The following is a 54,219-nucleotide window of genomic DNA, read 5'->3' on the forward strand; positions in this document are numbered from 1 at the left end:
CCGGCCGTCTGCTCGCCTTGCCCAGCCCCAGCGCGAAGAAGCCGGCGGCGCGCTCGTCGTTGATGACTTGGCAATCGAGTTCCGGCCGGCGCAGACAGGCGAGTGCCAGCGGCGCCGAGCGTGCGCCGGGAGCGAGCACCGCGTGATGCACGCCGGCAGCGACGAACGCGGCGATCAAATGATCGGCCCAGGCGAGATTGCGCGTCCCCGTGTTCATGCGGCGGCCTGCCGGCGCTGACTGGCGAAGAGCGCATCGCGCATGGCGCAAAGTTTCGCCTCGGTTTCGGCGAGTTCCTGCTCCGGGACGGAGCCGTCAACGAAGCCGGCGCCGGCGTAGAGAGTGATGCGTCCGTCTTCGAGCAGTCCGCAACGCAGACAGACGGCGATGTCGCCATCGCCGGCGGCATCGACCCAGCCGAAGCCGCCGGTGTACCAGGCGCCGCGCCGGTCATGGTGGCGTTCGAGCCAGTCGAGCGCGGCCGGCGTCGGGGTGCCGCCGACCGCCGGCGTCGGATGGAGCCGAATGATCAGATCGAAAGGCCCGACATCTGCGCGGCGGCGCGCGAGGATGCGGCGGCGCAGATGGCTCAAGCCTTCGAGCTGCAGCACTTCCGGCGCGGACGGCAGAAGGATGTCCGTGCACTGATCTTCGAGCGCCGCGATGATCGCCCGGACGACGACATCGTGCTCGCGCCGGTTCTTGTCGTCGGAAAGCGCCCGGGGGGACGTGTGCCAGCCGGTACCGGCGAGCGCATCGACCGCGACTTCGTCGCCATCGAGCGCGAGCAGGGTTTCGGGCGAGGCGCCGATGAAGGCGAAGCCGGGGCCGCCGAGGGCGTAGGTCGCGCAGGAAGGGTGGTGACGGGTGAGGAAGTCGATGAGCGCGGCTTGCTCATCGACATCGCCGCGGAGCTCGAGACTGCGCGTGACCACCAGCTTGTCGAGCTCACCGCGCCGAATCGCCGCCAGCGCCGCGCGTCCACGGGCGAGGAAGGCCTGCTCGGAAAGCGCTGCCTTCTGGAGGGTGAGGGGCGTAGTGCGGCGCTGAGCGCGCGGGCGAAGCAGATCGTTCCAGAGTGAGCGCCAGCGGGCCAAGGCCGTCTGTGCCCGTTCTGCGGCCGTGCTCAAGGTGAGACTGACATGCCCGCTCCGTTCGGTGAGCAGCAGTTCCGGCACCCAGAGGCTGGCATTCGGCAAAGGCTCGCCGCCTTCAGGCGTGAAGGCGAAGCCAGTGAAGGCGCGCGGTGGCTCGCCGGCGTAGCGCCAACCGGCGATCAAGCCACGCTGTGCGGCGGCGAGCGCCGCGAAACGTCCGTTGCCACTCGTCAGCGCGCGCAAGGCGATGCCGGCGCCGAGCAGGCGCAAACCCTGTTCCGGGCGCTGCCAGAAGCACCACTCGCCCGCCGCCTCGGGGTTGATCGCCGGCCAGCACGGCAAGCGCACCGAAAGCGAGATCGAGCGCGCTGCCGGGGCCTGCGCCGCGAGGCTGGCCAGTGCCGGCGCGATCTGCGCCCAGTCGATCATGACCACAGGCTCCGCACTGCGTGCCGGTCGAGCTTGCCGGAGGCGAGCCGGGGCAGCCGCGCGACACGCAGAAAACGCCGCGGCCGGCGGCTGGAAGGCAGTCGAGCGCGACTCCAGGCCTCGACCGCCGCCTCATCCGCTTCGCCCTCATAGACCGCGGCGATCAGATCGCCCCAGACGGGGTCAGGGAGCCCCATCACTGCCGCCTCGCGCACGCCGGGACATAGAGTGAGCTGCGCCTCGACTTCGAGCGGATGGACATTGACGCCGGCGCTGATCAGCATCTCGTCGGCGCGACCGAGGATCGTCACCCGGCCCGCTTCATCGATCGTCGCCAGATCGCTCGTGGTGAGCCATTCGCCGACGTCGGCTTCATTCAGGTAACCGATCATTCGCGCTGGTGTCGCGACTTCGAGCGTGCCGGACTCCGACAGCCGCACCCGCACGCCCGGCAGCGACCGGCCATCGACGAGCGCGGTGGCGCAGGTTTCCGTCATGCCGTAGCTGAGTCGGATCGGCCAGCCGGCCTTGCGCGCCCTTTCTTCCAGGCTCGGTGCGAGCGCCGCGCCGCCGACGAGCGCGCAACGCAGACTTGGTGGCGGCAAGACGGCGGCATCGAGCAATCTCGCCAGCATCGCCGGCACCAGCGAGACATGGGTGATGCGCCGCTCGACGAAGGCGCGCGCCACGGCGTGAACATCGAAGCCTTCCTGCACCACCGCAGTGGCCCCGGCACGCAGACAGCGGTAGAGGATCGTCGCGCCGGCGACGAAATGAAGCGGCAGGCAGGCGAGCCAGGCATCATTGGGCTGGAGATCGAAGGCGCGCTCGCTCATGCGTGCGGCAGCGGCGATCGACCGCCAGGCAAGGCGTACGCCCTTCGGTTCTCCGCTCGAACCGGAGGTGGCGATGATGAGCGCCAAGCGAGGGTTTGCCGTGGCTTCGGCCTGTTCGATGAGCCGCGCGCGTGCCTTTGGCGAAAGGTGCGGCGGTAAAGGAAAAGCCGTGCCCGCGCCCAAGCCGCAATCGATTAGCCCCTTGGCGAGCGTTGCCGCATCGTCTTCGAGTAGGGTCAAGCCGCTTCGCCCGCGTCGGCCAGCGAGCGCGCCATAAGAGAAAACGCTGCCGTCGGGCAGGATGAGCGCGGGCCGCTCGGGAGGGTGGCGGGAGAGCCAATGGCGCAGGATTTGCATGGCCGCAATTGTAGGCAGCTTGGCAAGGTGCGCCCATGAGCCAGATCAAGGGAGGCAAACATCAGTGCCCTGTGGTAAAAACCCTGCGCCATGGAGGTGTATTTGTTCGCCAGCCTGATCGCGCTGGCTGCTTATTTCGTCCGCGGGATCGCCGGCTTCGGATCGGCTCTGGTTGCCTCTCCTTTGCTGGCGCAAATGCTACCGCTGTCGATCGTCGTGCCCCTGGTCGTGATCCTCGACAATTCCGGTTCGGTCCTGCAAGCCTGGCGTCATCGGCGCCTGATCGTCTGGGCGGATCTGCGCCCCTTGCTACCGTTTTCGTTCGTGGGCATTACGCTAGCGATGGTCTTGCATGCCTGGATCGATGGCCGTCTGCTGAAGCTGTTGTTGGGCCTTTTCGTCGTCCTTTTTGGCGCCTATCAGTTCCTGCCGCAACCGAATGTGCATCTGTCGCGGCGCTGGGCAGCGCCGGCAGGTCTGCTCGGAGGGCTTGTCGGCGGGCTCTTCGGCACTGGCGGGCCGTTCTATGTGATGTATTTCCGGCTGCGTCAATTGGAGAAAACCGTGTTCCTCGCCACGATCGCGATGCTGTGGGTGGTCGATGGCGGCCTGCGCATCGCCGGTTTCGCGCTCGGCGGCCATTACCAGGAGCAGCATCTGTGGCTGCTGGCGGCGATGGCGCCGACGGCATGGCTCGGATTACACTGGGGTCAGAAGCTGCATTTCGGAATTTCGGCCACGACCTTTCGCCATATCATCGGCGCATTGCTGCTGGCCAGCGGCGGCATGTTGCTTTGGAGACAGTCATGAAAAGAATCCTCTGCTTCGTCTCTTTCTGGCTATGTGCGCTTGCCGCCCACGCCTGGGAGGCCGGCGGGCCATATCCGTTCGGCGTGCTCAACCACCGTTCGTTGACCTTCACCGCCGAATACTGGAATCCGATCCTCGCCTGGGTTTCCGAGCGCGCCGGGGTGAAGCTCGAACTGCGCGTCGCGCGCACCGCCAACGAGACGACCGACATGGCCGCGCGCGGCGAGCTGGCCTTCGTCTATTCGAACCATTTCTTCACGCCGGAACGCGCGAAGCTGGGTTTCACCGTGCTCGCCCGTCAGGAAGGCGAAGGCATCAAAGGGCAGGTCGTGGTGCGCGACGACAGTCCGGCAAAGCGTCTGCAAGAGCTTGCCGGCCAGAAAGTCGCCTTCGCGAACCCGTATGGCTTCACCGGCTATTTCGTGCCCTACGACGCGCTGCTCAAGGCCGGGGTCGAGGTGGAGCCGGTCTTCGCCGGCACCCAGGAGGCGGCGATGGGCCAGCTCAAATTCGGCCAGGTCGCGGCCGCCGGCGTCAATAGCCAGGTGATGGCCGATTACGCGCGGCGCGAGCACTTCGCCTACCGTGTGCTCTGGGAATCGATCCCCTATTTCGATCTGGCGGTGATGGCGCACCCGAAAGTGCCGGCGGCTCACCGCGAAGCGGTCAAGCGCGCCTTTCTCGCGCTGCGCGAGGAGGAAAGCGGCCGCGCGGTGCTCGCCGAGGCGGCGCAAAAACTCGGGCTCAAAAGGCCGCGCGGCTTCGTCGCCGCGTCCGACGCCGATTACGAAAATTACCGGCGCTTCTTCCGCGAGACCCTCGTCCCGCTCAAAGGGCAATGAACCTGCTGGCGCGCCTATCAATCCGCTTTCGGCTGCTGATCGCGCTGGTGGCGGTGGGGCTGCTGCTGGCCATCGTCGGCAGCGTCGCGGTGCTCCGGGTCGCGCGCGAGATCGGCGGCAACGTGGTGGCCCAGACCGCGCAGCGCGAAGCGCGGCTGCTCGCCGCGACTCTCGTCGAGCCTTTGATCCTCAAGGACTACACCACCGTCGAGCAGCTGATGCGCCGGGAGGTGACCAGCGCCGAGGCGAACGTGGTGCGCTTTGCCGGCGATGGAGTCGAGATCGAGGCGCAGGAGGCGCCCGCCGCCTTGCAACGTCCGGACTGGTTCGCGGCGTTGTTGGGGCTCGTCCCGGGTCAAGCCGAGGAAACGATCGCCGTCGGTGGTCGGGAATACGGCCGGCTTGCCGTGACGATCGCGCCGGGCTTCGTCGAAGATCGCCTGTGGCGGATGCTCGGCCTGGGCCTACTGATCGCCGCCGGCGCGATGCTGCTGCTCGCGCTGGCGATGCATCGGATCATGCGCGCCAATCTCGCCGGGCTGGAAGCGATCCGCGCCTCGACCCAGCGCCGCGCGGCCGGCGATCTTGCCTCCCGCATCGTATTGTCGCCCACCGCGCCGCCGGAGCTCGTCGAGACGGCCGGGGTGATCAACCGCGCGCGCGATCAATTGCAGCAGAAGATCGACGAGCTGGCGACCGAGAAGGAGCGCTGGCGCATCACGCTCGCCTCGGTCGGCGATGGCGTCATCGTCACTGATGCCGATGGTGACGTGGCGTTCATGAACCCGGTCGCCGAACGGCTCAGCGGCTGGCCGCTTCCTGAAGCGCGCGGCAAGCCGATCGAGACCGTGATGCCGCTCATCCATGAAGAGACGCGCGCGCAGCAACCCAACCCGGCGCGGCTGGCCTTGCGCACGGGCGAAACCCAGGCGATGGCCAATCACACGCTGCTCATCGCCCGCGACGGCCGCGAGATTCCGGTGCACGATTCGGCGGCGATCGTGCCCTCGGTCGCCCATGACACGCCCGGCCAGCCCTGCGGCGCGGTGCTGGTGTTCCGTGACGACAGCGAGCGGCGCGCGCTGCTCAGAGAGTTGCGCCTGATGGCCTTCCACGATCCGCTCACCGGTCTGCCGAACCGCCGCGCCCTGGTCGGGCGCATCGAGCGGGCCTTGCGTCAGGTGCGCGAGGACGGTCGCAGCCACGTGTTCTGCTACATCGATCTCGATCAGTTCAAGCTGGTCAATGACACCTGCGGCCATGCCGCCGGCGACGCGTTGCTGGTCGAGATCGTCGGCCTGATGCAGTCGGCCGTGCCGGCGCCGGAGGGTGCTGAGAAGAGTCTGTTGGCGCGCATCGGCGGCGACGAATTCGGCCTGTTGCTGTTCGATTGCCCGCTCGATGAAGCGGTCTGCACGGCCAGGCGACTCGTCGAGCTGATCACCAGCCATGCTTTCCGTTATGAAGCCCGCCAGTTCCACATCGGCGCCAGCGTCGGCGTCGCGCCTCTCGAAGCGGGCATGGGCGTCGATGAGGTGCTCGGCCATGCCGATACCGCCTGCTATCACGCGAAGGATCAAGGCCGCGGCCGCGTCGAGGTGCATAGCGCCGCCCATCCGGGCATCCGCGCGCTCGACGAGGAGATGCAATGGGTGATGCGCTTCGATGAAACGCTCGCTGCACACCGCTTCCGCCTTTATCGCCAGCGCATCGCACCGCTCGCGGCGCAAGATGCCGGCGAGCATTACGAAATCCTGCTGCGGGTGCTCGACGAGCAAGGGGTGGCGACGCCGCCGGGCCGCGTGCTCGCGGCGGTGGAACGCTTCGGCTATGCCCCTGTGCTCGATCGCTGGGTGTTCGATGCACTGCTCGACCATCTCGTCCGTCATCCCGCGGATCAGGCCCGCTATGCGATCAACCTGTCCGGCGCAACGCTGTCGCAGGCCGATCTCCTCGAGCATGTCCAGCTACGCCTGGCGTCATCGGGGATCGCCCCTGCGCGGCTGTTGTTCGAAATCACCGAAACCGCGGCGATCCATCATCTGGCCGCGGCGCAGCGCTTCATCGCCGCGATCACGAAGCTCGGCTGCCGTTTCTGTCTCGACGATTTCGGCGCCGGCCTGTCTTCCTTCGCTTATCTGAAACGGCTGCCGGTGAGCGTGCTGAAGATCGACGGCGGCTTCGTCCGCGCGCTGCACGAAGAGGCCAACGATTACGTGATCGTCAATGCGATCGCGCAGATCGGCCGCGATTTGTCGCTCGAAGTGGTCGCCGAATGGGTCGAGAACCAGGAGATCCTCGACAGGCTCGCCGAAATCGGCGTCGACTATGTGCAGGGGTATTTCATCCACCGCCCCGAGCCGCTGCCGGAGTGAAGCCCAGTCCTGCGGTTTCTGGTAGTTGCAGAACACCCCCGACGATTGCGGGCGGCGCGGCGAGATCGTCGGCAAGCCATGCCGAGGTGCCCAGGCCGTGGGCGAGATCGGGCGAGAGCGCCGCGGCCAAATGCGCGGTCGCGGCGACACCGATCGCCGAATCGATCACCGTGGTGAGCACGAGCTCGATGCCGGCATCTCGTGCGGCCTGCGCGATCCGCCGCGTTGCTCGAATGCCGCCCAGCCGCGCCGGTTTGACCACCAGCCGGCGCACTGCGCGGCTTTCCGTCAGCGCCGCGAGGGAAAACCCCGGCAGCGATTCGTCGAGGGCGAGCGCATAAGGCAGCGCCGCCTGCAATGCGGCGAGGGTTTCGAGCGACGGCTGGGCGAGCGGCTCTTCGACCGCGTCGATCGGCAAGGCGCGGATCGCGAACAGGAAACGGCGCGCTTCGCTCTCATCCCAACTGCGATTGGCATCGAGCCGCAGGCATAAGGTCCTGGGCAGCGCGAAAAGGCGCGCGATCTCCTCCTCGACGGATGCCAGCCCGACCTTGATCTTGCCGATGCGAAAGCCTTGGGCGGCAGCCTGCGCGTAACGGTCGGGCAAGCCAGCGTCGAGCGGCCCGAGCGCGGCATTGACCGCGATGCCGTTGCAGCTGCCGCCGAGATGGCGCCACAGGGGCTTGGCCTGCCGCTGCGCGGCGAGATCGGCTTGTGCCGTCTCGATCGCCCAGCGCGCCTCGCAAGGCAAGGCATCAAACTCGGCGGCTGCGGGACGGCACGCCCAGGCGGCGAGCGCATCGATGACCCGCTGCGGATCACCGCCAGAAGGCAAGGGCGCGCAATCGCCCCAGCCTTCATGGCCGTCGGCGTCGATCAGATGCAGTAGCGCGCCAAGGCGTTCGGTGAGAGTGGTGCGCGCCGCCACCCACGGCAGCTTGAGCGGCAGGCGGTAGGGAAGGACTGTGGCGTGCATCAACCAATCGGGAGATGTTTGATGCGAATGCGATCTGGCGTAACCGTCACCAGAGCGCCATTGGCCATCGCCGTGGCGATGCTCGGCCAGATACGCTCGAGGAGCAACGCAAGCTCTTTGCTTTTCAAGCCTTCTATACGCAAGCGCACAACCGAAGGACCGCGTTCACCGCTGGTGGCCAGCAAAGCGTGAAAATCTGCATCCAACGTGATGACATGGCGTTTCTCTTTGCGGGCGAACTGGAGAATCATTCGATCGCTTGCGCGGGAAAGACCGAGATCGGCGACATGCCATACCGACCATTGTTCGCTTGGCAACGCTGCGCCGACTGAGCGAGGCAATCCTTGATCGAGCAACAGGGAAATCACGCTGCCTCGAGCGCGAACGTCTCGTCGGCGAGATTGCTCGCCGCGAAAGCAAGCGCCTGTCGTACGTCCTCTTCTTCGAGCTCGGGGTATTCGGCGAGAAGCGCGGCGCGATCGGGATAGAGGGCGGCGGCTTCGACGACGCGGCGCACCGTCAGACGCATGCCGCGGATGGTCGGCTGGCCGTTCATGATCGCGGGGTCTACGGTAATGCGGTCGAAGATCATGGCCGAATCATAACGCTTTCATGGCCGCCGGCGGTATTTCGAGAAATCCGGCGGGCGTTTTTCGAGGAAGGCGTTCCTGCCTTCCTGCCCTTCGGCGGTCATGTAGAAAAGTCCGGTCGCCTGGCCGGCGAGTTCCTGGATGCCCGCCAGGCCATCGGTGTCGGCATTGAAGCCGGCCTTGATCATCCTGAGCGCCGTGGGCGAGAGCTTGAGCATTTCGCGGCACCAGGCGACGGTTTCCGCTTCCAGCCGGTCGAGCGGCACGACGGCATTGACGAGGCCCCATTGCAAGGCCGTCTGCGCATCGTATTGGCGGCAGAGGAACCAGATTTCCTTCGCGCGTTTCATGCCGATCGTGCGCGCCATGAGGCCCGCGCCCAGCCCGGCATCGAAGCTGCCGACACGCGGCCCGGTCTGGCCGAAGCGCGCGTTCTCCGCGGCGATGGTCAGATCGCAGCAAAGATGCAGCACATGGCCGCCGCCGATCGCGTAGCCGGCGACCATCGCGACGACCGGCTTGGGCAGGCGGCGGATCTGCATCTGCAGATCGAGCACATTGAGATGCGGCGTGCCGGTTGCCACATCATGATAGCCGCCGTCGTCGCCGCGCACCTTCTGGTCGCCGCCGGCGCAGAAGGCCTGGTTGCCGACGCCAGTGAGGATGATGACGCCAATCTCGGGGTCGCGATGGGCGCGCGCGAAGGCGTCTTGCAGCTCGATGATCGTTTCCGGCCGGAAGGCGTTGCGGCGCTCCGGTCGGTTGATGGAAATCTTCGCGATGCCGTCGCCGGAGAGCTCATAGAGGATATCGGTGTAGGTCGCGGCGGGAACCCAGGAAATCGTCATAGCGGCAGCAGGCAACCGAGGGCGAGAAAAAGACCGAACAGAAATTGCGCGCGCGCGCTCCTGGCGAGCACGTCGTTGAGCGCGACGCCATGCGCTCGACGCATCGCGCGCACCACCTCGAAAGCGGCGGGCAGGGCGGCCAGTGCGAGCCACAGCCCATGCCGGGAGGGCAACAGCGCGGACAAGAGCGGCAGCACGAAAAAGGGGGCGATCATCAGCACGGCATGGGTGTCACGCGCCGGGGCTTCGCCGAGCACGGCGGCGAGCGTCATGCGGCCGGCGGCGGTGTCGGCGGCCAGATCGCGCAGGTTGTTGACGAGCAGCACGGCGGCGGCGGGCAGGCCCAGCGCCGCGCCGGCGAGCAACGCCGCAGGGGAGAGGCGCTCGGCCTGCAGCCAGTGGCTGCCGGAGACGGCGAATACGCCAAAGAACAGCCAGACGAAGAGCTCGCCGAACGGCGTATGGGAGATCGGTTTCGGTCCTGCCGAATACATGGCGCCGGCGGCAAGTGATGAGAGCCCGATGATCACGATCGGCCAGCCGCCAGAGACGGCGAGGAAGACGCCCAACGCGAAGGCGAACGCAAACGCGAGCAGCGCGGCGCGGCGCACGCTAGCGGCGCTCGCCCAGCCGGCGGCAGTGACACGCAAAGGGCCCAAGCGGCCGGGCCGGTCATTGCCGCGCTCGAAATCGCTGGCATCGTTGAGCAGATTCGTGCCGATCTGGATCAAGAGCGCGGCGGTCAGGGTGGCCAAGGCGATGCCGAGGCGTGGACTCGCGCCTTCGGCCCAGGCAAGCGCGCTACCCACCAGCACCGGCGTCGCCGAAAGCGCGAGCGTGCGCGGCCGGGCGGCGATCCACCAGATGCGCCAACGGCTCGGCGGGGCGTCCCCGATGGCGAGAGGCAGCTTGAGCTTCATGCGGACGCGCTGGGCTTTTGGCCGAAATGCAGGCAGGCGATGCCGAAGGAGAGATTTTCCCAATGAACGTCGGTAAAGCCTGCTTCGGCGATCAATCCGGCGAATTCGCGCTGGTCGGGAAAGCGCCGGATCGATTCGATCAAGTACTGGTAGGCACCGGGTGCACGCGCGATCGCGGCCCCCAGCCGTGGAATCACGAGGTGTGAATAGGCATCGTAAAACGGCGCGATGAGCGGCGCCGGGCGCGAGAATTCCAGACAGATGAAGCGGCCGCCGGGCACCAGCACGCGATGGATCTCGGCGAGCGCGGCGGACAGCCGCGTCACATTGCGGATGCCGAAGGCGATCGTCAGCACATCGATGCTGCAGTCGGGAAAGGGCAGAGCCTCGGCCTCACCCGCTAGCCAGTGGATACGCTGATCACAGGCGCGCCGGCCGGCTTGCATCATCGCGACACTCGGATCGCAGACGATGACGCGCCGGCCACAGCCGTCAAGCAGGCGGGCGACGTCGCCGGTGCCGCCGGCGAGATCGACGACGATGCCGTGGCTGCCTGCTGCGCGCCGGGCGAGACGACGCTTCCAGAGCCTGTGGATGCCGAAGCTCATCAGGTCGTTCATCAGGTCGTAGCGCGGCGCGATGCGATCGAACATGCGCCGGATGCGGCTCTTGCGCTCTTCGGGCGCGACCGTTTCGCGACCGAAGCTCTCATCCAGGGCGTGGCGCACCGCCGTCATTGGAGCAAGGCGTCGGCGGCGGCCTCGAGCTCGCTGCGACTGATGCGGCCGAGCTTGTGGCCGATGAGCTTGCCTTGCCGGTCGATGAATACGGTGAAGGGAAGCCCCGCCTTGTCGTTGCCCAGCGCCTTCAGGAGCTCGGTGCCGCGCGCTCCGGCGAAGAAGTTCGGGTATTCGATCTCATAGGCTTTCAGGAAATCGCGCGCATTGGCGCTGTTCTCCTCGATCGCGATGCCGACCACGGCAAGCCCCTGCGCGCGGTATTTGTTCTCGAGGGCCCTGATTTCCGGCATTTCGTCACGGCACGGCGAGCACCAGCGCGCCCAGAAATTGACGATCATCGGCTTGCCGCGGAAACCCGCCAAGCTTGCCGGCTTCTCTTGCGCATCGGTCAGCTTTGCGGCAAAGAGCGCTTCGGCATCCTGCGCGCGGGTAAAGGTGCTCAGGCAGGTGATCAGAATGAAAAGCAGCGTGCGCATCAGGGTAGATCGCCACGACGAAAAAGGAAGTAACCCAGGCCCGCCGCGGCTAGCCCCAATGCTGTCGGATAGGCGAGGGCGAACAGCTTGTAGCCACTGGCGCCGAAGGTGTCGAGGATCACATAGGCGGCAGGCCCGAGCACGATCAGCTGCGGATCGAACAACGCCAGCGCCGCAGTGCGAAACACCTGCAAGGGATTGACGAGTGCGATGCCGATCGCGACTTCGGGTGCGACTCGCCCCTGGATCATCACCCCCAAAAGGATCAGATCGAGGAACAAGAGCAACACCAGCCAGGTCAGGAAAGCGGCGCCCTGCGCCATGTCGGTGCTGCGCGCGAGCGCCGAAATCAGCATCCCCAGTCCCAGGAAGCAGGCCGCCATCGCGGCCAAGAGCGCCGTGTAGTAGCCGAACATGTCCCAGGGAATCTCGATTTCCTTGATCATCGCGATGCCGACGGCGGCGAGCATCGCCAGGAACACCGGTGCGAAGATGACCAGATAACGGCCGAGGATCTTGCCCCAGAACCAGGCGGCGAGGCTCACCGGCAAGGAGAGCAGGTATTCGAATACGCCCGCCTCGCGATCCCCCGCCACCGAGCGCACCGTGGTGATCAAGACGAAGATCGGCAGGATCGCCATCGTCAGCTGGATATAGGTGACCAACAGGCGGGAGAGGCCAATGAAGCCGAGCACGCGCGATTCGGTCAGCCCGAACACGAACAGCAGCGCGACGATGCCGCCGAACACGCCGGTGTAGATCAGAAACCAGCGCGCACGCAAAGATTCGACGATGTCGAGACGGGCGGTGAGCCAGAGCTGTTTCATCGTTGCGGCTTCCTGACCTTGGCGACGACGTGTTCGGCCATGGTTGCGAAATCGACCGAGCCGGGCTGCGGCTGGGCGACGGCGCCGAAGTTGTAGCCCATCGGCGAATACTTGTTGATGTAGTGGGCGGATCTTGCATCGAGCCAGCGCACCGCGTTGCCCTGGCTGGTGACGTCGGCGACCCAGAGCTTCGTCGCTGGCTCGCGGATCCAGGGGTATTTGTCCGCCTTGTCGTGGAGGAACAGCGCAAGGCAGCCAGGATCGTCGAACTTGAAGACGTTGTTCTTCGGCCCGCCGCGCAGCTCAGCGGCAAAGCGCCGGTCGGAGATGCCCATGTTGCAGACCACGCAGGTATCGCGATCCCATTTGATCGGCTGCATGCCCTCCGGCCAGCCCTCGTCGCGCGCACAGCCGTGAAGCGCTGCAAGGGCGGCGGGAAGCGGCGCGAGCGCGAAAAGGGAAGTGCAAAACTCACGACGTTTCATTTTTTTCATGACCTCCTATCGTGCCGTCTGGTCAGCGCCGACTTTTTCGGACATGGTGAGATCCGCGAGCAGTGCGACATAACGCGAGAGCGTGCCCAAGAAACGCAGCCGGTCCGGCCCGGCCACTTCGCCGCTCCAGACGAGGCCGGAAGCATCGGCAGTGAATTTCCAGCCCGCCAGCGTCTTCGCGAATGCCGCATCGACGCGGCGCACGACGAGCCGGCAGGCGAACACGCCGGAGAGCGAGACGTCGTCGGCGACGCGGTCGTCGAGCACGATCTTGCCCATGTCCATTTCGATGACGCGATTGACCAGCGCGGCGACCTCGTCGATGCGGTGGCTGGAGATCAGCATCGTCGCATCGTGCTGGCGTTCGGCCAAAAGCTCGAAGAAGATCTTGCGCGCCGCCGGGTCGAGGTTCGCGGCCGGCTCGTCCATGATCAGGAGCTTGGCATTGCGGCCGAGCGCGATCGCAATCAAAAGCTTTTGCTTCATGCCGCCGGAGAGGCGATTGAACGGCCGGGTGCGGATCGTATCGACCGGCAGACCCAGTCGATCGGAGATCGCATCGATCTGGCCGGGATCGGCGCCCGAGAGCGCGGCGGAAAAATCGATCAGCTGAGCAACCGGCATCTTCAAGGGTGGCGGCAGCTGCGGCACGAAGCCGATCTTGCCGAGCACCTTGGCGCGCTCTTGGCGGGGGCTGTGACCGTCGATGGTCACCTTGCCGTCATGCACGTATTCGCCGAGCAGACAGCGGATCAAGGTGGTCTTGCCGGCGCCATTCGAGCCGATCAGCGCGATGCGCTCGCCCAACGCGATGTCGAGGTCGATGCCATCGAGCACGCGCGCGCGACGGAAGGATTTGGTGAGGTTTTCGCAGCGGATCATCGGGGCGCGGTGAGAATCTTGAGAATGTGGCGGGCGAGCTGCTCGTCGATTTCGTTATGTCGGGGTCGGCTGTTGTCGGTCGGTCACGGGATTGCGATAAAGGTCGTGGCGCGCGCCGTGGCGAACGAAGATACAGCCTGCTTCAGTGAGTCTTTTCAGCAACTCCTGTCGCTTCATAGGGTGAGGGCGACTTCCTTGACCTGGTAGTCCTGCGGCACGTCGTCCATCAGCATCAAGCAATAGGCATCCTTGATGTTTTCCTCGAGCTCTTCGAGAGTCTCGCCTTGGGTCATGATTTCCGGATGATCGACGAGCTTGCCGACCCAGAAGCGATCGTTTTTCCAGTAAATCATGTTCAGCTTCATGGCGGGGTTCCTGTGTTGCGAATCCGTGAGCGACGAGTCTACATCAGCTTCGCTAGCCCCTTGATGTCGAACTTGAGCGAACCGGTCGGACAGGTGTCGACGCACAGACCGCAGCGCGTGCAGTCCGGGCCGATCGGCACCTCGGTGTCGACCGCGCGGCCCTTGATCACCGTGTCGAGCACGTGCGGCACGAGACAGACCTTGCGGCAGTCGCCCTCGTGGAAACAGCCTTGGAGCGTGTATTTGACGCGCAGCGGCGAGATGATGCCGACTACGCCATAAGTGAGCCCGATCGGGCAGGCGTAGCGGCACCAGGCGCGGCGCATGAAGAACACCTCGAAGACGAGGAGGGCGAGAACCCAGAGCATCGCCAGGATGCCGCTGCTGTAGATCAGCGCCCGCGAGACGATGCCAGTCGGCGAGATCGCCTCATAGACCGTGTAGCCGGTCACCAGCGCGAGTAGAGCGAAGATGACCCAGGAGACGGTGCGCCAGCGCCGGTCGATCGGCGTGTCGGTGACGATCTTCTTCTGCACCAAGAAGAGATGGAGCTTCTCGGCCCATTCGGCGAGGAAGTGATAGGGGCAGACCCAGGAGCAGAAAGTGCGCCCGCCGAGCAGGATCCATAGCACCAGCACCGTGCCGGTGCCGATCAACAGATTGGTGATGATGTGCTTGTGGGCGAGCATCACCTGCAAGGCTGAATTGAGGTCGATCAGGTGGAAGCCGGCGAAGCGCGAGGCGGTGAGCGCGCCTTCGAGCAGCTGGATGTCGAAGTGGTAGGAGACGACGAACAGCAGATTGACGAAGATCAGCGTCGCCCAGCGCCAGTTGCGCCACTTGTGATTCTTTTCGCGCGCGCGGTGTGCCTCCTTCGCGGCGGCGAGTTCCGCCTTGTTGGTCATGCGTTTGAGCTGATGCACCTTCAGGGCGCGCTCTTCGATCAGCGCTGGTTTTTGCGGTTCGGCGCCGAACATCACCTTGATCTGTTCGACGAAACGGCGTTTCAATGCGGCACTCATGATTCACCTCTCCAACCTTCGCCCGGCAGGACTTCGATGCTCGCCGGCTCGGTCGGGCAGATCATCTCGCAGACACCGCAGCCGACGCAGGGCTCATGCACGACGGGTGTCTTGCGCTGTCGGCCGTCCGCCGTGATCACCGTTTCCAGAGTGATTGCCCCCTTGATCGGACAGGCCTGCACGCACAAGTCGCACAGCTCGACGTCGTAGGGATGATCGGCGACCTTGATCGGCTTCCAGCGATCGACGCTCATGTAGCGCAGCTTGCCCTTGAAGTCCGGGCCGCGTGCCTGGCCCTTGAAGCTCTTGCCCTGCATCGCCAGGCAGGATTCGGGGCGGGTCAGCCGCGCCACGCCGATACGCTCGGTCAGATTCAAGGTCGGCTCCGGATCGTGTTCCTTGGCGAGCAGAATCGGTTTGTTGGCCAGTTTCGCGCCAGGGCGCACGCTCATGTAGGCGGGCTTCTTGTAGGTGAGCGCCCCAGTCGGACAGGCAAGGATGCACTGCACCGCATCACAGGAGAAATCACAGGCTTGATCGCGCGCGTCGATGTGCGGTACGCCGACGCCAAAGCCATCGGAGAGGTCGGCGAGTTTGATGGCCTGCACCGGGCAGACCTGCACGCACTGCCCGCACTTGATGCAGCTGGCGAGAAAATCCTTTTCGTCCAGCGCACCGGGCGGCCGCAAGCGTTTCTTCTGCGCATAGGCGACGGGCAGATAACCGGAGAGCGCCGCGCCGAATACGCCGGCGCCGAGCAGGAAGGTGCGCAGCGCGCGACGCCGCGCCTGCAGCCGTCGCTCTTTCGACAGTGGTGGTTTGGTGCCGGCCGCCCCTTGGACGGGCGGGGATGCCGTCTCGTCAGCGCCGACTTTGGGCGTGTCGTTTTCGCTCATCCTGCATTCCTCACGGGCTTGTGCATGCGCGGTTTCGGGTCACGCGCCTGCAGTTCGGGAGCGGTGATCGGCGCCAGCCGTTCGAGGAAATCGAGCAGCTCGAGCACCGGCGAGGTCTTGAAGAAGCGCGCGGGTGGTGTCTCCATCCAGATCTGGTCGGCATAGGCATACTCTTCGTGCGGTGTGTCGCCGAAACCGTCGCCATCCTTGTCGAAGCCCTGATAGGTATCGAAGTAGTTGCCATGCCACTGGTTCTTGTCGCCCTGGCCGCGGCCGGCTTGGTAAATGTCGGTCAGGTTGCCTTCGAAGATGTTGTCGTCGAGCAGATTGCCGCCCAGCTCGCTGGTCAGCTGTACCGCGATGCCGTTGTAGGCGAAGCGGTTGCCCTTGAAGCGGACCGTCGTATTCGGCTGGAACGGCGACAGGTCCGAACCGACGCCGACCGCGCTGTAGATGATCTCGTTGTTCTCGATGGAAATGTCCGAGGCCTCCTTGAAACCGATCGCCATGCCGGCCGCGCCGGTGGCGTGCGAGAGGATGTTGTGGCGCGCGCTGCTCCCCTCACAGTACATGAAGTAGATGCCGACCGAATTGTCGTAGAAGCGGTTGCCTTCGACGAGATTGTTGTTGGCGAACATGAAGTGGATCGAATAACGGCTGCGTCGGCCTTCGTTGCCGCGATAGATGTTGCGATGCGAATACCAGGCGACGTTGTCGCGCGAATCGGTGACGAGGTTGTTTTCGATCAGGTTGTTGTTGCTGTACCAAAGGCGGATGCCGTCGCCGCGGATACCCAGGTCGAAGGGTTTCGAGGAGATCCTGTTGCCACGCACGATGTTGTTGCTCGACTGCTTGAGGTCGATGCCGAACAGGCAGTTGTCGATCAGCAGATTTTCGATCACGTTGTTGTGGCCGCGCACGTCGAGGCAGGAATCATCGGTGTCGTGGTTGGCGCCGGAGCCGGTCAGATGCAGGCCGCGCAGCACGGCGCCATCGGTCTCCAGCGAGAATACCGTGCCGCGGTCGCCGGCATCGATCGTCACTTGGCCGCCGCCATCGATCGTGAGAGGCTTTTTGACGACCACCGGGCCGGCGTAATTTCCCGGTGGCACTTTCAGCACCGAGCCGGCCGGCGCGGCATCGACGAGCGCCTGGAAGGGCGGATAGCCATGCATTCGTTTGTCGCGCTCGTAGAGCGGAAAGGTCGGTTTGGGCCGGTCGATCGTGACGCGCGGCGCGTTCGACAGATCCGCAGTCTCGCCCAATCGCCCGGAGGTTTCGCCGATACCTACTTTGTCGCTCACCCCTTGCGCGGTGACGAGCAGCGAAAAGCCGCCGAGCATCAGGCCCGACAAGATCTTCCGCCAGTCGATCATTTCAGCTCCCGGCCTGCTGGTCGAGCTGCTTGCGCCGCATCAAAAGCGCGAGCATCAAACAGACGAAGACGATCAGCAGCAGCCCGTAACCCCAGTAAGGGTAGGAATAGGTCGAGAATTGCGCGACCTTGCCTTCGCCGAACACGGTCGGCATGAAAGGCTTGACCGTGAACGCGCCCCACGGGTGCAGGTGGTGACCGAAGAACCACAGCCAGGCCGAATACTCGATCACGAAGTAGAGCGGCAGCAAGGCCGGCACGAGCGCGAGCAGCAGTTCGAACTTGCGCGGCCCTTTCCAGATGCCCGCAATCACGATCAACATCGCCACGATCATGCCGGCGATCACGTAGCCGGTGATGCGCCGGACGTTGTCGCCCCATTGCTGGATTTTCTCCGGCTCGCGGAAGAAAGTTCCGGTCTCTTCCATGTATTCCTTGACATGGGCCTCGAGATGACCGAGCAGATACTGATCGGCGATCGCCCAGGCAGCGACGGCAACGAAACCAACCGTCAGGATCGCCAGACGGCGCTTTTTGTCGGTGCACATGAAACCGAGCAGCATCACCGCAAAGAAACCGAAGAAGAACTTCGCCAGAGGCTTTTCGACCGGTGCGCCGGTGGCGATCGGAAACATGCCGACGTAGTGGTTGATGGTGTTCATCTCATGCACACAGTCCAGCCCCTGCGCACCGCTATCAACTTTCTTCTTCTGGTCGAGGATCGGGTTGTAGCGCTCTTCGTTGCCTTGAATGTCGGACTGGATCACTTCCTCGGCCAAGCGGCTGCCCTTGCCGGCGGCCTTGCAGCCGTTGAAGACGCCGTTGAAGTGGAAGTGGATGCGGATGCCGTCCGGAAAGGCATCCTTGGGGTAGTTGGGCGCGGTGAGCGAGACCCACCAGATCGGGGAGAAATAGGCGGCGATCATCGCGATCAGCGCGATCAGGGTCAATCCGCCGATCAATCTGTTGTTTGCTTGCATGTCCATTCTCTTCGATTGAGGGGCCCGTCCGCGGCCGCGGACGGGATGCCAGGATACCTACAGAATACCGGAAGCAACTGCTCGCCCTCCCCCCAAGGGCGAGATGCGGCGCTCAGTTCTTCTTGCCGCCCTTGGCTGCGGGCTTGTCCGCGCACATCCTGCCCGGCATCATCAGGCTTGCCTGATAGGCGGAGATCGCCACCAGCTGATCGTCGGTGTATTTGGTGATCACCTTGACCATGTCCGGGTTGGCGTTGCGGCGCTTGCCGTCGCGAATCGCGGTCATTTGGCGCAGCAGATACTTGTAGTGTTGGCCGGCGATCACCGGATAGAACTTCTCGGCATTGCCCTCGCCATGCTCGCCGTGGCAGTTCTTGCATTCCTTCAGATAGAGCTCCTTGCCCTTGGCGACCTGGGCATCATAGTCCTTGCCTTCGTACTTGCCGTGATCGGTCGGAACGCACAGGGTCTGGATGTAGGCGGCCGTGTTGGCGAGTTCCTGCGGATTCTTCAGCGCTTCTTTGGCGAACGGATACATCGTCGGGTTGTCGCGCAAGCCTTCGACGATGTCGGCCATCTGCTTGAGCAACACCGTGGCATGCTGGCCGGCGAGCTGCGGGAAGGTTCCATCGGGGCGCCCGGCGCCGGAAGGCAGATGGCAGCCGCCGCAGACTTCATAGCTCTCTTCGCCTTCCTTCGGGTCACCCTTGAGTTTCAGGGCTTCGGCCTTCTTGCCTTCCATCTTGTTCCACTGGTAATCCTTGCTTTCGATGCCGGGCTTTTTCTGTGCGGGCACTTGGGCGAGGGTAGCGGTGGCGGGGAGCAGGGCGGCCGCGATGGCCAGAACGATGACTTTCTTCATGCTGAGCTTCCTTTCTCTGTGAAATGACGCCAACCCCTGTCGGCTGTCGGGGTGAGCAGCGTATCCGAATGCGATGCTCTGCTCCATTGGCTACTTCTGATTTCTTGCCTCGGATGATTCCGATTTACTTCAGTTTGGAGAGATACTCGGCGATCGCCTTCATCTCATCGTCATTGACGAGGTGCATCACGGCCTTCATCGCCGCAGTCTGGCCGTTGTTGCGCGCGCCGCTCTTGATGTCCTTCATCTGCTGCAGTGCGTATTCGGCATTCTGGCCGGCGAGCTTTGGATAGTTGGGCATGATCGGCGTCTTCGCATCCTTGCCGTGACAGGTGAAGCAGGTTCTTTCCTTGAACAAGGCTGCGCCATCGAGGGCCAGGGTGGGCGTGGAAATGCTCAGCGCGAGGGCCATCGGGAGAAGTCTTTTCAGCATCATCGGGGTTTCCTTTCCTTGGTTGGACCGGGTGGATCGCATTCTGAACGATCCACCCGGTGACTTCCTTGAACTAGATCAATTTACTCAACAATCGCCTTTACTTGACCTTTTTGGCGCCTTTTTGTTCGAGATAGGTTTTGGCTCTGAGGCCGAGGTCGGCGGCCTTGACCTGGTATTGCCAGACCTGTTCGGCCCAGAGGGTGGCCTGTTCCCAATCCTTCTTGGCGGCGGCTTCCTCGTGTTTCTTCTTGGCATCGGGGATCTTGTTGAGCTGGTCGGTGGCATCCTCGACCATCGCGACGGCATCCGGGAAGTCCTTGTAATTGACCGAGGTGATGAAGGCGACGACGGAGTCGATGACGGCCTGGGTGTCGGCGATCTTCTTCAACTGGGCCTTATAGTCGGCTTCCGTATAAGCCTGGGCGGCGAGGGTGGTCTTGGACGGCTTCCAGCCCTTCGGCTTGACCAAGAGGTAACCCTGCATTTCGAGGTGCAGCGCCGAGCAGAACTCCGTGCAGTAGTAGGGATAGACGCCTTCCTTGTCGGCCTTGAACTTGACCGTGACGGTCTTGCCGGGCTCGACCGAGGCATGGACGTTGTAGGTCGAGATCGTGAAGCCGTGGGTTTCGTCCTCGGCGCGTTCGAGGTTGGTCAGGTGGATCGTCACTTCGTCGCCGACTTCCGTCTCGATGGTTTCCGGCGTGATGTGCGAGCGGATCAGGGTACCGAACACCTCGACCTTGTTGCCCTTTCTGACGGTCTTTTCCTCACCGGCCCTGACGGCGCCCGGATGCGGATTGTCGGTGCGGCTGTTGGTGCCGAGCTTGTAGCGGATCGCCGGCTTGAGCTTCTTGGCGTCGATGGCCACCGCGTAGTGGGGTTCGCCCAGCGGCAACGGCATGTCGTAGAGCAGCTGCATCTTGTCGTTGGAGATATCGATCAGCTGGTGGTTCTGCGGATGCAGCGGGCCCACCGGCACGAAGCGGTCGATCGCCAGCTTGTTCAGTGCGACCAGATAGTGGCCCTTCGGCTTCGCCGTATCGCCTTCCATCGTCATCAGGTGGCCGATGTTGTAATGGACGGAGATCTTGTCGAGCACCTTGCCTTCGCAGAAGTCCCACTTCGCGACCTGCGAATCGACATACAGCGAGGTGTAGGCCACGCAGGGCTTGGAGTCATACTGCGTGTGCAGCGGGCCTAAGCCCAGCGAGACCTGGGTGTGCAGCGTGTCCTTCATGGACAGCACCGGGATGCCGTAGGGGTCCTTGGACTCGAACTTGCCGGCCTTGATGGCGGCCATGATCTTCTCGAAGGAATAGACGGACACGTGCGTATCGAGCTTGCCGGCGACGATGATCTTGGTGCCGTCCGGGGTGACATCGACGCCGTGCGGGCTCTTCGGCTCGGGAATCAGGAACAGGATGCCTTCCTTGACGGCGACGTCGATCGGCAGCACGTTGTGGCCGTTGATCTTCTTCGCCTTGCCGGCCTTGACCAGTTCGGCGGCGCGCTTCCAGTTGATCACGTGCAGGTAGTCGGTGTCCTTCGCGGAGCAGCCGGCTTCATAAGGCGGACGGCCCTTCTCGATGCCGCCCACATAGCGCTCGGAGCAGAACGAGTTGGTGAAGCTCCAGCCATCCGACGGGCCCTTGCCGGCATCCGACAAGTCCTGCGAATAGGGCGGCAGCTCGACGGAGAAGGATTCCTCCGGCTTGATGCGGCCTTCCTTGCGGTCGAACTTCCAGTAGGTCATGCCGCCGCGGTATTTCTCGTTGAACTCTTCGAGCGGATAGAACTTGCGCGGTTCGAGCGGCGCGGCGTATTGCGAGGCTTCGAAGACGTAGTCGGTGTTCGGGGTGACGAAGGCGCCGCCGTGCTCGGACTTGAAGACCGGGTTGACGACGATCTGCTTGGTCTCGAAATCGCGCAGGTCGATCACCGCGATGCGCGGGTTGGCCTTGTCGTTGATGAACAGGAACTGGCCATCGGTCTCGCCGTTGGTCTCGGAGATCGCCGGGTGGTGGGTGTCGCCCCAGGTGATGTCCTTGCCATCGATGCGACCACCGGCCAATACCGCCTTTGACTCCTCGTCATAGCCATAGCCCTGCCAGGGCTCGGGGGTGAACACCGCGATGTATTTGAGGATGCGCATCGAGGGGATGCCATAGACGATGATCTGGCCCGACTGCCCCCCAGAACTGAACACCACGAATTCGTCCCGCCCCCCCGTCGGCACATAGGTCTTCGCCGCCGCCAGCAAATCCTGCTGGCTCAATCCCCGCCGCTTCATCACGTCTTGCAGCGTCTCGGCACCCAACGCCGATCCCACTGCCGCTATCCCAAAACCTGCCGCCAGCAACCACGGTACGGCTCGTTGGCTGAGTCTCTTCATGATCTGCCTCCCGGTAAAAAAACGCACATGTCACGGCTCAACGCCCCATGCGGCATGCGGCCGCATGCGACAACTTGTCGCACTGACAGCATACTAGTTTTCGCGTTCGGGAAACAGAATCGGCCCAGGCTGATTTGATGGGTAGGAAAATTCCTATCGCAGCGATGACGATCAGCCTTCCGGCAGCAAGCCCTGTCGCACTGCGTAGCGCACCAGCTCGGCGATGTTCTCGCAGCGCAGTTTTTCGAGGATATGCACTTTGTGGGTGCTGACCGTCTTGACGCTCAGATTCAATCTTTCGGCGATTTCGGAGACGCTCTCGCCCGCCACCAGGGCCTGGAAAACCTGATACTCGCGATCGGAGAGGCGGGTGTGGGGCGGCGCATCCGTCTTTTCACCCTGCAGCATGTCGAGTGCCAGTTTCTCGGCGACGGTCGGCGTGATGTAGAGGCCGCCGGAGGCAACCTTGCGCAATGCGGCGACCAGCTGGTCCTCGGCGTTGTCCTTGCACAGATAACCAGAGGCGCCGGCCTTGAGCGCTCGCACCGCATAGACGTCCTCCTTGTGCATGCTGAGGATCAGGATCGGCAGGCGTGGAACGAGCTGCTTGAGCTGCTTGATCAACTCGATGCCGCTTCTGCCGGGCATCGTCATGTCCAAGAGCAGCACGTCCCACGGCTCCGCCTGGGCCTTGGCGAGTGTTTCGTGGCCATTGGCGGCTTCGCCGCCGACGACGATGTCGGGGGTTTCGGAAAGAATCTGTTTCAGACCGGCGCGCAGGATCGCGTGGTCGTCGGCGATCAGGACCTTGATCATGAAAGGGACTCCTCGGGGATGGGCAGCCAGCCGTCGATGCGCGTGCCTTTGCCCGGTTGACTTTCGATGTCGAGATGACCGCCCAGGATCGCGGCGCGTTCGCGCATGCCGATCACGCCGAAATGCTTCTTGCCGTCGCCGCCTTGCAAGTTCTCGCAGCCGCGTCCGTCATCTTCGACAGTCAGCCGGATCCCCCTATCGTTTTGCTCGATGACAACGGTCACGGTATGGGCTTGGGCATGGCGGGCGACGTTGGTCAGCGCTTCCTGGACGATGCGGAACACGGCGGTGGCGATCTCGCCCGGCAGATCGAACTCTTCGCGGTTCATCCGCAGCCGGCAAGGAATACCGGTGCGCTCGGTAAATTGCGCGACATGGTGCTCGATCGCGGCGGCCAGCCCCAGGCTGTCGAGCATCGCCGGCCGCAGGTCTTCCGAAATTCGCCGTAGCGAGACGATGCTCTGCTCGACGACGGACAACGCCTTGCCGACGCGTTCCGCCGCCGGGCTGCCCAAATTCGAGGCGCTGCACTTGTTGCGCAGCCAGCCGAGATCGAAACGCAAGGCGGTGAGGGCCTGGCCCAGCTCATCGTGGAGCTCGCGGGCGATGCGCGTGCGCTCTTCCTCGCGCACGGTCTGCAAAAACGCGGCCAGCTCGCGCAGGCGCGCTTCGGAAGCTTCCAGCCGCTCCTTGTGCTTCTTCAATATATCTTCATTGGCGCGCCGTTCCATCTCCAGTGCGACATGTTCCGCGGCGCGCCGGCGCAGGAAGATCCAGTAGGCGAACAGCGTCGTGATGCCGGCCAGCCAGATGCCGATGTGCCAATACTGGATCGTGCGCCAGGTCGGCTCCTGCGCGTTCCAGTAGGCATTGAGGTCGATCGACACTACGGCGCCGCCGCGCAACCCGCCGACCGGGACGAGCGTGTCGCGGTGGCATTCGAGGCATTCCTCGTCCATGCGCATCGGGATCATCACGCGCATCAGGCCGTGGCCTTTTTTCTTCGGCATCGCCTCGGCGACGATTTGTGTGCCGCTTTGCAGGGTCCTCAGTGCCTCGGCTTCCCATTCGTCTGGCGCATTGTCGCGGTTGGCGAGCTGCAGCGAGGTCAGGCGTTCCTTGCTGCCGTAGAGCTTGTTGCTGACTTCCTGGATGCCCATCAGGATGTGAATCGGGGTCAGCGAAATCAGCTTGTCCATTTCACCCGTCGAATGCAGCGCCAGCAGACGCTCTTGTTCGCTCAAGCGGTCGACGCTGGGCGCGCGGTTTTCCCGGATGAATACGCCGCCGACTTCCGAAGCCCATTTGCGAATCGCCATGTCCTTCTTCAAATTGGCGATCGCATCGATGCGCGCCAGCTCCTGGGCGGTATGGTTCAGCTGTTCGCGCTGCGTCCATAGCGAAAACAGCACCAGCAGGGTCCAGACGATGCCGGTCAGGATGAAGGCGAGCGGGTGTGTGACCAGCGACAACGGGTTGGCGCGGGTCGCCGTGGGAGTCTCGGCAATCGGTTTGCTGTCCTGCATGAAACGCTATTTTCCTCTGATCAAAAAAAAGAGGGGCGGTTGCCCGCCCCTTTGATTGACCTCGGATCGCTTCTCTTTACTTGACCTTTTTGGCGCCTTTTTGTTCGAGATAGGTTTTGGCTCTGAGGCCGAGGTCGGCGGCCTTGACCTGGTATTGCCAGACCTGTTCGGCCCAGAGGGTGGCCTGTTCCCAATCCTTCTTGGCGGCGGCTTCCTCGTGTTTCTTCTTGGCATCGGGGATCTTGTTGAGCTGGTCGGTGGCATCCTCGACCATCGCGACGGCATCCGGGAAGTCCTTGTAATTGACCGAGGTGATGAAGGCGACGACGGAGTCGATGACGGCCTGGGTGTCGGCGATCTTCTTCAACTGGGCCTTATAGTCGGCTTCCGTATAAGCCTGGGCGGCGAGGGTGGTCTTGGACGGCTTCCAGCCCTTCGGCTTGACCAAGAGGTAACCCTGCATTTCGAGGTGCAGCGCCGAGCAGAACTCCGTGCAGTAGTAGGGATAGACGCCTTCCTTGTCGGCCTTGAACTTGACCGTGACGGTCTTGCCGGGCTCGACCGAGGCATGGACGTTGTAGGTCGAGATCGTGAAGCCGTGGGTTTCGTCCTCGGCGCGTTCGAGGTTGGTCAGGTGGATCGTCACTTCGTCGCCGACTTCCGTCTCGATGGTTTCCGGCGTGATGTGCGAGCGGATCAGGGTACCGAACACCTCGACCTTGTTGCCCTTTCTGACGGTCTTTTCCTCACCGGCCCTGACGGCGCCCGGATGCGGATTGTCGGTGCGGCTGTTGGTGCCGAGCTTGTAGCGGATCGCCGGCTTGAGCTTCTTGGCGTCGATGGCCACCGCGTAGTGGGGTTCGCCCAGCGGCAACGGCATGTCGTAGAGCAGCTGCATCTTGTCGTTGGAGATATCGATCAGCTGGTGGTTCTGCGGATGCAGCGGGCCCACCGGCACGAAGCGGTCGATCGCCAGCTTGTTCAGTGCGACCAGATAGTGGCCCTTCGGCTTCGCCGTATCGCCTTCCATCGTCATCAGGTGGCCGATGTTGTAATGGACGGAGATCTTGTCGAGCACCTTGCCTTCGCAGAAGTCCCACTTCGCGACCTGCGAATCGACATACAGCGAGGTGTAGGCCACGCAGGGCTTGGAGTCATACTGCGTGTGCAGCGGGCCTAAGCCCAGCGAGACCTGGGTGTGCAGCGTGTCCTTCATGGACAGCACCGGGATGCCGTAGGGGTCCTTGGACTCGAACTTGCCGGCCTTGATGGCGGCCATGATCTTCTCGAAGGAATAGACGGACACGTGCGTATCGAGCTTGCCGGCGACGATGATCTTGGTGCCGTCCGGGGTGACATCGACGCCGTGCGGGCTCTTCGGCTCGGGAATCAGGAACAGGATGCCTTCCTTGACGGCGACGTCGATCGGCAGCACGTTGTGGCCGTTGATCTTCTTCGCCTTGCCGGCCTTGACCAGTTCGGCGGCGCGCTTCCAGTTGATCACGTGCAGGTAGTCGGTGTCCTTCGCGGAGCAGCCGGCTTCATAAGGCGGACGGCCCTTCTCGATGCCGCCCACATAGCGCTCGGAGCAGAACGAGTTGGTGAAGCTCCAGCCATCCGACGGGCCCTTGCCGGCATCCGACAAGTCCTGCGAATAGGGCGGCAGCTCGACGGAGAAGGATTCCTCCGGCTTGATGCGGCCTTCCTTGCGGTCGAACTTCCAGTAGGTCATGCCGCCGCGGTATTTCTCGTTGAACTCTTCGAGCGGATAGAACTTGCGCGGTTCGAGCGGCGCGGCGTATTGCGAGGCTTCGAAGACGTAGTCGGTGTTCGGGGTGACGAAGGCGCCGCCGTGCTCGGACTTGAAGACCGGGTTGACGACGATCTGCTTGGTCTCGAAATCGCGCAGGTCGATCACCGCGATGCGCGGGTTGGCCTTGTCGTTGATGAACAGGAACTGGCCATCGGTCTCGCCGTTGGTCTCGGAGATCGCCGGGTGGTGGGTGTCGCCCCAGGTGATGTCCTTGCCATCGATGCGACCACCGGCCAATACCGCCTTTGACTCCTCGTCATAGCCATAGCCCTGCCAGGGCTCGGGGGTGAACACCGCGATGTATTTGAGGATGCGCATCGAGGGGATGCCATAGACGATGATCTGGCCCGACTGCCCCCCAGAACTGAACACCACGAATTCGTCCCGCCCCCCCGTCGGCACATAGGTCTTCGCCGCCGCCAGCAAATCCTGCTGGCTCAATCCCCGCCGCTTCATCACGTCTTGCAGCGTCTCGGCGGACCAGGCGGTCGCCGCTGCGAGACCCATGCCGGCGGCCAGTAACAGCGGCACGGTTCGCTGGGTGAGTTTTTTCATGCTTGGACTCCCATGTCAGATTGATCGACGACACCCAAATGCGCAGCGGCAGGGTGCGACAAAGCGCCGCTGCGACAATTTGCCGCACAATCTATGCGCGGGCAAAAGGCCTTACCTTGATCGGAATCAAGTGATCATGCATTCTTTTTCCGCCCGGCGTGATACCTTTGGGGCCGATGCCGCCCTGCAAATCCCTCCTCGTCGATTCTGCGATGATTCTCGCCCTGATCCTGATCGGGGCGATCGGATACAAGCTCTCGCCGCTATTGCTGCCGAAGGCGGATCTGTTCGTCCAGCCCGATGTCGGCTGCGATCTGCATAGGACGCCGTGCACCGCCCGTCTGCCCGGCGGCGGACGCCTCAGCTTCTCGCTTTCACCGCGGCCGATTCCGGTGGCGAGGCCACTCGAGGTCGAGGTAGCGCTCGAAGGGCTCGATGCCGAGCGGGTGAAGGTCGATTTCGCCGGGGTGGAGATGAGCATGGGGTACAACCGGCCGACGCTGCGGGCGATCACGGCGCAACGCCACCTCGGACAGGCGACGCTGCCGGTGTGTGTGACCGGCCGGATGTTGTGGCAGGCGACCGTGCTGGTTGAAACCGACGGCAAGCGGATTGCGGTGCCTTTCAGGTTCGAGGCGGGGCATTAGATGCGGCTCTTTCTGATCCTGCTCAACATCGCACTCATCATTGCGATCGTCTTCGTGATCTTTTTCTGGAATCCGCAGCTCCAGGAAGCACCATTGCCGGGCACGCACGATGCGCGGCTGGGGGGTGACGTGATGGCGCCGGGCAGGTAATCAGAATGCGCGGGCGGCTTCGTTTTCGCGCGCGATGGCGAGAAAGTGCGTAAGCCGCCGTGGGTCGATCCAGCCAGCGGTAACCGCGGCGCGGATTGCGCAATCGGGTTCGTTTTCATGACGGCAATCGCGGAAACGGCACTGTTCGAGATACGGCAAGAACTCGACGAAGCCCAGCTCGATCTCGCCGCGCTCTAGATGGGCGAGCCCAAAGGCTTGCAGACCGGGCGAATCGATCAGCGCGCCATCGCCTTCGGGCAGGAAATAAAGACGGGTATGGGTGGTGGTGTGCTTGCCGGAATCGAGTGCGGTGGAGATTTCGCGCGTCGCGGCAGCGGCTTCGGGAATCAGCGCATTGACGAGCGTCGATTTGCCCATGCCGCTTTGGCCGACCAGCACCGACACCTGCCCGGCCAGCCAGGGTTTCAGGGGGGAAGCGTCGAGACGGGCGGAGAGTTCGACGATCGGCAGACCGAGCCGGGCGAAGGGTTCGAGTTCGGCGCGCGCCTTGGAAAGCCCGGCGGTGAGGTCGCATTTGTTGAGGACGATCACGCAGCGCAGCTTTTCATGCGCGCAGGCGACGAGCGCGCGGGAGATCAGTTCAGGCGCAAAGCTCGGCTCCGTCGCGACGACCAGAACGATTTGGCTGGCATTGGCGGCGATCAGTTTCTGCTTCCATTGATCGCTGCGATAGAGCAAGGAGGTTCTCGGCTCATGGGCGAGGATCGGCGCCTCGTTGCCGAGCAGTTGGCCTAGGCTGACGCGGTCGCCGCAGGCATAGATGCTTTTCTTGCCGCGCGGAATGCCGATGACGATGCGGCCGTCGGGGAGCGTGACTTCGTAATGACGGCCAAAGGTGGCAGTAACGACGCCGTTACTCATGTCTGCGGCGGCAACGACGCCTTCAACGGCCTTTGTGGCAGCGACTTTCCTGCCGCTCACGGCGCGAAGAACAGCGCGTCGATGCGCGCTGCATTGGCGAAATCCCTGTCGGTCATGCCGCCGGCGCTGTGGGTGCTGAAACTCACGCGGCAATGGCCGTATCCGACTTCGAGGTCGGGGTGATGGTCGCTGCGGTGGGCGATCCAGGCGAGAGCATTCACGAAGGCCAGCGTTTCATGGTAATTGGCGAAACGGTAGGTCTTGACGATGGCATTGCCTTGACGCGTCCAGCCTTCGAGCGCGGCAAGGCGGGATGCGATCTCCTGGTCGTTCAGCATGGTGCGGACTCCTTGCGGACTAACGATTCGAGATGGGCGATGCGCTGGCTCGCCGGCGGATGCGAGTCGTGAAACAGCGAATGGAGCGGATCCGGCGTCAAGGTCGCCGCGTTGTCGCGGTAGAGCTTGACGAGCGCACTGATCAGCGCCCGGGCATCAGACTGCTGCGCGGCGAAGGCATCCGCCTCGAATTCATGCCGACGCGACAGCCATGAGAACAATGGCGTGAGCGGAAAGGAGAAAACCGGCAACACCAGCGTAAAGAGGATCAGCGCCAGCGCACTCTTGCGTGCCGTGTCGCCAGCGCCGACTACCGGCGCCGTCCCGCCGGTTCCGACATGCAGGCCCTCATAGAACCACGGCTCATCGATGAGCTGGCCGAGCAGCCAGAGCAGGGCGAGCGACAGAACGGCCATCACGGCGATGCGCTTGGCGATGTGGCGGCGTTTGTAATGACCGAGCTCGTGGGCGAGTACGGCTTCGGTTTCGGTCGGCGTGAGTTTGTCGAGCAGCGTGTCGAAGAAGACGATGCGCTTCGATTTGCCGAAGCCGGTGAAGTAGGCATTGCCATGTGCGGAGCGTTTCGACCCATCCATCACGAACAGCCCTGCGCTGGTAAAGCCGCAACGTTCGAGCAGCGCGGCGACACGCTGCTTCACCTCACCTTCGGCGAGCGGCGTGAACTTGTTGAACAGCGGCGCGATGAAGGTCGGATAGACGAGCAGCACCAGCAGGTTGAAGATAAGCCAGGTCAGCCAGACATCAAGCCACCAAAAGCGCCCCATTGCCTCCATCAGCCAGAGCACGAGCGCGATGAGCGGCGCGCCGATCAGGACCGTCAGCACGAGCTGCTTGAGCAGATCGGTGACGAAGAGCACCGGGGTCATCTTGTTGAAGCCGAAGCGCGCCTCGATGCCGAAGATGCGCCAGAGCGTGAAGGGCAGGCCGACGAGGAAGCCCGTCAGACCGACGCTGGCGAACAGCGCGAGACCGTAGGCGTCGTCCGCCGCCGGGAAAAAGTCGCGCCAGAAACGGTCGAAAGCCGCCAGCAGGCCACCGAAAGTGAATGCCAACAGCAGCAGGGTATCGGCAGCCAGCTCGACCAGGCCGAGACGAAGCTTGGCCGTGGTGTAGTCGGCGGCTTTCTGATGATCGGCGAGCGTGATGCGTTCAGCGAAGGCGGGCGGGAGCGCATGCCGATGGGCGGCGACATGGCGCATCTGGCGCAGACTCAGCCAGACGCGCAGCGTGCTGGTCAAAGCTAGCATGGCAAGGAAAACGGCGGAGAACAACGCGGCCATGGAGCGAAAAATGGGTCAGGTATGCAAGAATGCAAGCCGTTCGAAACTTCGGAAGCGCAGTATGGCACAAGACCAAAACGCTCTCGTCTGGCTCGACATGGAGATGACCGGGCTCGATCCGGAACGCGATCGCATTCTCGAGCTGGCGATGGTGATCACCAATTCCCAGCTCGAGGTGATCGCCGAAAGCGCCGTCTGGGCAGTGCATCAGGACGATGCGGTGCTGGAGGCGATGGACGAGTGGAACAAGAAGACCCACGGCAAATCCGGACTGATCGAGCGGGTGCGGGCCTCGGTGCTCGCCGAGGCCGATGTCGAGGCACAGGCGCTCGATTTCCTGAAACGCTATGTGCCGGCGGGCAAGTCGCCGATCTGTGGTAATTCGATCTGCCAGGATCGGCGCTTCATGGCACGGTACATGCCGAAACTCGAGGCCTGGTTTCATTACCGCAACCTCGATGTCTCGACGCTCAAGGAGTTGTGTCGGCGCTGGGCTCCGGCGATCGCCAAGGGGGTCAAGAAAGGCGGCAAGCACGAGGCCTTGGCCGACATCTACGAGTCGATCGAAGAGCTCAAGTATTACCGGGCGAATCTGCTGAAAATCTGATCACTAGCGGATACGCTGTTCGAGATACCAGCGCTCCTTGCGATCGCCGGCACGATGGCCTTGCCAGACTTCCTGCCAGCCATTGGGTATCACCCGGTCGCGCTGGTCGACGACGAGCCGCAAAGAGCAGCGCCGGCCGGCGGCAGGATCGACGGTGCGGATGCCGGTGTAGTAATCGAGCACGGCGCGGTGGGCGTCGCCGAGACTGATTCGCTCGATGCAGTCGATGCTGGCGGGTAGCATAGCCTGCAGCGACTGAACCACCGGGCGGTAGGATTTGTAATGATCGAGCCAAGATGACCAGAGGCTCATGATCAGTGCCCACATCAGCGTCAGACCGCTTGCCCAGCGCAGCGTGGGACGCCAGCTGGCGCGTCGCAATCCCCAGAACAGCAGCCAGAGGAGCGTCAGCAAGGCGGCGAACCCCAGGGTGGCGTACGAATACTCGACGGTATGGCCTGGCGCGAGACGGGCGAAGTTGCGCGCGATCTTGGCTGGCCAGCCGAGTGCTTGGGCGCTGGCACCGAGCCAGATCAGCACGGCGAAGAAGGTGAAGGTCAGCCAGCCGAACCAATCGAAGGCATTCGCCGCGCCGCGGCGCAGCCGGTCGGCGCCTGCCGCCGCGACGAGCAGCAGGGGTAGAAGCAGCGGCAACAGCGCGAGGCTGCGTGGCGGACCGGAAAGAAACCAGAGAAGCCCGAAGAATACACCGAGGAGAGGGATCGCCAGCTTGACCGGCTCACGGCGACTCACCCATAGACTCCAAAGCGCGAGCGGCCAGACCGGCCATGCCACCCAGCCCAGGTACTCCAAGTGTTGCGCAGCGGGCCAATTTCGCCCACGGGTGACTTCGGCGAGCTCGTTTTGCCACCACTGCGTCCAGAATTCCGGTGAGGAGTGCAGGAGCGCCCAGGGCCAAGCAGCAGCGAGCGGGACAGCGATCAGCAGCGCAAGCCCAAGCCCGATCCAGTCGCGGCGCAAAATCGGCGCTGGCAGAGCGGCAAGGGCGATTACCAGCCCCGCAAGGCCATGAGCGGGAAAGGTCAGACCCAAACCCAGGCCGATCAGGACGGCGCCACGCCGATCCCCTTGCAGACTCAGCCCGGCGCCCCACCAAGCCAAGGCGGCAAACGCCAGGCCGGCAATGCCTGGCTGCGCTTCGTGCAGCGGCAGGAGCAGACCCAGTGCGCCCAAGGCCAGCAGGACGGCGATCCGGCCATTGTCGCGGCCGTGAAAGCTCTGCGCGGCGCGGGAGAGCACGACGAGGAACAATGCGCCGAACAGCGTCGTCGCCAGCCGTGCGGCGACATGAAAGCCGAGCAGCCCACCAAGCAGTTTGCCCAGCAGGGCAGCCACCCAGTGATAGAGCGGTGCGGTATGCGGCCAGGGCTCGCCGGCGATCATTGGGGCGAGCCAATGGCCCTCTTTGACGAAACCCCAAATGATGCCGATGTGGATCGCATCCTCATGCTTCCACGGATCATGCTGAAGTCCCGTCAGCAGATAGAGCGCAGCCAGCACGACGACGACCGCGAGCGGCAGGCGGGGCGAGAGCGGCTGGGTGGGAACGGTGAAATTCATGATCCCAAACTATGAAAAGCAAAGGGCAGCCGCGGCTGCCCTCGAAAATATCGGGCAGGGACGACTGCCCTGGTCATGACGCCAACGCAGGAAGCCTGCCTTTGCCTGGGTGCGGCGTCAGGCAGCCGCGCGTCAGGAAGCCGCGCCGGCGCGCTTGTATTTCTGCTTGAAGCGTTCGACGCGGCCCGCAGTGTCGACGATCTTCTGCTTGCCGGTGTAGAACGGGTGGCAGGCCGAGCAGACTTCGATGTGCAGTGGCTTGCCGACGGTCGAGCGCGTCTTGAAGCTGTTGCCGCAGCTGCAAGTCACCTCGATCTCGGTGTATTTCGGGTGGATGCCTTCTTTCATTTCACTGTCCTTTGTGCTGTCCGGTGGGGGCCGCAGAGTTTGCTGAAAAGCCGCGCATTATCCTCGAAACCGGACGGTAGATCAACCGCCGCGCCGCATCGCGTCGAAGAATTCCGCGTTGTTCTTGGTGGATTTGACCTTGTCGAGCAGGAATTCGGTCGCCTCCAGGTCGTCCAGGCCGTACATGAGTTTTCTCAGCACCCAGACCTTCTGCAGCACGTCGGGCTTGAGCAGCAGTTCCTCGCGGCGCGTGCCGGAACGGTTGACGTTGATCGCCGGATAGACGCGCTTTTCCGCCATGCGACGATCGAGGTGGATCTCGGAATTACCAGTGCCCTTGAATTCCTCGTAGATCACTTCGTCCATGCGGCTGCCGGTGTCGATCAGCGCGGTGGCGATGATCGTCAGGCTGCCGCCTTCCTCGATGTTGCGCGCGGCGCCGAAGAAGCGTTTGGGCTTTTGCAAGGCGTTGGCGTCGACGCCGCCGGTGAGCACCTTGCCGGAAGCCGGCTGCACGGTGTTGTAGGCGCGCGCCAGCCGCGTGATCGAGTCGAGCAGGATGACGACGTCCTTCTTGTGCTCGGTCAGCCGCTTGGCTTTCTCGATCACCATCTCGGCGACCTGCACGTGGCGGGTCGCCGGCTCGTCGAAGGTCGAGGCGACGACTTCGCCGCGCACGGTGCGCTGCATCTCGGTGACTTCTTCGGGGCGTTCGTCGATCAGCATCACGATCAGCACCGCTTCGGGATGGTTGGCGGCGATCGCGTGGGCGATGTGCTGCAGCATCACGGTCTTGCCGGATTTCGGCGGCGCGACCAACAGACCCCGCTGACCCTTGCCGATCGGCGCGATGATGTCGATGACGCGGCTGGTGATGTTCTCTTCGGCCTTGATGTCGCGCTCGAGTTTCAGATGCTCGGTCGGGTGCAGGGGGGTTAAGTTCTCGAACAGGATCTTGTGTTTGCAGACTTCCGGCGATTCGCCATTCACCTTGTCGAGCTTGACCAGCGCGAAGTAGCGCTCGCCATCCTTGGGCGTCCTGATTTCGCCTTCGATGGTATCGCCGGTGCGCAGGTTGAAGCGGCGGATCTGCGAGGGCGAGACATAGACGTCGTCCGGGTTGGCGAGATAGGAGGTGTCGGCCGAGCGCAGGAAGCCATAACCGTCGCTCATCACCTCGAGGCAGCCGTCGCCGTAGATGACCTCGCCTTTCTTGGCGTGTTCCTTGAGGATGGCGAAGATCAGTTCCTGCTTGCGCAAACGGTTGGCGCCCTCGATGCCGAGAGCGGCGGCCATTTCGATCAGCTGGCTGACGTGGTGGGTCTTGAGTTCGGAAAGGTGCATGGTTGTGCGTGAGCGCGGATGCGCTGGGCTCGGAAAAAACGACTGGGGTGTGGAAAGATGCGCCGGAGGAGGACCGGCTGCCCGGAATCGGTGAGCGCAGGCGCCGCGCGACTCCGGGCGGACAGTAACGGGATCAGAGATTGCTGTCAATGAAGGCGGTGAGCTGCGACTTCGAGAGCGCACCGACCTTGGTGGCCTCGACGTTGCCGTTCTTGAACAGGATCAGCGTCGGAATGCCGCGGATGCCATATTCGCCCGGCGTCTTGGGGTTCTCGTCGATGTTCAGCTTGGCGACCTTGAGACGGCCGCTGTATTCCTTGGCCACTTCGTCGAGAATCGGCGCGATCATCTTGCACGGGCCGCACCATTCGGCCCAGTAATCGACCAGCACTGGAATCGGGGATTCCAGCACGTCGCTCTTGAAACTGGCGTCGGTGACGTAATGGATGTGCTCGCTCATGGCAATGCCTCGAGATGGAGTATGGAAAGGAGGGGGATCAGATTTCGAGATTGTCGATCAGCCGCGTCGTGCCCAGCCGGGCCGCCGCCAAAACCACCAGCGGCGGCATCGGGCCATCGGTGGGCGGCGATTGTAGATCAATTCTCTGGCGCACGGCAACGTAGTCGGGCTGCCAGCCATGTTCGCGTAGCTGTTGCATCGCCTCGGCCTCGAGGCGGGAAAAATCGCGGCTGCCGGCGCGAATCGCCTCGGCGACCTGGGCGAGGGTGCGATACAGACGGGGTGCCTCGGCGCGCTCGGCCGGCGAAAGATAGCCATTGCGCGATGAGAGCGCCAGGCCATCGGCGGCGCGCACCGTCTCGCCGGGAATCACCTCGATCGGCAGCGCGAATTCCTGCACCATCGCCGAGAGCACCAGGAACTGCTGGTAGTCCTTCTTGCCAAAGAGCGCTGCCTGGGGCTGAACGATGGCGAACAGCTTCATCACGACTGTCGCCACACCTCGAAAATGGCCGGGGCGGAACTCGCCTTCGAGGATGTCGGCATGTTCGGTCGGCGGTTCGACGAGATAGCGCTGCGGGGAGGGATAGAGCTCTTCTTCCGCGGGGGCGAAAAGATGGTCGACGCCTGCGGCGATGAGTTTCTCGCAATCCGCTTCGAGCGTGCGCGGGTATTTGTCGAAGTCCTCGCCGGGTCGGAACTGCAGCCGATTGACGAAGATCGAGGCGACCACTCTGTCGCCATGCGCGCGGGCCTGCTTCATCAGCGTGATGTGGCCTTCGTGCAGATTGCCCATGGTCGGCACAAGCACGATGCGGCCGGCATCTTGCAACGCGGCGCGCAGGCCGGCGATGGTGTGGTGGATCTGCATTTTTCTCTCAGTAGCAGTGTTCCGGCGCCGGATAGCGGCCTTCCTTGACGGCGGCGACGTAAGCGCGCACGGCGCCTTCGATGCTTTGCGCCTCAAGCATGAAGTCCTTGACGAAACGGCCCTTCTTGCCGGGGTAGAGACCGAGCATGTCGTAGAGCACCAGCACCTGTCCGTCGCAGTCGGGGCCGGCACCGATGCCGATCGTCGCGCATGCCTTGAGCGTGCGCGTAATCTTTGCCGCCAGCGCCGAGGGCACCATTTCCAGCACCATCAGCGCCGCGCCGGCCTGTTCGAGGGCGATCGCATCGTTGATCATGCGCTGCGCGGAAACCTCATCACGCCCTTGCACATGGTAGCCGCCCAAGGCATGCACCGATTGGGGGGTGAGGCCGATGTGCGCGCAGACCGGCACGCCGCGCTCGACGAGGAAATGCACGGTCTCGGCCATCACTTCGCCGCCTTCGAGCTTGACCATCTCGGCGCCGGCGGCGAGCAATCGACCGGCATTCCTGATCGCCTGCTCCTTCGATTCGTGATAGGCGCCGAACGGCATGTCGGCGATGACCATCGCGCGGTTCACCATGTGGCCGACGCATTCGGTGTGATAGACCATGTGCTCCAGCGTCACCGGCAGCGTCGACGTCTTGCCCTGGATCACATTGCCGAGGGAATCGCCGACGAGGATCGCATCGACGCCGCAGCGGTCTTCGAGCGCGGCAAAGCTGGCGTCGTAACAGGTCAGCATCGCGATCTTCTCGCCGGCATGCTTCATGCGGGCAAGGCCGGGAAGGGTGACCGGTTTGTTCGAGGCGAGATAGGTCATGGCGTCGTTTGCTGCTGAAGGCTATCAAGCATACACCGCCTTGGCTTACGAAAGCCTTTCGATGCGCTGGTCGGCAACCTGCGGCAACAAGGCGGCAAGCGGGCCGCGGCCTGGAATGACCAGATCGGGTGCGATTTCGGCAAGCGGCGCCAAGACGAAGGCGCGTTCGGCCATGCGCGGATGGGGCAGGGTCAGTTCGGGCAGGTCGAGCACCGCTTCACCGCACAACAACAGATCGAGATCGAGCGTGCGCGGGGCGTTTTTGACGCTGCGCACACGGCCGAAGGCGGCCTCGATGGCGAGCAGGCGGGTGAGCAGGTCGGCGGGAGCGAGTCCGGTTTCGAGCTTGACGACGGCGTTGATGAAGTCCGGCTGATGTTTGAGTCCGATCGGCGCGGTGCGATAGAGCGAGGAACCGGCAATGAAGCGGGCATCGGCCATCTCCTGCAAGGCGGTGATCGCGGCGCGCACGGTGGTCAGCGGATCGCCGAGGTTTGCGCCGAGCGCGATATAGGCGAAGGCCGTCATGGCATGCTCACTCGTTCAAACTCGGCGCTGGTGAAACGGCACTGGCTGGGCATTCGGCGGGCTTTTTGGCGCGCCGGCGGCGGCGCTTCTTGGTGCCGGCGGTCTCGGGTTTCAGCATCGCTTCGCGGGTGGCATGGTCGGCCTCGGCAAAGCGCGCCCACCAATCGACGATTTCTTCGGGCAGCTCGCCGCTTTCCGCTCGCAGACGCAAAAAATCCCAGGCGGCACGGAAGCGCGGTTGCTCGATGAGGCGCAGCGGCGCACGGCCGCCGCGCTTTTCGAAGCGCGGCTGCAAGAGCCAGATTTCCTTGATGTCGCCGATGATGCGGCGGGTGATGGCAAGTTTTTCGCCTTGAGTGTCGAGCACTTCGTCCATCGCCGCGTGCAAGGCCGGCACCGGAAGCTCACCCTGGTTCTTGCGCGCTTCCCAGTTGGCGAGCACCTCGTGCCACAGCAACGTGGCGAACAGAAAGCCCGGCGAGGTGCGTTTGCCTTCGCGCACCCGCCGATCGGTGTCGGCAAGCGCCAGCATGACGAATTTTTCGCCCAACGGTTGTTCGAGGATCACATCGAGCAGCGGCAGCAGACCGTGGTGCAGACCTTCTTCGCGCAGGCGTTTTACGCATTCGACGGCATGGCCGGAAAACAAGAGCTTCAACATCTCGTCGAACAGACGCGCGGCCGGCACGTTCTCGATCAGTTCGGCCATCTCGCGGATCGGCGCCTCGACGGTCGGGTCCATGCGCAAATCGAGCTTTGCGGACAGGCGTACCGCGCGCAGCATGCGCACCGGGTCTTCGCGGTAGCGGGCACGCGGGTCCCCGATCATGCGCAGGGTCTTGTGCTGCAGATCGCGCACGCCGTGGTGGTAATCGAAGACCTGTTGCGTGGCCGGATCGTAGTAGAGCGCATTGATCGTGAAATCGCGGCGCGCGGCGTCCTCCTCCATCGTGCCCCAGACGTTGTCGCGCAGCACGCGGCCGTGCTCGTCTTTCAGCGTGTTTTCGTCGTGGGCGGCGCGGAATGTCGACACCTCGATGGTTTCCTGACCGAACATCACATGCACGATCTGGAAACGCCGGCCGATGATGCGCGCGCGGCGGAAGAGATTGCGCACCTGCTCGGGCGTGGCGTCAGTGGCGACGTCGAAATCCTTAGGATCGATGCCGGCGATCAGATCCCGTACCGCGCCGCCGACGACATAGGCCTTGAAGCCGGCCTGCTGCAGGGTATCAACGGTGCGGCGCGCAGCCGCCGACACTTGTTCAGGACGGATGCCGTGCTGCTCGGGGCCGATGATCTCGACCGGGCGCGGGGTGGGTTCGCCGCGCCTGAAGACGCGGCGCAGGAGCTTGCGGATCATTGCCGGGCGTATGGGTTCATGAGGCGATCAGACCGGAATTACCATGTCGCCATAGCGCGCGATGTCGCGATCGCGGCTGAGCAAACGCATCGGTTCCGTGATGGCTTGCGCGATCAAGAGACGATCGAAAGGATCGCCATGCAAGCCGGGCAAATGCTCGATGGCCTCGGTGTGACGCCAGCCGACCGGCAGCTCGCGATAGCCTGCTTGCGCACACAGCTCAGCAGCGCGCGCGCCGGAAATCGGCATGTCGCCGCGGCCCAGGGCATGCTTGATCGCAATCTCCCAGATCGTGACGCTGCTGACATGGATCTCATTGGCCGGATCGCGGATCAGTGCTTCGGCGCGCGTGCCCAGGCACGGCGAGCCGACCAAGGCCCACAGCACGATCTGGGTATCGAGCAGCAGTCTCACGTGCCGGCCCGCTCGGAAAACAATGCCGCGATTTCTGCATTTGCAGCGTCGATGTCGTCCGGCACTTCGAATTCACCCCGCGCGATGCCGATGCGTCGGCTCGTGTCGTTCTGGATCGGCAGCATGCGCGCAACCGGCTTGCCATTGCGGCAAATGATGATCTCGGTCTGTGCGCCGGTGGCGATCTGGTCGACAAGGCGCGACAGGTGGGTTTTGGCATCGAAGAGGCTGACGATTTGCATAGAGTATTCTTTCGTAAACCCAGATTGTCCATTAGGGCGCGAGGCGATTTCGAGGCGAGGGCGAGGCGATTTGCGACCGCGCGACGAGCCAATAACGGTGTCTGGCGATACGCGCGGGCGCGAAGGGCCCGCCCGCAGATGATGCGCGCCCGCGCAGTCCAGCATGGCAAGGTTTGCTCACGCTCATCCGATGACAGGACGGTCTAATGGACAATCTGGGGTAAAGACCAGACTAGTTTAGCAGGCCGTTGTAAAGCGTTGTAAAGCGTTGTAAAGCGTTGTAAAGCGTTGTAAAGCGTTGTAAAGCGGTGAGCATTCTTCGGCGTTGCGCGGTGGCGGGCTCCCTCGCCCCTATTAACAAGCGCTCAGCGCAGGCTCAGGATCGGCCAGCCGCGGTGGGCGGCATGGGCGCGCAGCGTGTCGTCGGGGTCGACTGCGACCGGATGGGTCACGCGCTCCAGCAAAGGCAGGTCGTTGTGGGAGTCGCTGTAAAAGGTGCTGCGCTCGAAAGCGCCCCACCACAGGCCCATTGCTTCGAGCCAGAGATTCAGGCGCTCGACTTTGCCTTCCTTGAAGGCGGGGATGCCGCGCGGTGCGCCGGTGAAGTGCCCGTCCGCGCAGGCCGGCACGGTGGCGACGAGGTGCGGGATGCCGAATTCGCGGCAGATCGGGCCGGTGACGAAACTGTTGGTCGCAGTGACCATCACGCACAGATCCCCGTCGTCCAGATGGCGTTTGACGAGCCGTCGCGCGCTATCGCCGATCAGCGGCTGGATGCGTGTGTCCATGAACTCGCGATGCCAGGCGTCGAGCTGACGGCGATCGTGGCGTGATAGCGGCGCGAGCTGGAATTTCAGGAAGGCGTGGATGTCGAGGGTGCCAGCCTTGTAGTCCTCGTAGAAGGCCTGATTCTTCGCCTCATGCACTTCGCGGTCGAGCACGCCCTTCGAAATCAGGAACTGCGCCCATTCGAAGTCGGAGTCGCCGGAAAGCAGGGTGTTGTCGAGATCAAATAGGGCGAGATTCATCGTCTTCTGGAACGAGGGTGAGTTGGATGGCTTGCTTGAGTAGCGGCAGGGTGGCCTGCTGCTTGCGTTCGAGCGTGGTGCGATCGAGGTGGTCGAGCACGGCCATCAGGGAGGGAAGATCGCGCCGGCCATGCGCGAGCAGGTACCGGACGAGACCGTCATCGACCTTGAGGCCACGCTCGAGCGCATGGCGGCGCAGGGCAGCGGCCTTCTCCTCGTCGTTGAGCGTCTTGACCGCATAGATCAGCGTCTGGCCGATGCGGGTGCGCAAGTCCTCGCGCAGCTCGAGCTTCGTCGGCGGCTTGCCGCCAGCCAACAGCAGCCCGAGACCGATCAGCCGCGCGGTGTTGAAGATGCGGAACAGCGCCACTTGTGCGTCTGCATCGAGGGCATCGACGTCGTCGACGATCAACAGGCCGCCCGGCGGCGCGTGGAAATCGGCGCTGGCGGAACGGCACCCCGACAGCAACAACACCGGCCGTCGCCGCAGGGCGCCTCCAGCCGTCGCGCTCAACAGATGGCTCTTGCCGCAGCCTTTCGCGCCCCACAGGTAAATCGCATCGAAGCAGCCTGGTTCGGCGAGCAGACGCAGCCGCGCCAGCAGCTCGGCATTTTCGCCGACGATGAAATTGTCGAAGGAAGGCGGCTGATTGGGCCGCAGATCGAGCAGCAGTTGGGTCAAGGCAGCGTGGGCAATGGAACGTTTCCGGTAGAATCCGCGCGCAACTTCTTTGCGGCAATGCGAATTATCGCCGCAAATCCTCCCGTTTCGTTCTCAGCCGGCCTTCGACCATGAATTCCTCTTCCCCCTTGACCTATCGCGACGCGGGTGTCGATATCGATGCCGGCGACGCGCTGGTGGAACGCATCAAGCCGCTTGCCAAGCGCACACTGCGTCCCGAGGTGCTCGGCGGCATCGGCGGCTTCGGTGCGCTGTGCGATCTGCCGAAGAAGTATCGCGAGCCGGTGCTGGTCTCGGGCACGGACGGCGTCGGCACGAAGCTCAAGCTCGCCTTCCAGCTCAACCGCCACGACACCGTGGGGCAGGATCTGGTCGCGATGAGCGTCAATGACATCCTCGTGCAAGGGGCGGAGCCTTTGTTTTTTCTCGACTACTTCGCCTGCGGCAGGCTCGACGTCGGCACCGCGGCATGGGTGATCGGAGGCATCGCGAAAGGCTGTGAGCTCGCCGGCTGTGCGCTGATCGGCGGCGAGACGGCCGAGATGCCCGACATGTATCCCCCCGGCGAATACGATCTGGCCGGCTTCGCCGTCGGCGTCGTCGAGAAAGCGAAGATCATCGATGGCCGCTCGATCGTGCCTGGCGACGTCGTGCTGGGCCTGGCTTCGTCCGGGGCGCATTCGAACGGCTATTCGCTGATCCGCCGCATCGTCGAGCGCGCGCAGCCGGACATGGCGGCCGATTTCCACGGCCGGCCGTTCGCCGATGCGCTCATCGCCCCGACGCGCATCTATGTGAAGTCTCTGCTCGCCTTGATGGAGCGGCTCACGGTGAAGGGCATGGCGCATATCACCGGCGGCGGCATCACCGGCAACGTGCCGCGCGTCCTGCCGGAGAACGTGACGGCCGTCATCGAAAGAACGGCATGGCCGCTGCCGCCACTGTTTGAGTGGCTGCAGCGCGAAGGCAATGTCGCCGACGACGAGATGCATCGCGTCTTCAACTGCGGCATCGGCATGGTGGTGATCGTCGCCGCCGAGGATGCCGAGCCGGCCGCGGAATTCCTCATTGCCGCCGGCGAGACCGTTTATCGGCTGGGCCGTATCGAAGCGCGCCGGCCGGGGCAGGCGCAGACGCTGATCATCTGATCAGCTGCCGCCGAGCCGGGCGCGTTCCTCGCGCTGCTCCTCGGTGATGAAGTGCTGGAGCAGATGTTCGTCCTGACGGGGCAGATCGACGAAACGGCAGCCGATACGCCCCACCACCTTGTTGCCGCGTTCGAGCGGTCCGACGTTGCGCACTTCCAGATTCACGACGAGCCGCTGGCCGTCGCGGAATTCGATCAAGGCGCCCGGCAGCATCTGGCCGACTTCGAAGGGTGGGTGCGGATCGGGCATTTCCATCGCCAGCCCGCCGACGCTGATGTCGATCACGGGCAGTTGCAGCGGCGTCTGACCCTCCGGTGCAGGCAGCGTGCAAGTCGGGCGTCGGGTGATCGGCAGCACAAGGCGGAAGAACTCGCGCCGCTGCAGGCGGGTATAGCGCTGCGGCAACTGGGTGACGAAGGCGCGCCGGCCCTGAAAGACGGTCTCATGAACCGCGCCAGTCATGAACTGGTTTTTCACTCCATGCGGCGCGCAGACGAAAAAGTTGCGCTCGCTCTTGAGTAGTTTCTGGTTGGTTTCTTCGCTGCCGCCCCAGTCGAAGATCAGCCGGTCGTGGTCCTCATCCACCGCGAGCAGCACGGTGAGGAACATGTCCTTGCCCTCGTTGAACACGACGCTGACCCGTTCCCCGTCCATGATCAGCTGATGCAGATAGAAGAGGATTTCGCGACGATGGTTCGTGCTGTATCTTTCGAGCTCTTCGGCCGGAATGGACTGAACGGTCATGGGTTGGGACGGGGCGCTTGTTCCAGATGGGTTTCGATTGCCGACAGTATTCTGGCAGTCGTCAGCGCATCGCTGAAGGCCGATTCGAGGTCGAATTCATGGTCAATTACACCCGCATCCCGGAAGGCGCGCAGCCAGGTGAGCTGCCGCTTGGCGAACTGTCGCGTGGCGAAGATGCCGCGCTCGGCGAGTTCCCGGGCGGGTAGCCGTCCCTCCAGCATTTCCCAGACCTGGCGGTAGCCGACGCAGCGCATCGAAGGCAAGTCGGCGCAAAGCCGGTAGCGCGCACGCAATGCCTCGACCTCGCCGATGAGACCCGCGGCGAGCATCGCGCGAAAGCGCCGGGCGATGCGCTCGTGGAGGACATGCCGTTGCGGTGGGACGAGTGCGATCGTCAACAGCCGGAAGGGCAGGGCATCCCTCTCCTGCCGTTGCCAGAAGTCGCTCAAAGGCCGGCCGGTGATCCGCAGCACTTCGAGCGCGCGCTGGATGCGCTGGCTGTCGGTGGGCGCCAGCCGTGCGGCGGTTGCCGGATCGTATTTCGCCAATTCGGCATGGAGCGCCGGCCAGCCTCGACGTGCGGCCTCCTGATCGATCGCGGCGCGCAATCCCAGATCGGCCTGGGGCAAGTCGGCGAGCCCTTCGCTCAAGGCCTTGAAATAGAGCATCGTGCCGCCGACCAGCAAGGGCACCTTGCCGCGCGCGACGATCCCGGTCATCACGCGCAACGCATCGCTACGGAACTGTGCGGCCGAGTAGCGTTCCTCGGGGGTGATCAGGTCGATCAGATGATGCGGAAAATGTGCCAGCGTCTCGCGGTCCGGCTTCGCGGTGCCGATGTCCATGCCGATGAACACCTGCGCCGAGTCGAGGCTGACGATCTCGACCGGAAAGCGGCGGGCGATTTCCAGCGCCAGCTCGGTCTTGCCGCTCGCAGTCGGGCCGATCAGGGCGATGACGGCAGGCAGGGCGGGATGCGTCGCGGTTGAAATCGTCACGTCGATGCCCATTTACGAGACAAGCGTTCTGAAGGAGGTCGTATGAACATCCTGTTCAACAATCCGCAGCTGTATCTGATCGATTATCCGGGCATCGATGCGCTCGAAATCCTCGACAAGCGCAATGGCCGGATCGGATTGCTGCGCGGCGCGGTCGCAAAGCGCATGCGCGAGGAATTCAGGGAGTTCCTGACCCGGCCGCATGATGAAGAAGAATACGAAGACTTCCTCGCCGCTCATGATGCCATCCTCTTCCAGCCGGTTTCGCTGCATTGACACTTGAGAATCAGCGACCGCGCATGAACAGCCGGTCCAGATCGGCAAGCGTTAGCTGCACCCAGGTCGGGCGGCCGTGATTGCATTGGTCGGCGCGTTCGGTTTGCTCCATCGCGCGTAACAGCGCATCCATTTCCGGCAGAGAAAGCTGCCGGTGGGCGCGCACTGCGCCATGACAGGCAAGCCGGGCGAGGATTTCGTTGCGATGCTGCTCCGACACCTGGCTGGCCGGATGTTCGGCGAGATCATGGAGCAGCGCGCGCACCAGTGCCACGATGTCGCCGTCGGCAAGAATCTGCGGCACGGCCCGCACCGCGAGCTGTTGCGGGCCGGCGGGCGCGATTTCGAAGCCGAGTCGATCGAGTGTCGCCGCATGTTCCTCGACGCAGGCAAGCTCGGCCGCGCTGGCAAAGATCAGCACTGGCACGAGCAGCATTTGCGTGGCTGGCCGGGCATCGGCGGCCGCCTTCAGTTTCTCATAGAGGATGCGTTCGTGGGCGGCGTGCATATCGACGATCACGAGCCCCTTGGCGTTCTGCGCCAGGATGTAGATGCCGGATAGCTGGGCGAGCGCATGGCCGAGTGGGGGAGCGGTGATATCGACGGTCGAGGCTGGATGAGCGGTAGCTGCAAACGCCCGTTGCACGAATTCGAGATAGGCGGCCGGGGAAGGTTCGCGTACGGAGAAACTCGTCTGCTGCGGCATGAATGTCGGCGCTGGCGGAAATGAGGGCGTCCCGCCGGGCGCCGACTCGCTCCGGAAAGTCGGCGCTGGCGGAAATGAAGACGTCCCGCCGGGCGCCGACTCGCTTCGGAAAGTCGGCGCTGGCGGGACGGCACGCATCGGGGCTTTAGCGCCAGCCAGCGGTTCGGCCAGCGCACGCTCGAGGGCATGGAAGACGAACCGATGCACAGCCTGGCCGTCGCGGAAGCGCACTTCCGTCTTCGCCGGGTGGACATTGACGTCGACTTGCGCCGGATCGATGTCGAGGAACAACACCCAGGCCGGCTGCAGCGCGCCATGCAGCACGTCGGCATAGGCGGCACGTGCCGCATGGGAAAGCAGCTTGTCGCGCACGAAGCGGCCATTGACGAAGAAGAGCTGCTCGGCGCGCGTATTTTTCGCATAGGCAGGCAGCGCGGCGAAACCGGTCAGCCGCAGCGGCCCGGCCTGGGCATCGAGCTTTCGCGCGTGAGCGAAGAACGCCTCTCCCATCAGATCGCGGGTGCGACGCGAAAGATCGGTCGGCGGCAGGCGGCGGCGCATCTGGCCGTTGTGGGCGAGGGTGAAGCCGACCTCGGGACGTGCCTGGGCCATACGCGCCAGCACCTCGTCGCAGTGCGCGAACTCGGTGGCCGTGCTCTTCAAGAACTTGCGCCGCGCGGGGGTGCTGAAGTAGAGGTCGGCGACCATCACCACCGTGCCGGCGGAAAGCGCCGCCGGTTTTGGGGCGCCGCCCCGAGCGAGCGTCTCGGTATCGAGCTGCCAGGCGTGCGGGGCCTCTGCCGTACGGCTGGTGAGGTTCACCCTGGCGACCGAGGCGATCGAGGCCAGCGCCTCGCCACGGAAACCGTAGCTTCCGACGCGCTCGAGATCATCGAGCGTGGCGATCTTGCTCGTCGCATGGCGGGCGAAGGCGAGCGGCAAGTCGTCGGCTGCGATGCCGCAACCGTCGTCGGCGACGCGGATTAGCTTGACGCCACCTTCTTCGAGCTCGACGGCGATTTTCGTCGCGCCGGCATCGAGGCTGTTCTCGATCAGCTCCTTGAGCACCGAGGCGGGCCGCTCGACGACTTCGCCGGCGGCGATCTGGCTGATCAGGAGATCGGGTAGGGGATGAATGCGGGCCATGAGCCTGCGCATTGTAAACTGCGCCGATCATGGAGATCCTCGGACAATTCCTCGACATCGTCCTGCATCTGGATCGGCATCTCGCACTACTGGTGGCGGAATACGGCGTGTGGATCTATGCGCTGTTGTTCGCGATCGTCTTCTGCGAGACCGGCCTGGTGGTGACGCCCTTCCTGCCGGGCGACTCATTGCTGTTCGTCGCCGGTGCGCTCGCGGCGGCCGGCGGCATGGACATCGCGGTCCTGATCGCCGCATTGCTGTCGGCTGCGGTGCTCGGCGACAACACCAATTACTGGATCGGCCGCTGGGTCGGCAGCCGCATCCTGCGCTGGGGCGAGGGCTCGCGCTTCTTCAACCGCGCTGCCTACGAGAAGACGCACGCTTTCTACGAGCGCTATGGCCCGCTGACGATGACGATGGCCCGCTTCGTGCCGCTGGTGCGCACCTTTGCGCCGTTCGTCGCCGGCGTCGCGCGGATGACCTATGCACGCTATTTCGCGTTCGACCTGCTCGGCGCCGTGCTGTGGGTGTTTTCGCTGACGCTGGCCGGCTACTGGTTCGGCAACCTGCCGCTGGTGAAGAACAACCTGTCGCTAGTGATCGTCGGCATCATCCTCGTCTCGGTGATGCCGATGGCGATCGGCTGGCTGCGCGCGCGGCTTGCCGCGGCCCGCCAATGAAACGACGCAGTTTGTTGCTGGCCATTTCGTGCGCGACGCTTTCCGGCTGCCTGTCGAGTCCGGGACAGCTCGTCAAGACCGATGTCGATCGCGTCGCCGACCTGCATCGGCGCGAGGTGTTTGCCAGCCTTAGCCGTCTGGCCGACAAGCTCTACCGGCGCAATCCGCGCGAGTGGAAGAAGGGCGGCCATTTGAGTCGCGAGGCGGCGCTGGCGAAATTGATGGATCGAGAGCGGCTGGGGCAGTCTCCGGAGCCGGAAGGTCGGCGCGGCACGGCGCTGCTGCTCGCGGGCCTGCGCGAGGATTATCCGCATGACCGCGTCGCTGCGTTCATCGGCGGACTGAACACGATGCTCTTCGACGCCTTCGACGGCAAGACCGAATTTTTCATTCTCGACGAGCTCGATGCCCAGCGGCTCTACAATGCGGCCCGCAACGTCGAGATCGCTGCCTGGAAGCTCGCCCAGGCGCGCCGTAGCCAGCCCGAGGGCGAGCTGCCGGCAGGCACGCCGCTTCTGCTGTCGAACGAGATGGGGCCGATCCAGAATCTCAGTTTCGAACGCGAATTCGGCCGCCTGATCGGCAGCCTCGACATCCTGGCGCAAATCGTCGCCGACAAGACCAACCGCACCGTCGTCAAGGTGGTGCACAGTTTCGCCACCGCCGTCTTCCTTCCCGTCAAGTGAAGCGCTCATGAAACCTTATGTGATCCTCATCTCCGGCCGCGGCAGCAACATGCAGGCGCTCCTCCAAGCCAGGTTGCCCGGTCAATGCGTTGCCGTGATCAGCAACCGTCCGGAGGCGGCCGGCCTTGCCTGGGCCGCCGACCGGGGCGTGCCGACGCGCATCGTCGATCATCGGCGATTCCCTGCCCGTGAAGCCTTCGATGCGACGCTGGCCGAGGAAATCGAAGGCGTGGGCGGCGAGCTGGTGTTGCTCGCCGGCTTCATGCGCATCCTGACACCGGGCTTCGTCGAACGCTTCGCCGGTCGCTTGCTCAACATCCATCCCTCGCTGTTGCCCGCCTTCCCCGGTCTCAATACCCACGAGGCGGCGCTGGCCGCCGGCGTGCGCCTGCATGGCTGCACGGTGCATTTCGTCACCTCCGCACTCGATAGCGGGCCGATCATCATCCAGGCCGCCGTGCCGGTGCTGGCGGGAGATACGCCGGACAGTCTCGCCGCGCGCGTGCTCCAACAGGAACACATCATCTACCCGCAGGCCGCGCGAGCGGTGCTCGACGGTCGTTGCCGGCTCGAAAGCGGCCGAGTCGTCTGGGATGACGATGCCACCTCCGCCGATCTCGCCCTGCGGGTTCCCGCACAGTAGTCCTTCGATGCTGCCGTTCTGGCTGGCGCTGGCCGCCTCGCTGATACTGCATGTCGGCGCCTTGCTTGCGCCGGGGTGGTCCTTGCCGGAGGAAGGCGAGAACGAACTACCTCGCCTCGAGGCGACCTTGGTGTCGGCGCCCATGACGCCAGCGTCACCCCGGGCGGCGCCGTCTGCCAAGAAACGCCCGCGCCCGAAAGCACAGCCCCCCGCCGCACCGGCTGCATCGACCCAGCCGCAGGCAAGTCCGCCGGCCGCCCATCTGCCGGAGCCTGAGCCGGCCCCTGCAGCGCCTCCAGCGCCCAGCGAACCGGAAATCCTGCCCGCCGACACTGCCACGGCAGCACCGGTCACCGAGCCTCTTTCGCCTGCCGGGGGTGCCGTCCCGCCAGCGCCGACTTTTCGGGATGAGTCGGCGCCCGGCGGGACGTCTTCATTTCCGCCAGCGCCGACTTTCCGGGACGAGTCGGCGCCCGGCGGGACGTCTTCATTTCCGCCAGCGCCGACTTTTCGGGATGAGTCGGCGCCCGGCGGGACGTCTTCATTTCCGCCAGCGCCGACTCATCTGATTCGCTGGCCCGAAAGCGGCCGCATCGTCTATCAGGTGACGCGCGGCGAGCAGGGGTTCGTCATCGGTCAGACCGAGCAACGCTGGGAGTGGGGCGATGCTCGCTATTCTCTGCAAACCATCGCCGAAACCACCGGCCTCGTCGCGTTGTTCCGGCCGGTGAAGGTCGTGCAGACCAGCCGCGGTGGTTTCGATGCCGCCGGCGTGCGGCCAATGGAGTTTACGGTCGAGCGCGAGGGGCGTGAGAGCGAGCGTGTAACATTCGAGCCAGAGGCGGGGCGCGTCGTGTTCAGCCGTGGCGGCAGCGCCCCGTTCGTGGCGGGGGCACAGGATCTGCTCTCGGTCTTCTTTCAGCTCGCCGGACTGCCGCTCGATACGCCGGAATATGCCGTCAGCGTGGCGACGACACGCAAGCTGGCGAACTACCAGGTCAGGGTGGATGAGGCGTCCCAGCTCGAAACGCCGCTGGGAACAAGGCCGGTGCGCCATCTGACGGTGCTGGGCCGCCCCAATGAAGATGTCACCGAGCTGTGGCTGGATGAGCAAACGCGCCTGCCGCTGAAAATCCGCCATCGCGACCGCAAGGGCGAGGTCTTCGACCAGGTCGTCATTGCCATCGAACCTGGATTCCCCTTTGCCGACACGGACCTGCCACGATGAGCCCCCTCTCTTTTCGCCTGATCGACCTGACGGTCGAAGCCTGCCGCGAGTTGCGGCAATTCCGCCAGCCAGCCGATATCGTGCTGTCGGCGTTTTTCCGCGCCCACCATTGTGGGTCGCGCGAACGCGCCTTCATCGCCGAGGCGGCCTATGCGCTGTTGCGCCGCCTGCGTTCGCTTTCGGCCTGGGTCGGCCCGCAAGCCGATGCCCGGCAACTCGCGCTCGCGGCGCTGGTGCGCCATCGCGGCATCAGCCTGCGCATGCTGGAGGCGGCGCTGCCGAAACAGGACGCTGAATGGCTCGCTGCCTTGAAGGCGCAGCCGGAGCCGGCGCTGACGCTCGGCGAACAGACCGATCTACCCGACTGGCTGATCGAGCGGTTGAGCGCCCTGATCTCGCAGCCCGAACTCATTGCGATCGCCCGCGCGCTGAATCAGCCGGCACCGCTCGATCTGCGGGTAAACATCCTCAAGGCGCGGCGTGACGATGTGCTGGCGCGTTTGGCGACGGAAGGCATCGCGGCAAAGCCCTGTCCTTTTGCGCCGCACGGCATCCGCCTCGAGGCCAAGCCGGCGCTGGCCAAGCACCCGCTGTTCCTCGACGGCAGCATCGAGGTGCAGGACGAAGGCAGCCAGCTGATCGGCCATCTCGTCGCACCGAAGCGTGGCGAGATGGTCGTCGACTTCTGTGCCGGCGCCGGCGGCAAGACGCTGCTCATGGGCGCGCTGATGCGCTCGACGGGGCGGCTGTATGCCTTCGATGTTTCAGAAAGGCGCCTGGCGAAACTCAAGCCGCGGCTTTCGCGCTCGGGGCTTACCAACGTCCATCCGATCGCGATCGCGCACGAAAACGACGTGCATGTGAAGCGGCTGGCCGGCAAGTGCGACCGCGTGCTGGTCGATGCGCCCTGCTCGGGCCTGGGCACGCTGCGGCGCAATCCCGATCTGAAATGGCGGCAGACGCCGCAGGACATCCTCGAGCTGACCGCCAAGCAAGCGGCGATCCTGGCGGCCGCGGCGCGACTCGTCAAGCCCGGCGGGCGGCTCGTCTATGCCACCTGCAGCCTGCTGCCCGAAGAGAACGAAGCCATCGTCGATGCTTTTCTCGCCAAGGAGCCGCAATACTCACGGCGCCCTGCCGGCGAGATTCTCGCCGCACAGGGCATCCACATCGAACTTGCCGGTGCCGACCTGCAGCTTATGCCTCACGTTCATGGCACCGACGGCTTTTATGCCGCAGTGCTGGAGCGGGCGAAGTGAAGGCGTGGCTCATCATTACCCTATGGCTGCTGGCACCGGTGGTCGCCGCGGTCGAAGTGCCGGCGACAGGCCGCATCGAGGTGTTGTTTACGCCCTGGGACGACGCCGAAGGCGCGCTGCTGCGGGTGATCGATGCGGCGCAGCGCAGTTTGCACGTGCAGATGTTCTTGCTCAGCAGCCGCAGCATCGCCCGGTCGCTCATCGCCGCCCATGGGCGCGGCGTCAATGTCGAGGTGCTCGCCGACTACGAGATGGCCATGAAAGGCGAGAATTCGCAGGTGGCGAAGCTCGCTGCCGCCGGCATCGCGGTCTATCTGGAAACCCGCTATGCTGCTGCACACAATAAAATCCTACTCATCGACGTCGACAGTGATCATCCCGTGGTCATTACCGGCAGCTACAACCTCACCTGGTCGGCACAGGCGCGCAATGCCGAGAATCTCTTGATCCTGCGCGACAATCCGGCGCTGGCGCGGGTCTATTTCGCCAACTGGCGGCGCCATCGCGCCGATGCGCTGCCCTTCGAAGCAAAGGTATTTCCATGAGCGCCCCCCTCGCAGAACCCTTCGGCAAGCTGCTGTTGGATCTCTGGGACGATCTGCAGCAGCCCGAGGTCGGCTGGCAGATCGCCGTGTTGGCCGGCTGTTTCTTGCTCGCCTGGCTGTTCGATCGTTGGGTGCATGCGCGCTTTGCACATTCGGGCGCGATCGAAAACGTCGCGCGCCGCTTCGGCCAGCGGGGATTGAAGCGCATCGGCCTACCCGCGGCGATGCTGCTGCTGGTGCTCGCCGCGCGCCCGCTGCTCGCGCACTGGCATCACGTGAATCTGCTCAACCTGGCGGTGCCATTGCTCCTCTCGCTGCTCATCATCCGCGCGGTGATGTTCGTGCTGCGCCACACATTCTCGGCGGCGGCCCCTTGGTTGGCGGGCTTCGAACGCAGCTTTGCGCTGCTGGTGTGGACCGTGGTGGCGCTGCACATCCTCGGTCTGCTGCCGCAATTGGTCGCGCTCCTCGAAGACGTCGGCTTCACGCTCGGCAGCACGCGGCTCAATCTCTGGCTGATCCTGCAAGGGGCTGGCGCGGTACTGACGACGCTGCTGGTCGCCTTGTGGGCCGGGGGATTGATCGAAGCGCGGCTGATGGGTGCGCAAAGCCTCGATGGCAATCTGCGGCTGGTGCTGGCGCGGCTGGCGCGGGCGCTCCTGGCCGTGCTCGCGGTGTTGATCGCCTTGCCGATGGTCGGCATCGATCTGACCGCGCTGTCGGTGTTCGGTGGCGCCTTGGGCGTCGGTTTGGGCTTCGGTCTGCAGAAGATCGCCGCGAATTACGTCTCCGGCTTCATCATCTTGCTCGATCGCTCGATCAAGATCGACAACCTGATCGAGGTCGATGGCCGGCGCGGCGTGGTCAGCCGTATTACGACGCGTTACACGGTATTGCGCGGCATGACCGGCATCGAAACGATCGTGCCCAACGAGATGCTGGTCAGCTCGGTGATCAACAACGAAACCTTCAGCGATCCGAAGGTGCGCATCAGTACCCAGGTGCAGGTCGCCTACGACAGCGATCTGGAAAAAGCGCTCATGATCCTCGTCGAGGCGGCGCAGGCCCAGCCGCGCGTGATCACTGATCCGCCGCCGAAGGCCTTCGTGGTGCGCTTTGCCGATTCGGGCATCGATCTCGAACTGGGTTTCTGGATCGCCGATCCCGCCGAGGGCACGCTGCAGATCAAATCGGACATCCATCGCGCCATTTGGCAAGCCTTCAAGGAAGCCGGCATCGAAATTCCCTTCCCGCAGCGCGAGGTGCGGCTGCTGCAATGAAACTCGACGCTCGTCGGACGGCACCCGCTCTCATTCGGGCACGCAGATCTCGCCGCGCATCACCGCCAACGCGGTACGCAATGTCAATAGCAGCAGCACCAGGCTCAATACGATCAAGAGCAGCCAGGACAGGCCGACGAAAAATCCCGAACCGTGTTCGGCCATGATCAGCGTGGCGATGGTGATCGCGGCGAGCGGGAAGGAATAAGCCCAGGTCGAAAGAAAGAAGCGCAGGCGGAAGAAACGCAGCGCATTGCTGGCGAGCAGCAGCGTCAGAAACAAGGCGACGCTGTAGAGGATCTGGGCGAACGCGTCGATCTGGCCACCGGTAAGTTTCAACCAGGCGATGAAGCCGACCGCCGGCGGCGCGATCAGGATGAACAGCGTCGGTGTCAGGCGCTCGGGCAGCGGCTCATGGAAGAACAGCCGGTTCATCACGATGGTCAGCAGCACGACCCAGAACACGAGGCCGATGCTGAAAAAGAACCACGAGATCGCCGCTGGCGCGAAAGTGACGCCACCCACCGGCACGATCACATTGCCGACGATGGGAATGAACCAGGCGGGGTTGACATGCTTGATCTCATAGCGGGTGTGGTGGATCCAGCTGCTCATCACGAACAGCGTGAATGCCAGGTGCAAGACGGCGCCGACGCTCCAAAACCCAAGCGCTAGGCTTGCTTGCGATTCGGTAAAGGTGACGGCGAGCAGCAGCAAGGAAATCGAGATCGCCGGAAAGAAATTGAGCCGGATCGGATTCGAGAATTCCTTCTTCACGGCCTCCCAATGCGAGACCATCTTGGCCAGATAGCCGAGTCCGACCATCACGAACAGGACGAGCGCCCACCATTGCAGGGAAATACCGATCCCGGCCGGCAGGCCGAGCACGTGGCCGGCCTTCTTCCAGGCGATGGCGAGGCCGCTGGTGCCCATTACCGTGGCGAACAGGGGGATCGGATAGTGGGCGAGGCGGGAGTGGGGCGCGGAAGGGGTTGCAGGGCTGGGGTTCGTCATTGGCTTTTTCCCTTTTGATTTTGTAGCGACTTCGATGGGGGGATCGAATTATATTAGCGAATGCTTAAGCACGCTTGAGCAAGTTGTGTTCCAGCGGAAAAAAGCTTTCCCAATCGGCGCACAGAGCAGCGCTGCTGTCATTCATGGCACAATGGGCAATGAATCGCTGACAGATTGACATGCCATGATTTCGCATCCGCTCGCCGAGTTGATTTCCTATCTCGATACCTTGCCCGAGCCGCACATCCTCTGCGACCGGGATTACCGCATCCTGGCGGCGAACAAGGCCTATCGTCGCAATTATGGCGGCGGGCATGCGATCGTCGGTCAAACCTGCTATGCCGTTTCCCATCGCTATCCAGCCCCATGCGACAAGGCGGGTGAGACCTGCCCGCTCAAGCAGAGCCTCGCCTCTGGCCAGCGCGAACGCGTGCTGCATCTACACCATACGCCGGAAGGCGAAGCCTATGTGAATATCGAACTTGCACCGGTGCGCAACGCGCAGGGCGAGATCGCCTATTTCGTCGAGAAGATGGAAACGCTCGGCGTGTCTCAGGGCTTGCCCGATGCGCGCGCGCTGGTTGGGCGAGCGCCGGCGTTCCGGCGCATGCTCGAGCTCGTGGCGCGGGTGGCGCCTTCCGATGCGACGGTGATGTTGCAGGGCGAATCCGGCACGGGCAAGGAACTGGTGGCCAAAGCGATCCACGATGCCAGCCGGCGCGCCAGCCGGCCTTTCGTCGCGGTGGATTGCTCCGGTTTGACCGAAACCTTGTTCGAGAGCGAATTGTTCGGCCACGAGAAGGGCTCCTTCACCGGTGCCGCGTCGCGGCGCATCGGTTTGGTCGAGGCGGCTTCCGGCGGGACCTTGTTTCTCGACGAGCTCGGGGACATCCCGCTGGGGCTCCAGGTCAAATTGTTGCGATTGCTGGAAACCGGTACCTTCCGTCGCGTCGGCGCGAGCGATTTCCTCAAGGCGGATGTGCGGCTGATTTCCGCGACCCACCGGAACCTGCGCGCGATGATCAGTGAGGGACGTTTCCGCCAGGATTTGTATTACCGGTTGAATACCTTCCCGATCCATCTGCCGGCGCTGCGGGAGCGGATCGAGGACGTGCCGCTGCTTGTCGAAGCCTTGTTGGCGCGCGTGGCGCCCGGGCGCAGCCTGCACCTCTCGGAGGAGGCGCTTGCCTGCCTGATGGCCTACGACTATCCCGGCAACGTACGCGAACTGCGTAACGTGCTCGAACGCGCGACCCTGCTGTGTGATGGCGATGTGATTCTGCCGGAACATTTGCCGCCCGAGCTGATCCACGGTGGCGATCCGGCCACGCGCTCCGGCGGCCCTGTCGTTGTCGCCCGGACTCTGGAAGACATCGAAGACGAGGCCTTGCGGCGGCGGCTGGCGGCTCACCACGGCAACCGGAAGTCGCTGGCGGCCGAGCTGGGGATCAGCGAGCGAACGCTGTATCGCCGTCTGCAAAGGATCCGCGAGAAGAACGAGATTGGCAGTGTGACATGAATTGGCAGTCATCGCTGCCAAAATGGCATGAGCGATCGGCTCTTTTTCTTCGGCTTCTGCAGGCTCGTTTCTTTATCTATCTGTTTTTAAGTCAATTATCTTGACGAGAGCCGATCTGGCACGCCTTTTGATATAGAAAGCAGTGAAGCGGTGCTTTGCATTGGGTCGCTGGTAAGTTAGAGCGCCAAGTCCCCCCTGATCTT

General features: G+C 63.8%; 59 protein-coding genes (1 of these 59 only partly in view). 16 read left to right on the plus strand and 43 right to left on the minus strand.

All coding sequences use genetic code 11. The annotated features are described in order from the left end of the window. The 3 genes in view from menD to EL335_RS03900 are tightly spaced (each overlapping or abutting the next) and all read right to left on the minus strand, a layout consistent with a single transcriptional unit that may run on beyond the window. Nucleotides 1–217: the beginning of a 2-succinyl-5-enolpyruvyl-6-hydroxy-3-cyclohexene-1-carboxylic-acid synthase gene (gene menD, locus EL335_RS03890; protein WP_126444335.1), read on the minus strand. The gene continues 1,484 nt to the left of window position 1, outside the view; 217 of the gene's 1,701 nt are visible here — the first part of the coding sequence; the start codon lies at nt 215–217; its stop codon lies off the left edge, out of view. Beyond that, a complete protein-coding gene (locus EL335_RS03895) occupies nt 214–1,524 on the minus strand; it encodes an isochorismate synthase (RefSeq protein ID WP_126444336.1) in 1,311 nt (436 codons plus the stop codon). The genes menD and EL335_RS03895 overlap by 4 nt, the downstream gene beginning before the upstream one ends. Continuing rightward, a complete protein-coding gene (locus EL335_RS03900; RefSeq protein ID WP_126444337.1) occupies nt 1,521–2,717 on the minus strand; it encodes a class I adenylate-forming enzyme family protein in 1,197 nt (398 codons plus the stop codon). The genes EL335_RS03895 and EL335_RS03900 overlap by 4 nt, the downstream gene beginning before the upstream one ends. Nucleotides 2,718–2,819: 102 nt before the next feature. On the opposite strand from EL335_RS03900, the gene EL335_RS03905 reads away from it, so the two are divergent. From EL335_RS03905 to EL335_RS03915, 3 genes are read left to right on the plus strand one after another with little or no spacing between them, the layout of a single operon-like run. Next, entirely contained in the window at nt 2,820–3,527 is a 708-nt protein-coding gene (locus EL335_RS03905; RefSeq protein ID WP_172600023.1) for a sulfite exporter TauE/SafE family protein, read from the plus strand. After that, nucleotides 3,524–4,369, plus strand: coding sequence for a phosphate/phosphite/phosphonate ABC transporter substrate-binding protein (locus tag EL335_RS03910; RefSeq protein WP_172600024.1), 846 nt, complete (start codon nt 3,524–3,526; stop codon nt 4,367–4,369). Before EL335_RS03905 ends, EL335_RS03910 begins: the two co-directional genes overlap by 4 nt. Beyond that, nucleotides 4,366–6,744, plus strand: coding sequence for an EAL domain-containing protein (locus tag EL335_RS03915; RefSeq protein ID WP_126444340.1), 2,379 nt, complete (start codon nt 4,366–4,368; stop codon nt 6,742–6,744). The genes EL335_RS03910 and EL335_RS03915 overlap by 4 nt, the downstream gene beginning before the upstream one ends. Here EL335_RS03915 and EL335_RS03920 read toward each other — a convergent pair. The 21 genes from EL335_RS03920 to nosZ (EL335_RS04025) all read right to left on the minus strand — a co-directional run bounded on the left by EL335_RS03920 (nt 6,713) and on the right by nosZ (EL335_RS04025) (nt 26,535). Beyond that, entirely contained in the window at nt 6,713–7,720 is a 1,008-nt protein-coding gene (locus EL335_RS03920; protein WP_126444341.1) for an o-succinylbenzoate synthase, read from the minus strand. The genes EL335_RS03915 and EL335_RS03920 overlap by 32 nt on opposite strands. Beyond that, a complete protein-coding gene (locus EL335_RS03925) occupies nt 7,720–8,088 on the minus strand; it encodes a DUF5615 family PIN-like protein (protein ID WP_126444342.1) in 369 nt (122 codons plus the stop codon). The genes EL335_RS03920 and EL335_RS03925 overlap by 1 nt, the downstream gene beginning before the upstream one ends. Continuing rightward, entirely contained in the window at nt 8,085–8,312 is a 228-nt protein-coding gene (locus EL335_RS03930) for a DUF433 domain-containing protein (protein ID WP_126444343.1), read from the minus strand. Before EL335_RS03930 ends, EL335_RS03925 begins: the two co-directional genes overlap by 4 nt. 18 nt (nt 8,313–8,330) lie before the next feature. Further along, complete coding sequence (gene menB, locus EL335_RS03935; RefSeq protein ID WP_126444344.1) at nt 8,331–9,158, minus strand: 1,4-dihydroxy-2-naphthoyl-CoA synthase; 828 nt, start codon at nt 9,156–9,158, stop codon at nt 8,331–8,333. Beyond that, a complete protein-coding gene (gene menA / locus EL335_RS03940) occupies nt 9,155–10,078 on the minus strand; it encodes a 1,4-dihydroxy-2-naphthoate octaprenyltransferase (RefSeq protein ID WP_126444345.1) in 924 nt (307 codons plus the stop codon). Before menA ends, menB begins: the two co-directional genes overlap by 4 nt. After that, complete coding sequence (locus tag EL335_RS03945; protein ID WP_126444346.1) at nt 10,075–10,815, minus strand: class I SAM-dependent methyltransferase; 741 nt, start codon at nt 10,813–10,815, stop codon at nt 10,075–10,077. The genes menA and EL335_RS03945 overlap by 4 nt, the downstream gene beginning before the upstream one ends. Beyond that, nucleotides 10,812–11,294, minus strand: coding sequence for a TlpA family protein disulfide reductase (locus EL335_RS03950; RefSeq protein WP_126444347.1), 483 nt, complete (start codon nt 11,292–11,294; stop codon nt 10,812–10,814). Before EL335_RS03950 ends, EL335_RS03945 begins: the two co-directional genes overlap by 4 nt. Further along, on the minus strand, nt 11,294–12,121 hold the full coding sequence (locus EL335_RS03955; RefSeq protein ID WP_126444348.1) for an ABC transporter permease: 828 nt from the start codon (nt 12,119–12,121) through the stop codon (nt 11,294–11,296). The genes EL335_RS03950 and EL335_RS03955 overlap by 1 nt, the downstream gene beginning before the upstream one ends. Continuing rightward, nucleotides 12,118–12,615, minus strand: a complete 498-nt coding sequence (locus EL335_RS03960) for a hypothetical protein (RefSeq protein ID WP_126444349.1) — start codon at nt 12,613–12,615, stop codon at nt 12,118–12,120. The genes EL335_RS03955 and EL335_RS03960 overlap by 4 nt, the downstream gene beginning before the upstream one ends. 6 nt (nt 12,616–12,621) lie before the next feature. Next, nucleotides 12,622–13,497 carry an ABC transporter ATP-binding protein gene (locus tag EL335_RS03965; RefSeq protein ID WP_126444350.1) on the minus strand — a complete coding sequence of 292 codons (876 nt, stop codon included), beginning with the start codon at nt 13,495–13,497 and terminating at the stop codon, nt 12,622–12,624. A 173-nt stretch (nt 13,498–13,670) separates the two neighbouring features. After that, nucleotides 13,671–13,862: a type II toxin-antitoxin system HicB family antitoxin gene (locus EL335_RS03975; protein WP_126444351.1), complete on the minus strand. Its 192-nt coding sequence runs from the start codon at nt 13,860–13,862 to the stop codon at nt 13,671–13,673. Between the two features lie 38 nt (nt 13,863–13,900). After that, the gene (locus tag EL335_RS03980) at nt 13,901–14,884 is read right to left on the minus strand and encodes a NapH/MauN family ferredoxin-type protein (RefSeq protein ID WP_126444352.1); all 984 of its coding nucleotides are present in this window, start codon (nt 14,882–14,884) and stop codon (nt 13,901–13,903) included. Beyond that, nucleotides 14,881–15,780, minus strand: coding sequence for a 4Fe-4S dicluster domain-containing protein (locus tag EL335_RS03985; RefSeq protein WP_126444353.1), 900 nt, complete (start codon nt 15,778–15,780; stop codon nt 14,881–14,883). The genes EL335_RS03980 and EL335_RS03985 overlap by 4 nt, the downstream gene beginning before the upstream one ends. Further along, nucleotides 15,777–17,156, minus strand: coding sequence for a nitrous oxide reductase family maturation protein NosD (gene nosD, locus EL335_RS03990; protein WP_284155440.1), 1,380 nt, complete (start codon nt 17,154–17,156; stop codon nt 15,777–15,779). Before nosD ends, EL335_RS03985 begins: the two co-directional genes overlap by 4 nt. Before the next feature lies 1 nt (nt 17,157). Continuing rightward, entirely contained in the window at nt 17,158–18,135 is a 978-nt protein-coding gene (locus EL335_RS03995; RefSeq protein WP_284155441.1) for a hypothetical protein, read from the minus strand. 112 nt (nt 18,136–18,247) lie between these two features. After that, nucleotides 18,248–18,997 (minus strand): c-type cytochrome, encoded by a 750-nt coding sequence (locus EL335_RS04000; RefSeq protein WP_126444355.1) that lies wholly within the window; start codon nt 18,995–18,997, stop codon nt 18,248–18,250. A gap of 124 nt (nt 18,998–19,121) precedes the next feature. Then, the gene (locus tag EL335_RS04005) at nt 19,122–19,433 is read right to left on the minus strand and encodes a c-type cytochrome (RefSeq protein WP_284155442.1); all 312 of its coding nucleotides are present in this window, start codon (nt 19,431–19,433) and stop codon (nt 19,122–19,124) included. A 97-nt stretch (nt 19,434–19,530) separates the two neighbouring features. Beyond that, nucleotides 19,531–21,825: a Sec-dependent nitrous-oxide reductase gene (nosZ, locus tag EL335_RS04010; protein ID WP_126444356.1), complete on the minus strand. Its 2,295-nt coding sequence runs from the start codon at nt 21,823–21,825 to the stop codon at nt 19,531–19,533. A gap of 171 nt (nt 21,826–21,996) precedes the next feature. After that, entirely contained in the window at nt 21,997–22,641 is a 645-nt protein-coding gene (locus EL335_RS04015) for a response regulator (protein WP_126444357.1), read from the minus strand. Continuing rightward, nucleotides 22,638–24,167, minus strand: a complete 1,530-nt coding sequence (locus EL335_RS04020; protein ID WP_126444358.1) for a histidine kinase — start codon at nt 24,165–24,167, stop codon at nt 22,638–22,640. The genes EL335_RS04015 and EL335_RS04020 overlap by 4 nt, the downstream gene beginning before the upstream one ends. A gap of 76 nt (nt 24,168–24,243) precedes the next feature. Beyond that, nucleotides 24,244–26,535 carry a Sec-dependent nitrous-oxide reductase gene (gene nosZ / locus EL335_RS04025; RefSeq protein ID WP_126444359.1) on the minus strand — a complete coding sequence of 764 codons (2,292 nt, stop codon included), beginning with the start codon at nt 26,533–26,535 and terminating at the stop codon, nt 24,244–24,246. A 212-nt stretch (nt 26,536–26,747) separates the two neighbouring features. Between nosZ (EL335_RS04025) and EL335_RS04030 the strand changes: the two genes are divergently transcribed. Next, nucleotides 26,748–27,182, plus strand: a complete 435-nt coding sequence (locus EL335_RS04030; RefSeq protein WP_126444360.1) for a hypothetical protein — start codon at nt 26,748–26,750, stop codon at nt 27,180–27,182. Further along, the gene (locus EL335_RS14285) at nt 27,183–27,332 is read left to right on the plus strand and encodes a hypothetical protein (RefSeq protein ID WP_172600025.1); all 150 of its coding nucleotides are present in this window, start codon (nt 27,183–27,185) and stop codon (nt 27,330–27,332) included. On the opposite strand, the gene rsgA is transcribed toward EL335_RS14285, so the two are convergent. From rsgA to EL335_RS04045, 3 genes are read right to left on the minus strand one after another with little or no spacing between them, the layout of a single operon-like run. After that, nucleotides 27,333–28,214, minus strand: coding sequence for a ribosome small subunit-dependent GTPase A (gene rsgA, locus EL335_RS04035; protein ID WP_126444361.1), 882 nt, complete (start codon nt 28,212–28,214; stop codon nt 27,333–27,335). 56 nt (nt 28,215–28,270) lie between these two features. Then, the gene (locus tag EL335_RS04040) at nt 28,271–28,552 is read right to left on the minus strand and encodes a 4a-hydroxytetrahydrobiopterin dehydratase (protein ID WP_126444362.1); all 282 of its coding nucleotides are present in this window, start codon (nt 28,550–28,552) and stop codon (nt 28,271–28,273) included. After that, nucleotides 28,546–29,853, minus strand: a complete 1,308-nt coding sequence (locus tag EL335_RS04045) for a M48 family metallopeptidase (protein WP_126444363.1) — start codon at nt 29,851–29,853, stop codon at nt 28,546–28,548. The genes EL335_RS04040 and EL335_RS04045 overlap by 7 nt, the downstream gene beginning before the upstream one ends. 61 nt (nt 29,854–29,914) lie before the next feature. Here EL335_RS04045 and orn point away from each other — a divergent pair, with 61 nt between their 5' ends. Beyond that, nucleotides 29,915–30,460, plus strand: coding sequence for an oligoribonuclease (gene orn / locus EL335_RS04050; protein WP_126444364.1), 546 nt, complete (start codon nt 29,915–29,917; stop codon nt 30,458–30,460). A gap of 3 nt (nt 30,461–30,463) precedes the next feature. Here orn and EL335_RS04055 read toward each other — a convergent pair whose 3' ends face one another. From EL335_RS04055 to hda, 12 genes are all read right to left on the minus strand, one after another. Beyond that, nucleotides 30,464–32,041, minus strand: a complete 1,578-nt coding sequence (locus EL335_RS04055) for an ArnT family glycosyltransferase (RefSeq protein ID WP_126444365.1) — start codon at nt 32,039–32,041, stop codon at nt 30,464–30,466. Nucleotides 32,042–32,173: 132 nt separating this feature from the next. Beyond that, a complete protein-coding gene (gene rpmE, locus EL335_RS04060) occupies nt 32,174–32,389 on the minus strand; it encodes a 50S ribosomal protein L31 (protein WP_126444366.1) in 216 nt (71 codons plus the stop codon). An 81-nt stretch (nt 32,390–32,470) separates the two neighbouring features. Continuing rightward, entirely contained in the window at nt 32,471–33,733 is a 1,263-nt protein-coding gene (rho, locus tag EL335_RS04065; RefSeq protein ID WP_126444367.1) for a transcription termination factor Rho, read from the minus strand. A gap of 133 nt (nt 33,734–33,866) precedes the next feature. Further along, nucleotides 33,867–34,193, minus strand: a complete 327-nt coding sequence (gene trxA, locus EL335_RS04070) for a thioredoxin TrxA (RefSeq protein WP_126444368.1) — start codon at nt 34,191–34,193, stop codon at nt 33,867–33,869. A gap of 37 nt (nt 34,194–34,230) precedes the next feature. Beyond that, the gene (gene panC, locus EL335_RS04075; RefSeq protein ID WP_126444369.1) at nt 34,231–35,064 is read right to left on the minus strand and encodes a pantoate--beta-alanine ligase; all 834 of its coding nucleotides are present in this window, start codon (nt 35,062–35,064) and stop codon (nt 34,231–34,233) included. 7 nt (nt 35,065–35,071) lie between these two features. Next, nucleotides 35,072–35,887 (minus strand): 3-methyl-2-oxobutanoate hydroxymethyltransferase, encoded by an 816-nt coding sequence (gene panB, locus EL335_RS04080; protein ID WP_126444370.1) that lies wholly within the window; start codon nt 35,885–35,887, stop codon nt 35,072–35,074. A 45-nt stretch (nt 35,888–35,932) separates the two neighbouring features. Further along, nucleotides 35,933–36,415, minus strand: a complete 483-nt coding sequence (gene folK, locus EL335_RS04085; protein ID WP_126444371.1) for a 2-amino-4-hydroxy-6-hydroxymethyldihydropteridine diphosphokinase — start codon at nt 36,413–36,415, stop codon at nt 35,933–35,935. A gap of 7 nt (nt 36,416–36,422) precedes the next feature. Beyond that, the gene (pcnB, locus tag EL335_RS04090; protein WP_126444372.1) at nt 36,423–37,778 is read right to left on the minus strand and encodes a polynucleotide adenylyltransferase PcnB; all 1,356 of its coding nucleotides are present in this window, start codon (nt 37,776–37,778) and stop codon (nt 36,423–36,425) included. Nucleotides 37,779–37,805: 27 nt separating this feature from the next. Continuing rightward, the gene (locus EL335_RS04095; RefSeq protein WP_126444373.1) at nt 37,806–38,192 is read right to left on the minus strand and encodes a type II toxin-antitoxin system VapC family toxin; all 387 of its coding nucleotides are present in this window, start codon (nt 38,190–38,192) and stop codon (nt 37,806–37,808) included. Then, nucleotides 38,189–38,434, minus strand: coding sequence for a type II toxin-antitoxin system Phd/YefM family antitoxin (locus EL335_RS04100; protein ID WP_126444374.1), 246 nt, complete (start codon nt 38,432–38,434; stop codon nt 38,189–38,191). The genes EL335_RS04095 and EL335_RS04100 overlap by 4 nt, the downstream gene beginning before the upstream one ends. Before the next feature lie 365 nt (nt 38,435–38,799). Then, nucleotides 38,800–39,462 (minus strand): histidinol-phosphatase, encoded by a 663-nt coding sequence (locus tag EL335_RS04105; protein ID WP_126444375.1) that lies wholly within the window; start codon nt 39,460–39,462, stop codon nt 38,800–38,802. Then, entirely contained in the window at nt 39,443–40,144 is a 702-nt protein-coding gene (gene hda, locus EL335_RS04110; protein ID WP_126444376.1) for a DnaA regulatory inactivator Hda, read from the minus strand. The genes EL335_RS04105 and hda overlap by 20 nt, the downstream gene beginning before the upstream one ends. Before the next feature lie 110 nt (nt 40,145–40,254). Between hda and purM the strand changes: the two genes are divergently transcribed. Then, the gene (purM, locus tag EL335_RS04115) at nt 40,255–41,292 is read left to right on the plus strand and encodes a phosphoribosylformylglycinamidine cyclo-ligase (RefSeq protein WP_126444377.1); all 1,038 of its coding nucleotides are present in this window, start codon (nt 40,255–40,257) and stop codon (nt 41,290–41,292) included. Here purM and EL335_RS04120 read toward each other — a convergent pair whose 3' ends face one another. Together EL335_RS04120 and miaA are read right to left on the minus strand one after the other, a co-directional pair. Continuing rightward, a complete protein-coding gene (locus tag EL335_RS04120) occupies nt 41,293–42,036 on the minus strand; it encodes a flagellar brake protein (protein WP_126444378.1) in 744 nt (247 codons plus the stop codon). Beyond that, complete coding sequence (gene miaA / locus EL335_RS04125) at nt 42,033–43,028, minus strand: tRNA (adenosine(37)-N6)-dimethylallyltransferase MiaA (RefSeq protein WP_284155487.1); 996 nt, start codon at nt 43,026–43,028, stop codon at nt 42,033–42,035. Before miaA ends, EL335_RS04120 begins: the two co-directional genes overlap by 4 nt. Before the next feature lie 48 nt (nt 43,029–43,076). On the opposite strand from miaA, the gene EL335_RS04130 reads away from it, so the two are divergent. Continuing rightward, nucleotides 43,077–43,310, plus strand: a complete 234-nt coding sequence (locus EL335_RS04130) for a DUF3567 family protein (protein ID WP_126444380.1) — start codon at nt 43,077–43,079, stop codon at nt 43,308–43,310. Between the two features lie 10 nt (nt 43,311–43,320). Here EL335_RS04130 and mutL read toward each other — a convergent pair whose 3' ends face one another. Next, nucleotides 43,321–45,162, minus strand: a complete 1,842-nt coding sequence (gene mutL / locus EL335_RS04135) for a DNA mismatch repair endonuclease MutL (protein ID WP_126444381.1) — start codon at nt 45,160–45,162, stop codon at nt 43,321–43,323. A 29-nt stretch (nt 45,163–45,191) separates the two neighbouring features. On the opposite strand from mutL, the gene EL335_RS04140 reads away from it, so the two are divergent. From EL335_RS04140 to EL335_RS04170, 7 genes are read left to right on the plus strand one after another with little or no spacing between them, the layout of a single operon-like run. After that, nucleotides 45,192–45,842, plus strand: coding sequence for a DedA family protein (locus tag EL335_RS04140; RefSeq protein WP_126444382.1), 651 nt, complete (start codon nt 45,192–45,194; stop codon nt 45,840–45,842). Next, nucleotides 45,839–46,528, plus strand: a complete 690-nt coding sequence (locus EL335_RS04145) for a hypothetical protein (protein ID WP_284155443.1) — start codon at nt 45,839–45,841, stop codon at nt 46,526–46,528. The genes EL335_RS04140 and EL335_RS04145 overlap by 4 nt, the downstream gene beginning before the upstream one ends. 7 nt (nt 46,529–46,535) lie before the next feature. Next, nucleotides 46,536–47,171 (plus strand): phosphoribosylglycinamide formyltransferase, encoded by a 636-nt coding sequence (gene purN / locus EL335_RS04150; RefSeq protein ID WP_126444383.1) that lies wholly within the window; start codon nt 46,536–46,538, stop codon nt 47,169–47,171. A gap of 7 nt (nt 47,172–47,178) precedes the next feature. Next, entirely contained in the window at nt 47,179–48,399 is a 1,221-nt protein-coding gene (locus EL335_RS04155) for a DUF3108 domain-containing protein (protein WP_172600026.1), read from the plus strand. Then, nucleotides 48,396–49,658: an RsmB/NOP family class I SAM-dependent RNA methyltransferase gene (locus EL335_RS04160; RefSeq protein ID WP_126444385.1), complete on the plus strand. Its 1,263-nt coding sequence runs from the start codon at nt 48,396–48,398 to the stop codon at nt 49,656–49,658. The genes EL335_RS04155 and EL335_RS04160 overlap by 4 nt, the downstream gene beginning before the upstream one ends. Then, nucleotides 49,655–50,203 (plus strand): phospholipase D family nuclease, encoded by a 549-nt coding sequence (locus EL335_RS04165; protein ID WP_126444386.1) that lies wholly within the window; start codon nt 49,655–49,657, stop codon nt 50,201–50,203. Before EL335_RS04160 ends, EL335_RS04165 begins: the two co-directional genes overlap by 4 nt. Then, complete coding sequence (locus EL335_RS04170; protein WP_126444387.1) at nt 50,200–51,483, plus strand: mechanosensitive ion channel family protein; 1,284 nt, start codon at nt 50,200–50,202, stop codon at nt 51,481–51,483. Before EL335_RS04165 ends, EL335_RS04170 begins: the two co-directional genes overlap by 4 nt. 30 nt (nt 51,484–51,513) lie before the next feature. On the opposite strand, the gene EL335_RS04175 is transcribed toward EL335_RS04170, so the two are convergent. Then, complete coding sequence (locus tag EL335_RS04175) at nt 51,514–52,497, minus strand: SLAC1 anion channel family protein (RefSeq protein WP_126444388.1); 984 nt, start codon at nt 52,495–52,497, stop codon at nt 51,514–51,516. 184 nt (nt 52,498–52,681) lie between these two features. Here EL335_RS04175 and EL335_RS04180 point away from each other — a divergent pair, with 184 nt between their 5' ends. Further along, nucleotides 52,682–54,016: a sigma-54 interaction domain-containing protein gene (locus tag EL335_RS04180; protein WP_126444389.1), complete on the plus strand. Its 1,335-nt coding sequence runs from the start codon at nt 52,682–52,684 to the stop codon at nt 54,014–54,016. Nucleotides 54,017–54,219: the final 203 nt, after the last annotated feature.

Source organism: Sulfuricystis multivorans (assembly GCF_003966565.1).
In the GTDB taxonomy this organism is placed as follows: Bacteria; Pseudomonadota; Gammaproteobacteria; order Burkholderiales; family Rhodocyclaceae; genus Sulfuricystis; species Sulfuricystis multivorans.

Coding starts and splice junctions, on each gene's coding strand:
- EL335_RS03895 (WP_126444336.1), bottom strand. CDS start 1,524: ATGATCGACTGGGCGCAGATCGCGCCGGCACTGGCCAGCCTCGCGGCG.
- EL335_RS03900 (WP_126444337.1), bottom strand. CDS start 2,717: ATGCAAATCCTGCGCCATTGGCTCTCCCGCCACCCTCCCGAGCGGCCC.
- EL335_RS03910 (WP_172600024.1), top strand. CDS start 3,524: ATGAAAAGAATCCTCTGCTTCGTCTCTTTCTGGCTATGTGCGCTTGCC.
- EL335_RS03915 (WP_126444340.1), top strand. CDS start 4,366: ATGAACCTGCTGGCGCGCCTATCAATCCGCTTTCGGCTGCTGATCGCG.
- EL335_RS03920 (WP_126444341.1), bottom strand. CDS start 7,720: ATGCACGCCACAGTCCTTCCCTACCGCCTGCCGCTCAAGCTGCCGTGG.
- EL335_RS03930 (WP_126444343.1), bottom strand. CDS start 8,312: ATGATCTTCGACCGCATTACCGTAGACCCCGCGATCATGAACGGCCAG.
- menB (WP_126444344.1), bottom strand. CDS start 9,158: ATGACGATTTCCTGGGTTCCCGCCGCGACCTACACCGATATCCTCTAT.
- menA (WP_126444345.1), bottom strand. CDS start 10,078: ATGAAGCTCAAGCTGCCTCTCGCCATCGGGGACGCCCCGCCGAGCCGT.
- EL335_RS03945 (WP_126444346.1), bottom strand. CDS start 10,815: ATGACGGCGGTGCGCCACGCCCTGGATGAGAGCTTCGGTCGCGAAACG.
- EL335_RS03950 (WP_126444347.1), bottom strand. CDS start 11,294: ATGCGCACGCTGCTTTTCATTCTGATCACCTGCCTGAGCACCTTTACC.
- EL335_RS03955 (WP_126444348.1), bottom strand. CDS start 12,121: ATGAAACAGCTCTGGCTCACCGCCCGTCTCGACATCGTCGAATCTTTG.
- EL335_RS03960 (WP_126444349.1), bottom strand. CDS start 12,615: ATGAAAAAAATGAAACGTCGTGAGTTTTGCACTTCCCTTTTCGCGCTC.
- EL335_RS03965 (WP_126444350.1), bottom strand. CDS start 13,497: ATGATCCGCTGCGAAAACCTCACCAAATCCTTCCGTCGCGCGCGCGTG.
- EL335_RS03975 (WP_126444351.1), bottom strand. CDS start 13,862: ATGAAGCTGAACATGATTTACTGGAAAAACGATCGCTTCTGGGTCGGC.
- EL335_RS03980 (WP_126444352.1), bottom strand. CDS start 14,884: ATGAGTGCCGCATTGAAACGCCGTTTCGTCGAACAGATCAAGGTGATG.
- EL335_RS03985 (WP_126444353.1), bottom strand. CDS start 15,780: ATGAGCGAAAACGACACGCCCAAAGTCGGCGCTGACGAGACGGCATCC.
- nosD (WP_284155440.1), bottom strand. CDS start 17,156: ATGATCGACTGGCGGAAGATCTTGTCGGGCCTGATGCTCGGCGGCTTT.
- EL335_RS03995 (WP_284155441.1), bottom strand. CDS start 18,135: ATGCAAGCAAACAACAGATTGATCGGCGGATTGACCCTGATCGCGCTG.
- EL335_RS04000 (WP_126444355.1), bottom strand. CDS start 18,997: ATGAAGAAAGTCATCGTTCTGGCCATCGCGGCCGCCCTGCTCCCCGCC.
- EL335_RS04005 (WP_284155442.1), bottom strand. CDS start 19,433: ATGATGCTGAAAAGACTTCTCCCGATGGCCCTCGCGCTGAGCATTTCC.
- nosZ (WP_126444356.1), bottom strand. CDS start 21,825: ATGAAGAGACTCAGCCAACGAGCCGTACCGTGGTTGCTGGCGGCAGGT.
- EL335_RS04015 (WP_126444357.1), bottom strand. CDS start 22,641: ATGATCAAGGTCCTGATCGCCGACGACCACGCGATCCTGCGCGCCGGT.
- EL335_RS04020 (WP_126444358.1), bottom strand. CDS start 24,167: ATGCAGGACAGCAAACCGATTGCCGAGACTCCCACGGCGACCCGCGCC.
- nosZ (WP_126444359.1), bottom strand. CDS start 26,535: ATGAAAAAACTCACCCAGCGAACCGTGCCGCTGTTACTGGCCGCCGGC.
- EL335_RS04030 (WP_126444360.1), top strand. CDS start 26,748: ATGATTCTCGCCCTGATCCTGATCGGGGCGATCGGATACAAGCTCTCG.
- EL335_RS14285 (WP_172600025.1), top strand. CDS start 27,183: ATGCGGCTCTTTCTGATCCTGCTCAACATCGCACTCATCATTGCGATC.
- rsgA (WP_126444361.1), bottom strand. CDS start 28,214: ATGAGTAACGGCGTCGTTACTGCCACCTTTGGCCGTCATTACGAAGTC.
- EL335_RS04040 (WP_126444362.1), bottom strand. CDS start 28,552: ATGCTGAACGACCAGGAGATCGCATCCCGCCTTGCCGCGCTCGAAGGC.
- EL335_RS04045 (WP_126444363.1), bottom strand. CDS start 29,853: ATGGCCGCGTTGTTCTCCGCCGTTTTCCTTGCCATGCTAGCTTTGACC.
- orn (WP_126444364.1), top strand. CDS start 29,915: ATGGCACAAGACCAAAACGCTCTCGTCTGGCTCGACATGGAGATGACC.
- EL335_RS04055 (WP_126444365.1), bottom strand. CDS start 32,041: ATGAATTTCACCGTTCCCACCCAGCCGCTCTCGCCCCGCCTGCCGCTC.
- rpmE (WP_126444366.1), bottom strand. CDS start 32,389: ATGAAAGAAGGCATCCACCCGAAATACACCGAGATCGAGGTGACTTGC.
- rho (WP_126444367.1), bottom strand. CDS start 33,733: ATGCACCTTTCCGAACTCAAGACCCACCACGTCAGCCAGCTGATCGAA.
- trxA (WP_126444368.1), bottom strand. CDS start 34,193: ATGAGCGAGCACATCCATTACGTCACCGACGCCAGTTTCAAGAGCGAC.
- panC (WP_126444369.1), bottom strand. CDS start 35,064: ATGCAGATCCACCACACCATCGCCGGCCTGCGCGCCGCGTTGCAAGAT.
- panB (WP_126444370.1), bottom strand. CDS start 35,887: ATGACCTATCTCGCCTCGAACAAACCGGTCACCCTTCCCGGCCTTGCC.
- folK (WP_126444371.1), bottom strand. CDS start 36,415: ATGACGGCCTTCGCCTATATCGCGCTCGGCGCAAACCTCGGCGATCCG.
- pcnB (WP_126444372.1), bottom strand. CDS start 37,778: ATGATCCGCAAGCTCCTGCGCCGCGTCTTCAGGCGCGGCGAACCCACC.
- EL335_RS04100 (WP_126444374.1), bottom strand. CDS start 38,434: ATGCAAATCGTCAGCCTCTTCGATGCCAAAACCCACCTGTCGCGCCTT.
- EL335_RS04105 (WP_126444375.1), bottom strand. CDS start 39,462: ATGAATCTCGCCCTATTTGATCTCGACAACACCCTGCTTTCCGGCGAC.
- purM (WP_126444377.1), top strand. CDS start 40,255: ATGAATTCCTCTTCCCCCTTGACCTATCGCGACGCGGGTGTCGATATC.
- EL335_RS04120 (WP_126444378.1), bottom strand. CDS start 42,036: ATGACCGTTCAGTCCATTCCGGCCGAAGAGCTCGAAAGATACAGCACG.
- EL335_RS04130 (WP_126444380.1), top strand. CDS start 43,077: ATGAACATCCTGTTCAACAATCCGCAGCTGTATCTGATCGATTATCCG.
- mutL (WP_126444381.1), bottom strand. CDS start 45,162: ATGGCCCGCATTCATCCCCTACCCGATCTCCTGATCAGCCAGATCGCC.
- EL335_RS04140 (WP_126444382.1), top strand. CDS start 45,192: ATGGAGATCCTCGGACAATTCCTCGACATCGTCCTGCATCTGGATCGG.
- EL335_RS04145 (WP_284155443.1), top strand. CDS start 45,839: ATGAAACGACGCAGTTTGTTGCTGGCCATTTCGTGCGCGACGCTTTCC.
- purN (WP_126444383.1), top strand. CDS start 46,536: ATGAAACCTTATGTGATCCTCATCTCCGGCCGCGGCAGCAACATGCAG.
- EL335_RS04155 (WP_172600026.1), top strand. CDS start 47,179: ATGCTGCCGTTCTGGCTGGCGCTGGCCGCCTCGCTGATACTGCATGTC.
- EL335_RS04160 (WP_126444385.1), top strand. CDS start 48,396: ATGAGCCCCCTCTCTTTTCGCCTGATCGACCTGACGGTCGAAGCCTGC.
- EL335_RS04170 (WP_126444387.1), top strand. CDS start 50,200: ATGAGCGCCCCCCTCGCAGAACCCTTCGGCAAGCTGCTGTTGGATCTC.
- EL335_RS04175 (WP_126444388.1), bottom strand. CDS start 52,497: ATGACGAACCCCAGCCCTGCAACCCCTTCCGCGCCCCACTCCCGCCTC.
- EL335_RS04180 (WP_126444389.1), top strand. CDS start 52,682: ATGATTTCGCATCCGCTCGCCGAGTTGATTTCCTATCTCGATACCTTG.